A 55,214-nucleotide genomic window follows, 5' to 3' on the forward strand; every position below is an offset into this window, starting at 1 on the left:
CATCAGTATGGTGCTCTTTCGTATTCTGATTCCCATTGTGATCATCATCAAGATCCTGGAGGAGCTGGGTCTGATTGCCGTGATCGGCTCGGTGCTGGCTCCCCTGATGTCGTTGGCCGGATTGCCGGGCAGCATGGGCATTGTGCTGGCTACGGCCATATTCACCAATATCTACGGTGGCATGGTGGCCTTTGCGGCTATTTTCGCGTCGGAGCAGCTGACGGTAGCCCAGGTGACGGTGATTGCCACCATGATGCTGGTGGCCCATAACTTCCCCATCGAGCTGGCGGTGGCACGCAAGGCTGGCATGCGGGTGGGAGTGGCTTTTGGCGTGCGCATGGTGGGGGCATTTGTGCTTGGGGCCGTCCTGTACCACACCTACCGACTGGGAGACTGGCTGCAGCAGGAGGCGGTGCTGCTGTGGCGTCCGCCCTATGAGAATCCCACCCTGGTGCAGTGGGCGCTGGGAGAAGTGCAGAAGCTGCTGATCATCTTCGTGATTATCTTTGCGTTGCTGCTGGTGCTGAAAATCCTGGAGCGTCTTGGGGTCAATGAATTCCTGAAATGGGCGCTGCGCCCACTATTGGGGCGAATGGGTATCGGGCCGGAGGCCACCAACATCACCCTGGTGGGTATGATGCTGGGGCTGGCCTACGGCGGGGGGTTGATCATCCGTGAAGCCCAGTCAGGGAATATTCCCCACCGGGATATCTTTGCTTCCCTGACCCTCATGGGTCTGACCCACAGCCTGATTGAGGACACCCTGCTGATGATGCTTATTGGTGGTCATTTTTCCGGGCTTTTCTGGGGAAGGCTGCTCTTTTCTCTGGTGGCGGTCTACCTGATCATGCGCCTGCTCAGCCGGGTTCCCGATCACACCTTCTACCGTTTTGCCTTTCATCCCGCCAGGCGGGAGGATGGCGGGGTACAGGAGCCACAGCGCTGAGAGGCTGCAGAAAAACCCTCATCTGCGGCGTTGCCCGCCGTCGTGAAGCACGGCGGCGGGCGCTTTCTTCGCTCCGCCAGCGCCTTGCGCCTGAGCATTTTTCAATTGCCTGCTGCTGTGCGCTATTTCGAGCTGCTAGGCTTCCAGAGCCTCCATGGGAACTTCCATACACAGAATCCTGGTGGCGCTGGATGCCTGCAGCATCACCGTGGATTCGGCGCTGATACCCATTCCATCACGCTTCGTCAGAGCTTCGCCGTGGGCTTTGACATTTCCCTCCAGCACAAACAGGTACAGTCCGGAATGTTTCCCGTGCAGATGGTAGATTGCCGATGTGTTGGCCTGCAGGTCGATCATGGAGAACCAGGCCTGCTGGTTGATCACCAGGGATTCTTCGCGGCCATCGGGTGAAACCAGCAGTTGAAAGCGGTTATGGCGGCGGGCGGGGTCAAAGGCCTTCTGGAAGTAGCGTGGCTCTGTATTCTTGGTGGCCGGATAGACCCAGATTTGCAGGAAAGCGACGCTCTCGTGGTCAGAGGCGTTGTACTCGGAGTGGGAAACGCCGCTGCCCGCTGACATCAGCTGAATCTCTCCGGCTGGTATTACCGTATTGTGGCCCATGCTGTCGGCGTGGCGGAGGGCCCCTTGCAGCGGGATGGAAATGATTTCCATATTACGGTGGGGGTGGGTGTCAAAACCCTTGCCCGGAGCCACGATATCATCGTTGATCACACGCAGCAGGCCAAAGCCCATGCGCTCAGGATCGTGGTAGTCGGCAAAGCTGAAGGTATGCCTGCTCAGGAGCCAGCCATGGTCGGCAGTGCCCCGTGTTTCGGCGCGGTGGATCGTGATAGGTGCCATGATGTGTGCCTCCTGTGAAATTTCAGCTGTCTGGAGACACTATAGCAGTAATCAGGAATATGTTGAAATAGCCTCTGTCTCTTTCCTTGACAGTTCCCGGTGATGGGCGTATACGTTTCGTCAAATAGCGAAATATCAAGGAGCCCCTGTGGAACAAACCCTGGACACCCTCAAAGCGCTTTCCGACGCCAGTCGCATGCGCGTTATCCTGGCGTTGTGCTCCCATGATGAGCTGTGTGCCTGCCAGCTGATTGAAATGCTGGACCTGGCCGCCGCCACTGTTTCCCGGCACATGGCTATTCTGCAGGAGGCCAATCTGGTGCGCAGTCGGCGCGACGGGCGTTGGATGTATTATGCCATATCAGAGTCTTTTCCTTCGCTCCTTCACCACTGGCTCCAGGGGAGCACTCATGATTCTCCGCTGATTGAGGCTGACCGGCAGAAGCTGCGCAGGATTGTGCAGTGCGATCGCGCTGAGCTGTTCCGTGCCCAGGAGGCGCGCCGCAAGTGCTGCGAACAGCCTGAACCCTCAACCAAAGCACCTCACGCAACACAAGGAACTCACCAATGAAGAACTGTCCGGCGCAACCCCGCGTCAGCCACCGCATGACCTTTCTCGATCGCTATCTGACCCTGTGGATTTTTCTGGCCATGGCGGTGGGAGTGGGTCTTGGCTCCCTCTTTCCCGCTGGTATTGCCGCTTTTAATGAAGCTCTGACGGTGTGGGAACACACCAACCTGCTGATTGCGGTCGGCTTGATCCTGATGATGTATCCGCCTCTGGCCAAGGTGAAGTATGGCCTTATGCCCAAGGTCTTTGCCGACTATCGCGTCCTGGGGCTGTCATTCTTCCAGAACTGGGTGGCGGGGCCGCTGCTGATGTTTGCGCTGGCGGTGGGTTTCTTTGGATTTCTCGCTCCGGCCGTGCTGGGCCCCGACCCGCGCTGGGGATATTACATGGTGGGGCTGATTCTGGTGGGCATTGCCCGCTGCATCGCCATGGTGCTGGTGTGGAACCAGCTGGCCCGTGGCAGCAGCGAATACGCCGCCGGGCTGGTGGCCATTAACAGCCTCTTCCAGATCGTCACCTTCAGCCTCTACGCCTGGATTTTCGTCACCGTGCTGCCACCCCTGTTCGGTCTGGAGGGCATGGTGGTGGATGTGAGCATCGGGGATATCTTTGTCAGCGTCATGATCTACCTGGGTATTCCCTTTGCCGCCGGTATCCTCAGCCGGATACTGCTGGTGCCAGCCAAAGGAGAAGAGTGGTACGAGAAGAAATTTATCCCCACCATTTCCCCCATCACCCTGGTGGCCCTGCTCTTCACCATCGTGGTCATGTTCAGCACCCAGGGGCAGCAGATCCTGCAGCGTCCCCTGGACGTAATGTGGATTGCCCTTCCCCTGATGCTGTACTTCGCCTTCATGTTTCTCATCAGCTTCTTTATGGCCATGAAGCTGGGGGCCGACTATCCCCGCACCACTTCCCTGGCCTTCACCGCCTCCGGTAACAACTTTGAACTGGCCATCGCCGTAGCCATCGCCGTTTTCGGTATCGGCTCACCCATCGCCTTTGCCACGGTCATCGGGCCACTGGTGGAGGTACCGGTGCTGATCGGTCTGGTGCACGTGAGCCTTTATTTCAAACGTAAATTCTTCGGAGAAACGCCATGAAAACCCGTGTTGGCTTTATCTGTGTGCACAACTCCTGCCGCTCCCAGATGGCGGAGGCCCTGGGTACGCTGCTGGCAGCCGATGTCTTTGAATCCTATTCCGCCGGAACCCATGTGAAACCGGCAATCAATGCCGATGCCGTGCGTATTATCCGTGAACTCTATGGCGTGGATATGGCCAGAACCCAGCGCTCTAAGCTGCTCGGCGATATCCCTGAGCTGGATATTGTCATCACCATGGGCTGTAATGTGGACTGCCCCATGCTGCCCTGCAAACACCGGGAGGACTGGGGGCTGGATGATCCGACGGGGCAGAGTGATGAAGTGTTTGTGCAGACGGCCCGCACCATCGAAGCCAAGGTGCGGGAGCTGGCACGACGGATAGAGGCAGGCGAGTTCAAGAAGGAGCATTCGGTGAAGTGCCCCGAAATATGAAAGGGAATCAATATGGTGTCCTGGAAAGAGGAGTGGAAACCCCTGTTGCTGATCGTGGCCAGTTTTCTGGTCATCGTCACACTCCCCCTGGAGTGGATGCAGCAGGGACAGCGTCTGGAAAATGCTCTCTGGGAGTCCCTGTATCTGCTTCGCTGGTATGCCCAGGAACACGTTATTCTCTGTCTGATCCCGGCGTTTTTTATTGCGGGAGCCCTGGCGGCTTTTCTCAATCAGGGGGCCATTCTCAAATTCTTTGGTGCCCAGGCCAGCAAGTGGCTCTCCTACTCAGTGGCCTCGGTTGCGGGAACCCTGCTGGCAGTATGCTCCTGTACGGTACTGCCCCTTTTTGCAGGTATCTATCGCATGGGAGCCGGGCTGGGGCCTGCCACGGCCTTTCTCTATGCCAGTCCGGCCATAAATGTTATGGCCATTGTGCTCACCGCCCGGGTATTGGGTTTTGAGATGGGTGTGGCCCGCGCCGTGGGCGCCATCGGATTCAGTGTTCTTATCGGCTTGTGTATGCATGTTATTTTCCACAGGGAAGAGCAGAAAAAAAAGGCCATTCAGGCCCAGTTACCTGAAGCCGAAGCAAGTCGCCCCCTGGGGCAGAGCGCCCTCTTCTTTGGCGCCATGGTGGGCATACTGATCTTCGCCAACTGGACAGAGCCCGCTTCGGGCACGGGCATGACAGCCCTTATTTTCTCGTTGAAGTGGCTCATCACCACGGCACTGGCCATATTGCTCGGCATCGTCATGGTTCGCTGGTTTGGTTTTCGCTGGCAGTACCTGGCCATGATTGCCCTCCTGGGAGCCTTCGCCTTTGCCCTTTTTCCCCAGGTGCCCCTGGTACCCTTTACCGTGGTGGTGGTTGCTCTTTCGTGGTTTCTCAGCCGCCAGGAAGGGGAGATGGGCACCTGGATACAGACTGCCTGGGATTTTACCAAACAGATCATGCCCCTGCTCTTTTTCGGCATCCTCATTGCCGGAGCTCTGCTGGGGCGCCCCGGGCAGGAAGCTCTGATCCCCTCCCACTGGATAACCAGCGTGGTGGGCGATAACTCCTTCCAGGCAAATTTTCTGGCAGCCGTGGCTGGGGCTTTCATGTACTTTGCCACCTTGACGGAAATCCCCATCTTACAAGGGCTGATGGGCAGTGGCATGCACAAGGGGCCAGCTCTGGCCTTGCTGCTGGCCGGCCCAGCATTATCCCTGCCCAATATGCTGGTTATCAGAAGTATTCTGGGAACCTACAAGACCATGGTGTTCGTGGTGCTGGTGGTGCTTATGGCCACACTCAGTGGCATGATGTATGGGTATATATTCTGACTTTCGGGAGGCTAGGATGAAAAAACTGCAGATTCTCGGTACCGGCTGCGCCAAATGCCGACAACTCACCGCGAACGCCCAGAAGGCCATTGAGGAAAGTGGTGCCGATTATGAGCTGGAAAAGATCACTGACATCAATGAAATCGTCAAGATGGGCGTCATGATGACCCCCGGCGTTGCTATTGATGGTGAGCTGAAATCGACGGGAAAACTGTTGAGTCCGGCGGATATCAAGAAGCTGCTGGTGTGACACGAAAAGCCGATGCCTTGTTGCCTGGGCATCGGCGTTCGCAAGTGACACAGACGCACCTTCACTCAGGCTGGGGCTCTCGGTTCAGGCGCAATACTTCATAATACTCCCTGGCGGTATCTCCTCGGAGCGTCTTCATCATGCCCAGCATCCCATCGGTCAGGTAACGCGCCTCAAAGCCGTTGAGGACCAGGTAAAGCCTGGCTATGGCTGCCCGGTCGTAAATGGGACACATGGTGATGACAAGTTTGTCGCGGTCCAGCTCGTCGAGCCTCTGGGGGAGCTCATTGAGGGGAATATGCTTGGCGAAGGAAATGGAGTACATGGCGTGCTCCTCGTGAAACCTTATGTCAAGGAGCTGCGCACGGCCTTCCTCAAGGAGAAGGAGGCTCTCGAAGGAATCGATCTTCATGGCTCGACGCTCATGGTAATCAAAGGTTTCAAGATATTTTCCCAGGTTGTTGTTGTCAGGAAGCTGCTCACTGCAGGCGAAGAGCGGGAACAGGGTCAGGGCAAGCAGTGCAGAAAGAAGAGGGCGGGTCATGAGAGCTCCTTATGCTGGTGTCCGGTAATCAGCCCGTGTGCCAGGGCGTACCGTACCAGTTCTGACCGTTTTTTGGTTCCCAGAGACTCCATGATATTGGCTTTGTGGGTCTCGATGGTCTTGATGCTGATTCCAAGCTGATCAGCCACCTCCTGCTGGGTGTAACCCAGGGCGATGAGCTGGAGTACCTCTGTCTCGCGCTTACTGAGGGACGCTTTGGGCGGTGCTGCCTCAATCGTGTGGCCCGAGAGCTTCCGGCTTTTCTGGCGGGCGATATTTTCCATCAGCCCTCGCTGCAGGACAAACTCGCCCCGCTTGACGGCCCGGATGGCATTGATGAGCTCAGTGTCCGCCGCATTTTTCAGGATATAGCCGGCGGCACCAATATGCAGCACGCGCCCTACGTATTCAGGCTCATCGTGCATGGTGAGGAAGAGGATTTTCACCAGGCCGTGTTTGCGCAGGATGTCTTCGGCCAGCTCCATGCCGTTTTTGTCGGGCAGGTTGATGTCCAGAATGATGACATCGGGTTTGCTGCTCTTGAGAATTTCCATGGCTTCGGCAGCGGTAGCGGCTTCAGCGACGATCTCCATGTCATCCTGGGCGCCCAGCAGCATGGCAAGCCCGCTGCGCAGGACAATATGGTCATCAACGATCAGTATTTTTATCATCAGGTTTCTCCTCAGTGGCAAACTGCAATGGGACATTCACGTATATGGTGGTTCCGGCTTCCCGGCTTGACTCTATCTGCAGGATGCCACCGATAATTTCGACGCGCTCCTGCATGCCGTGCAGGCCCAGGTGCTCCTTGTAGGCATCGCTGCTGAAGTGCTGCTCCACATCGAAGCCTTTTCCATCGTCTTCTATGACAAGATACAGTTGATCGGGTGTCAGGGTGAAGATGATACTGACATTGCGGGCCTGGGCGTGTTTGGAAATGTTGGTCAGGGACTCCTGAACAATGCGGTAGAGAGCAATTTCCAATTCTGCCAGCAGCCGCTTTCCGGTGTTCTGTCCATACACGACCATATCCACATCGAAAGAGCCATTGGATTGATATTCTTCACACAGGTGATTCAGGGCGGAAAAGAGCCCCATATCATCCAGTATGCTCGGGCGCAGTTGACGGGAGATACGCTTCACTTCATGAATGGTGCGGGCAATCAGCGAGCGGATATTCTCCATCTCCTCCTGCATCTCCCCCGTGATGGGTCGATCCTTCATGGATTGCAGATGCAGCATCAGCGAACTGAGCACCTGACCGGTTTCGTCATGGAGCTCACGGCTGATGCGCTTGCGCTCTGTTTCCTGGGCGGTAATTACCGTTTTCAGGAGCGTGCGCAGCACCTCTTCTTTCTTCTTCAACTCAGCCCAAAGGGTATCATTTTCCTGCTCCTTATTGTGCAGGGTAACGCCCAGCTCGTTAAACGCCTGGGCCAGAGTGCCAATCTGATCTTTCGTCTGCACCTCGACCCTCTGCCGGTAATTGCCGCGAGACATGCGCCTTGTTGCCTCCACCAGCAGGTTGATGGGCTGGTGGAGCAGGCTTGTGAGAATACTGGCAGCGAAAATACCCACAACCGACATCAGCAGGGTGGTCTGGGTTATGGTGATGACGACCTTGCGGATGGAAGCCTGGATATTGCGCTCGTGCAGGCCAACCCGGGCGGTGCCGATATTGCCGGTGCTGATGCGGCTGGAAAAATCGTGGATAATCTGGTCCTCAATGCGGACCAGGGCCTTGCCGGGTAATTCCTTGCGTCGTACGGCATCGTCATGAATACCCAGCAGGTCTATGGGGAAGCCGTCCCTGAAGGTGTGGGCAATGACCTGGCCCTGGTTGTCGAGGACAAAGGCGTACTCCACGTTGGAGTTGTTCTGGAGCGTATTGCGCAGCAGCTGATGGAGGGCGAAGATGTTACTGGTCAGCAGCAGATCAGCGCTGCGGGCGGAGAGGTCGCTGGCAATGGACATACCCTGCTTTTCCAGTTCATCCTGCATCAGGTTGCTGACGATGGTGCGCATCTCGAAGGTAACTCCAGCACCGAGGAAGAGGATAAACCCCACGGTGATGCACAGAACCTTGGCTTCCATGTTCAGGCGGTCGGCGATCCAGGTGAAAATATCCCAGGTTTTAGTCAGCATGAGCGGTGAGCTCCAGTTCGCGTCTGAGCTGGCGAATGTAGTTGTAATGAGTGTCGTCCCCCATGACAAAGCGATCAATGTACAGGATATCCAGGGCGTCACGTCCGGTTGGTTCGTTGTGCATATAGAGGAATATGCGGCGGATCAGCTCGAACTCTTCATCACTCAGTCCCGGGCGCGCCACCACCGGCGGGCTGCCTACCATGGGCGAAACATGAACGACCTGCAGATTTTCTGTCAGTTCAGGATAGATAAGGGCAGTGGAATAAAACACCAGGCTGTCCATGGTGGCTCCATCGACGATGCCGTCATGCACGGCGCGCAGGGAGTTATCATGGCTGTAGGTAAAGAACGTGCTGGAAAAGTAGTTTTCCGGTGTTTCATTGATCTTCAGCAGCTCGCCCCGCAGTGCCAGGTGACCGGAAAAGGAGATAGGATCGGTAAAGGCAAAGCGCTTGCCCTTGAGCTGTTCCAGGGAGTGAATTTCGCTGTCCTTGCGGGTGATGACATAGGCCTGATAGGACGCATGGCCGTTTACCTGGGGGGCCGCCACCAGGCGGGCGCCAAGCTCAGAGGCCTTGACATAGGCCAGGGTGCAGATAAAGCCGATATCGACTTTTCCCGCTTCAATCAGATCATTGACTTCCTGGTAGGTGCGTCGCTGCACCAGTTTGATTTTACGGCCGAGCTTCTCTTCCAGGTGATCCAGCAAGGGGCCGTAGCCCCGCAGCGTTTCCAGGGGAGAGATCATGGAGGACACTGCCACGCGGAAGACTTCTGGCTGGGTGGTTATGGGATCGGAATCTATGACCCTGCTGCTGTCGATCGCGATGATTTCCGTGTCGTTGAAATCAAGGCTGTTGTAGAGGGTGAGGCTGATCAAGAGCAGCAGGGAAACAGACCACAGCAGAATAATGACTTTATTGTTCATGGTGTACACCTGATTTTTTTCGTTATGGGTGCAAAGGTGGCAAATAGAATCTCAGTGGGAAATATAAAGGCTATTGGCGGGGGCGTCCAGTAGAACAAGGATTTTTCTTTGTGTGTCTATGTGGCTGTGAGGGAATGGTTTATTGGGTTTCTCGGGGTTTTCCCCTGAGCAAAAAGCTGGTTTTCACCGATGGTTTTTCACTGCTCACTCTCCTATCGTATGCATCACAGGTATCCCATCTGCTTGGTGTCCTTGTGAAGAAAAGCTCTTCTCGCCAATGGATGAGTATCCCATTACCCCATCTATCTTAAGGAGGTAGAAATGCGGATTAAAAGACGTGAGTTTCTGAAGGCAGGTGCGGCAGCCGGTGCTGTTGCCATGACCTCTCCCACTCTCAACGCCTTCGCCCAGACACGAAGTGGTGCAGGCAACATGAGTGAGGCTGCTGGTGAGTGGATTCCCAACACCTGCCAGGGCTGCACTACCTGGTGCCCCATTGAAATCTTTGTGCAGAATGGACGTGCCGTCAAGGTGCGCGGCAACCAGCTCAGCAAGGCCAATGACGGTTACTGCTGTGTGCGCGGTCACCTGATTCTGCAGCAGATCTACGACCCCGATCGTATCAAGACTCCCATGAAGCGTACCAACCCCAAGAAAGGTCGCACCGAGGATCCCAAATTTGTGCCCATCTCCTGGGACGAGGCCATGGACACCATTGCCGACAAGATCATGGAGCTGCGCAAAAACAACGAAACCCACAAGTTTCTGTTGATGCGCGGCCGCTACTCCGATCACAACCAGATTTTCTACGGTGATCTGCCCAAGATGATCGGCACCCCCAACAACATCTCCCACAGTGCCATCTGTGCCGAAGTGGAGAAAATGGGCTCCATGGCCACTGAAGGCTTCTGGGGCTATCGCGACTACGACCTGGACAACATGAAATACCTGATTGCCTGGGCCTGTGATCCTCTTTCCTCCAACCGTCAGATCCCTAATGCCATCCGCAAGATCAACAAGGTTCTGGAAAATGGTAAGGTGGCGGTTATCGACCCCCGCATGAACAACACCGCTGCCAAAGCCCAGGAATGGATGCCCATCAAGCCCGGAACCGATGGGGCCGTTGCCATTGCCATGGCCCACTACATCCTGGTCAATGGTTTGTGGAACAAAGAGTTCTGCGGTGATTTCAAGGATGGAAAAAACCAGTTTCGCAAAGGCCGCACCGTTAATGAAGCGGATTTCGATGAGAAGCTGACCAACGGCCTGGTGAAGTGGTGGAACCTTGAACTCAAGGACAAGGATGCCGCCTGGGCTGCCAAAGAAGCCGGCGTTGACCGCCGTCAGATTGAGCGCATTGCCAAGGATTTTGCCGCTGCTGCTCCCCAGTGTGGCATCTGGTATGGCCCATACATGCACCCACGTGGCTCTTATACCGTAATGGCTATCCACGCTCTCAATGGCCTGGTGGGCGCCACCGACAGCGAAGGAGGCCTGTGCACCGGCATGGGTGCCCCATCCAGCAGCTATCCCAAGTTCGACAAGTATCAGGACGATGTTGCCAAAGCCAATGTTGGCAAGCCAAAAATTGACCAGCGCGGTACGCTGACAATGCCTGCCATGGGAAGTGCCCGCCCTGGCTCAGGTGTTGTAACCAACAACGTTGCCAATGCCATCCTGGCCGAAGATCCCTACGACATCAAGGTTGCCATCGGCTATTTCTGCAACTTCAACTTCTCCACAACCGAAGGGGCGCGCTGGGATAAGGCCATGGCCAAAGTTCCCTTCTTCGTGCACTGCGTGCCCATGTTCTCGGAAATGACCTATTTTGCCGACATCGTGCTGCCCTCCGCCCTGCACCATACGGAAGACTGGGCAGTTGTGCGCAGCAAGGCAAACCTCTATGGACATATCTCCATTCAGCAGCCTGTCATTGAGCGCATGTTCGACGTCAAAGGAACGGAGACCGAGGTCACCTGGCTGCTGGCCGAGAAGCTGAAGGCCAAGGGCTTCTCCAACATGTACGACTGGCTCTACAATGAATACAAGGACCCCGAAACCGGCAAAAATCCCACCAACAGCCTGGAGTTCGCCCTCTACGCAACCAAGATCCGCAGTAAAAAAGCCTGGGATCCGGAGGAAAACAAGGATTACAAAGGCGACAAGCTGAACGGTTGGGAAGATTTCCGTAAAAAAGGCGTCGTCAACTCACCAAAATTCACCTTCCGTCAGAAGTGGGAAAAAGGCTTCCCCACCGAAACCAAGAAGTTTGAATTCTACAGCGAAACCCTCAAGAAGGGACTGGAGGCCCACGCTGCCAAACACAACACAACTGTAGACAAGGTAATGGAGCTGACCAACTATGAGGCTCGCGGTGAAAAAGCCTTTGTTCCCCACTACGAAACACCCAAACGCCATGGCGACCGTCGCCAGTACCCCTTTGACCTCATCGACATGAAGTCGCGCCTCAACCGCGAGGGCCGCAGCGCCAACCTCAGCTGGTACTACGCCTTCAAAAAGTGCGACCCCGGTGATGTCAACCAGGAAGACGTCATCCAGCTCAACCCAGATGACGCCAGAAAGCTGGGTATCAGCGATGGCGACATGGTACGCGTCACGTCCACCATCGGCAGCCTGACTGTCAAGGCCCGCCTGTGGGAGGGTGTGCGTCCCGGAGTTGCCGCCAAGTGTTATGGTCAGGGCCACCACGCTTTCGGTCGCTTCGCTTCCAAGGACTTCGCCAAGGCTGAACCCCGTGGCGCCAACTTCAATGAAATCATGCCCGATGACTACGATCGTATCACCGGTTCCACCGCGCGTAATGGTGGTTTTACCGGCGTCAAGATCGAAAAGGTCTGAGGGGAAGGAGGACTGAGTAATGGCTAAATACGGAATGGTTATAGATCTGCTGAAGTGCGCTGGCTGCGGTGCCTGTGGCCTGGCCTGCAAGACGCAGAATAATACAGATGATCCGAAAGATGGGCAGACCTTCAACTGGGCGGACTACTGCGAGAGCATTGAAGGGAAATACCCCAATGCCAGGTACACCATGTACCCCACCCTGTGTAACCACTGCACCGATGCTCCCTGCGTTACGGCTTGTCCCGTTAACCCCAAGGCCATGTACAAAAAGGACAATGGCATCACCATGCACAATGAAGCCCGCTGCATCGGCTGCGGCATGTGCCAGTCTGCCTGCCCTTACACCGTTGCCAGCCTGGATGCCGACAAGGCGGCCAAGTACAATGTTATCCACATGAACCGTGGTGAGGTACAGGCGAAATACAAGGACAAGACCGAGCTGTTCAAGGGCTCCACGTCCGGCGCGGAAATCGCGGCCAAATCCGGCGGAACGCCTCCCTACCGCACGGATTTCAGCCACCCCGACTACAATCCTGTGCGCGCCACCAACAAGGTGGAAAAGTGCATCTTCTGTGAGCACCTGGTGGCCAGTGGCCAGCAGCCCTACTGCTCCCAGGCCTGCCCATCAGAAGCCCGCACCTTCGGCGATCTGGACAACCCCAACAGCGAAGCCAGCAAGCTGCTCAAGCAGTATGCCAGCACCGCCGTCTGTCTGAAGGACAACAAGGGAGCTACCCAGAAGCCCGGTGAAGGCATCAAGCCGAATGTGATCTACATCCGCAAGTATGCTGCGCGCTGAGCTGATTGATCATTGAACTTTGCGGGTGGGTGGGTATAATCCCCCCACCCGCTTTTCTTTCCCTTTCAGCAGGGGATTTTTGTGGATGAGCGCAGAGCTTGAGTCCGGTGCTGAGAAGGAAACTCTTTTATATGGGGGATAGTCACGTGGAAATTTTCGAATATGCCCAGTACGAAGCGCAGCGGGCCAATGGCTTCAAGCTGCTGGCGGCACTGTTCTATGAGCCGGAAAAGGAGCTGTTTACTTCCGAGAAAATTTTTGCGCAGCTCACCGAAATAGTGAAAAAGGTCTGCCCCGATGAGCTGAAGTTCTTTACGGCTCTCGAGCCTGCTTTGCAGAAATACCATGATCAGGAGCTCCTGGTGGAATATGCACAGCTGTTTGTGGGGCCGGCGGAACTGATTGCGCCACCCTACGGGTCGGTGTATCTGGACGAGGAGCGGCAGCTGATGGGGGACTCCACCCTGGAAGTCATCAAGATTTACCGCGAGAATGGTCTGTCCATTGACGGGAGCTTTAAAGACGCTCCCGACCATATTGTGGCCGAGCTGGAATTCATGTACTATCTGCTCTTCCAGGAGGCACAGTACCTGCAGATCAATGATCTGCAGAAGGCTCAGAACATCTCGCTGACGCAGCAGATGTTTCTGGATAACTTTCTGCTTCCCTGGTTGAAACCTTTTTGTGAGAATATTCTGAATGGTACCGATAATGAATTCTACTGCGCACTGGCAAAAGCACTGCGCGCCTACGCAGAGTCAACACACTGGACGAAGCAGAGTCCATTTGAATAAAGGCCTGGTGGGGCTATGATAGACCCCAATGCTTTGCTGGAGACGGTCAATCGCCTGGGCTCATCACTGCGGCTGGAGACATCGCGGTGTCTGCGCATGCGGTTTTTCAAGAATGCCTGCCGCCAGTGCGTCGATATCTGTCCGGCAGAGGGCGCGATAGAGGTGGAACCGGCCCTCGTGCTGCGCCACGATGTCTGCACGGAGTGCATGCTGTGCGTTTCCACCTGTGTGAACGAGGCGATAGAGGTGAAATATACGGATTTTTCCCTGATGGTAAAGCAGCTCAGGGAGGTTGAGCAGCCCGTGCTCGGCTGTACGATTCGTGCCGGTGAGGTCAAGTGCCATGCCAGCGTTCCCTGCGTGGGTTTTCTTTCCACCGAACATCTGATTGCTCTGGGGCATTTTGTGAAAAAGCCGGTTCAGCTGAACCTCACCCGCTGTGCGGATTGTCGCAATGCCCCTGCACTTGAGGTTCTGCGCCAGCGGATCAAGGAAATTGGTCCGGCGGCCGGAGAGCTGCAATTGATCGACGATCCGGCACAGCTCAGGTTTCAGGAAAAGGCGGTGGGACGGCGCGGTCTGTTTACTTTTTTCCGGGAAAAGGCCACGGAGGAGACGGCGCGGATGTTCCACCAGCTCCATGGCGAGAGCTCACAGAGTCTCTCCTACAGCGATAAGCGCCTGCCTTTCAAGCGGCACCTGCTGAATCAGGTGGAAAAGCAGCAGCGCGCAGGGGAAGTCGATCCGGTGGTGGCGCGAGCCTATTACGGTGCCCGTGTCACGGAGAACTGCAACGTGTGTTCGGCGTGCAGTGCCATTTGCCCCACAGGCGCTTTGATTATGGAGGACGATAACGAAAGCGGCCTGCGGCGGCTTTCGTTTGCGTCAACGCTGTGTACGGGCTGTGGCGTATGCGCAGAGTTCTGCCCGAAGCTTGCCATCGGTATTTTTGGCTTACGTGAAGGGTCCGTGGAGCTTGAAGTGGTTGTGCTGGCGGAAGAAAATCCCTGAGAACCGCCCCATGTCAACGTGAAAAAGCCCGGAGCATCTTTGTGCTCCGGGCTTTTGAGTGTACGGTTTTTCAGGCAGACGCCGCGTCTTTGGTGCTGCCGGATCCGGTTCGATCCTCAATGATGATATCCTCTTTGAGGAGGGTGCAGTTGCCCTCAAACCAGCCATTCTCCTCAATGATGAGGATGCGGTAGGCCATCTCGCCTTCAAAATAGCCGCCGCTTTTAATGACGACCTGGTTGGCGCGAACAACCCCCTGAACTTTACCGGAAATGACCATTTTATCAGCATTGAATGTTCCGTCGACATTGCCGCCAGTGATGACGCTGATGGTCTTCTTGGCGTAGATGTCGCCTTTGAACTTTCCATCAATAAACACATCAGTCTCGGAGCGTATCTCCCCGACAACGGTATCGCAGTTACCGATGACGGTAGGTGTCAGTTCACTTTTGCTGTTGTTTCCTGATGACTCTTTTTCAGCTGAGAATATCGCCATTTGACCTCCGGGTATGAGAAAAATGTATGCAGATTCAGAATGGAGCTGTAGAGGAAGCCCCTGGGATCTACGTGTCTGCCACGGTAGTGGATTTCATAGTGCAGGTGGGAGGCGGTTGACCTTCCCGTGTTGCCCATGTAGCCGATAAGCTGGCCTCCTAGTACCTGATCGCCTCTTTCTAGCACATATTCTGACAAATGGATATAGCGGGTGGTAAAACCGTGCTGGTGACGGATTTCAATATAGTTCCCCGCCAGATTGTCGTATCCGGCACGGGAGACCACGCCGGGAGCAGGCGCGAAGACCGGAGTTCCCTCGACATTGGCGATATCATAGCCCGCGTGGAATGAAGGTCGCCCGGTGATGGGGTGGATGCGTGGGCCGTAGCGGCTGCTTATGCGTCCTTCCGTGGGGAAGGAGACGGGAAGCTCCTTGATGAGATTGTTGCGCAGGACGATTTCATTTTCAATACTGTCGATTTTTGCGTAGACATCATCAACCGTCAGGCGGGAGGCCTCCTTGACCGAAGAGCTGTGGGACATCCCCAGCTTGCTTTCGATATCCATGACGCGACTGGCCACCCGCTGCAGCTGTGAGCGGGCAAAGGTCAGCTCGCGCTCAATGGCGCGATTGGCGCTGGGGTCGTCAACGCGGCGCAGGGCGCCCTGCAGAATGAAATTCTCATTGAGCAGAACGTACTGGGAGAGCTCTTCCTTGTAGCGGTTGAGCAGGGAGTAGTTCTCCTGCAGCTCAAGCTGCGCCAGTTCCAGGGCGCTCTCCTTGCGGGCGCTTTCGTCGATGAGGTCGTCGATGCTTTTATTGAGGAATCCGATCTTGTCGTGAAGGGTGAGGATGCGCTGATGGCTGAGCTTTGTTTCAAAAATAAAATACAGTGCCACGCCCGTTATGATGACCAGGTAGGCAAATACCAGTACCACCAGGCGCGAGAGCTTGCGATGGGTAACCATTCCTCCCGAACCTGAAGCGGTGGAGAGGTAGATGTACTGCTCGTCATTGATCTTGCGCTGGCGTTTATGCTGAATCTGTTTGCGGTGGCGTTCTATGCTGTGGCGTGCTTCACTCATAATGGGTATCTATACCACAGGATGAGTGTACTTGAAAAGTATTGCGCATAGTATGGGCTCTATTTTAAGAAATAGTCGCGAAAGAGCACAAAAAGAAAGACCCGGCACCGCAGGGAAAGTGCCATGCCGGGCGCCGTGGTCAGCGTTGCAGCTGTTCGATTTTTTCCAGAATGCGACCGCGCAGCTCTTCGTTCATCTGTGCCATCAGCATGATTTCATTATAGGCGTCCACCTCCATGCCGCTATCAAGCACAACCTGGGTCATCTCTTCGTTAGCCTGCTGTTGAAGACGCTGTGCTTCTTCAGGATCCTGGACGTTGCCGAGTTTCGCCTGGTACTCCTGCTGGATGGCCGAAATTTCCACATAGGCTTCGGAGACCTGCCGGATTTCCTGGCTGCTGACGTCACGCATTTCCACCTGCTGGTGTGGAGCCTGCTGGGCTGAGGCGATCGAGGTGACGGAAAAGACCAGGGCGAAGGCAAAGGCGATCGTTGCGGGGAGTTGAAGGTATGATTTCATGAGAATCCTCCTGTAGGTTTTGGATATCCCCCATGGGGTATTCCGCTGCCCAGGGGTAGAGCACATGGTATGCCAGTTTGCGGATGGACAGGCTATGTTGTTTTGTTGCGGCATTTCGCCTTGTCTGATCCCGTTGGATGACTTGGAATATCGGGGAAAAAAGTGTATACATATGGCACATGAGACATAATGGCGCGGCCGCGCCGTGGAAATGGAGCTGACTATGGGCAGTCTGCGACTTGGATTGATTCTCTATATTGTCATCCCCCTGGGCGTGTTGATGGGAGTGGGGGGGTACCTGACCTTCAGCGCCCTGGAGCGCCATGTGGAAGAGCGTATGCAGAAGGATCTTGAGCTGGTTGCCCGTGCCATTCGCCTGCCCATCAGTCACGCGCTGGAACGCGATCGCAGTGGCAGTGTGCTGCGGGCGCTGGAGTCGGCATTTCGCATTGGCAGGGTGTACAGCGCCTATGTGTATGACGCCGATGGCCAGAGAATCGCCGTGGCTGGGGCGATAGACCCCGCGCCCCGTCAACGGGTGCTTTCACGGCTTGCCGCTGGCGGCGAACGCCATGGCGAGTATGGGGAGGTTGCCGGGCAGGATGTGTATTCGTATTTCGTCCCCCTTACCGACTCGGGAGGACGCATTAATGGTCTGCTGCAGCTGACTCGCCAGCAGAGCGAGTTTCAGGAGTATATCGCCAGAATGCGCCTGTGGTTTATCGGTGCTCTTGGGCTCAGTATTCTCGTCACGGCAGTTCTGGTGCTCTACGGGCACCACCGGGCGCTGGGAATCTCTTTCCGTCGGCTGGTCAGCAGCATGCACCGCGTGAAGCAGGGAGATATCCGCCATCGCTCAATTGTCGAAGGCCCTCGGGAGATCATGGCCCTGGCGGGAAGTTTTAATTCCATGCTGGATGGCATAGAAGAGGCGCAGCGGGAGATTGAATCCCGGCGTCAAGAGGAACAGCGCCTGCAGCAGCGTCTGCGGCAGACAGAGAAACTGGCGGCGATCGGACAGCTGGCGGCGGGAGTTGCCCATGAGCTGGGAACTCCCCTCAGCGTGATTGACGGCAAGGCTCAGCGCGCACTGCGCCGCCAGGATATGTGTGAACATGGCCGGGAGGCCCTGCAGCAGGTTCGCCATGAGGTGCAGCGCATGGAGCACATTGTCCGCCAGTTGCTGGACTTCAGCACGAACAGCATGCACTGCCGGAACACCTCTGCGGCCCGGCTGGCTCAGAGCGCTGCCAGTGCCCTGGCAGACCGGCAGAAGCGCAGCGCCGTGAGGCTGCAGCTTCGCGGGGAGAGCACCGCTCCGCTTTTCCGGGCTGATCCCATTCGCCTGGAGCAGGTTCTGGTGAATCTGCTGGAAAACGCCATGGAGGCCGCTCCCGGCGGGGAAGTTCACCTTGCATGGGAGGTGTGTTCCCATCGACTCTGCTTCACCGTGGAAGACAGCGGCCCTGGTGTTCCTGAGTCCATCAGCCATCGCATTTTTGAGCCCTTCTTTACCACCTGGCCTGTGGGGCAGGGAACCGGTCTGGGTCTGGCCGTCGTCCATGGAATCATAGAGGAGCACGGTGGGACCATTGAAGTGGGACGGAGTGCCCTTGGCGGAGCACTTTTTCAGGTGGTGCTGCCGATAGGGCAGGGGGGAGCCGCCCATGGGTGATTTTGATCCCGGCCAATACCGTATTCTGCTGGTGGAGGATGACGAGAGCCTCTCTCAGCTGCTGCTGGATGAAATATCCGACGCAGGCTACCAGGTGTTCCGCGAAATGACCGCGGAGCAGGGGTTGCGCATGGTGCGGGCTCAGGCAGTGGATCTGGTGATCAGCGACCTGCGTCTGCCGGGTATGACTGGGCTGGAGTTTCTTGAGGCGCTCCAGAGGCAGGACACCCCACCAGCCTGTATTGTGATCACGGGGTTCGGGACCATCAGCCAGGCCGTGCAGGCTCTCAAAGCCGGAGCCGATGATTTCCTGACCAAACCACTGCACCTGGAGCACCTGATGCTCAGTGTCCGGCGGGTTCTGGGAAATCGCCTGCTGCGTCAGGAGCTGGCCGCACTGCGCCTGGCTCCGACGCAGGAGAGCTTTCATGGCATGGTTGGCCACAGCGATCCCATGACCCACCTCTATGCCCAGATTCGCCAGGTAGCCAGGGCATATGGGCCGGTACTGATAACCGGCGAAAGCGGCGTAGGCAAGGAGCTGGTGGCGCGGGCCATTCACCGGGAAAGTGAGCGCCGCCAAGAGGCCTTTGTGGCCATTAACTGTGCGGGAATACCGGAAAATCTCATGGAAAGTGAGTTTTTTGGTCATGTTGCCGGTTCTTTTACCGGAGCGCGCTCCGAGCGCCGCGGACTGATCTCAGATGCCCATGGCGGAACCCTGCTGCTGGATGAAATCGGCGAGATGCCCTTGCCTTTGCAGGCCAAGCTGCTGCGGGTCATTCAGGAAGGGGTGCTGCGACCGGTGGGGGGGAACCGGGAGGAGAAAGTCGATGTGCGGGTGCTGGCGGCTACCAACCGTGACCTTGAAGAGGAGATGCGTCAGGGTCGCTTTCGCGAAGACCTCTTCTACCGCCTGGAGACCTTCGCGCTGCACGTTCCGCCCCTGCGGGACCGGGGTGATGATCTGGAACTCCTGGCGGCCAGATTCCTGGAACAGATGGAGCAGCGCCTGGGGCGTCGCTTCCAGGGATTCAGCGAAGAGGCGCTCAGCAAACTGCGGCAGTATCCTTTTCCGGGAAATGTGCGCGAGCTGCAAAATGCCATGGAGCGAGCAGCCACTTTCTGTCGCGGAAGCCGGATTCAGCCGCAGCATCTGCCCGCCCGTATTCGGCAGTACCGCAGCGGCAGCGATCCCTCTGCCCCTTTTCCCATTGCCCTGACGGGCGAGGACGGTTTTCTGAGTCTGGAAGAACTGCAGCGTCGCTACATACAGTATGTGGTGGAGCAGTTGGGGGGCAATAAGCGGCGGGCCGCCAGCGTGCTGGGCATCGGACGGCGAACCCTCTATCGCAAACTGGGTGTGGAGGAGTAGCAGGAGTGGGGCTTATGGAGCAGGGTGGCGCGAATTTTCCGTGTTGATCTTGTGCCCGGCACTGAGCAGGCGTTTGCGGGAAGTGTGGATGAGACCCATCAGGAGCGTCAGCTCCCGCTCGCTCCAGTCGCGCTTACGGATCATGATCGCCAGTTCCTGCCACAGGTGGTCGGGGTTCTGGGGATCGAGGTAGTCGATAAGCTCCAGATACTGGCGCAGCTTCTCCAGGAACTGCTCGCGCATGGAAGCCGGGGCAGCGGCCGGCATGGACGGGTCAATGCCGACGCCAGAAGCGCCGTGGCGGTGCAGCTCCCACAGCACAATCAGCACGGCCTGGGCCAGATTCATGCTGGTGTAGCCGGAGTCGGTGGGCAGGGCCAGACGGTAGCGGCAGTGGCTCAGGGCAGCGTTATCAAGGCCATGGGCTTCATTGCCGAAAAGCAGCCCTACACGTTTGTGGGCAGCAGTGTGCTGCCCAACCAGAGCGGGCAGCTGGTCAAGGGTGATGTCGCATCCGTCAGACCAGGGCTGACGGGGACTCATGCCGATAACCACATCCATGGCGCGGCACAGCCCGCCGATATCCTCTACTCTGGTAAAATTCTCCCGCAGGTGTCCCGAGTGAACGGCATAACGCAGTACATCGGGGTCATCGGCACTGACTGGCCCGCAGAAGCGAAGCTGCGCGAAGCCGGTGTTGGCCATGGCGCGGCTGATAAAACCAAGATTGACCGGTCCCTCTATATTGTTGAGGAGCACCCAGACACCATTCTTCCAGCCAGTGGACTCCTCAGCTGCGGGGGCTGGTCCGGACAAAGCTGCCCCCCTCATCCAGGTGGCCAAAGCCCTGGGCGACGGCAAATTCATCCCACCACTTTTCTCCCTGACAGTAGACAAAACGCGGGTCGCCCGTCACCTCGACGGCCTTTTCCCAGACATCGCGGCCGTAAAACTCAAGGACGGCACAGCGCGGCTTGTTGAAATCTTCCATGTATCAGTACTCCGTACGAATTTTTCTCAGGGTCTCCTCCATGGAGGCTCCATCCTTGAGCATGCCGAAGGCGATGACCAGCTGGCGGTTGGAGTAGTCCCTGATGGCGAGGCCATAATTATGCTCTTTTTCCAGGATGGTTTCCAGGAAGATCCCACCATCATAGCGAGCCAGCATCAGATGGTCGCGATCCTCGTCGGGCAGCTTGCGCAGCTCGTCAAACAATTCTCCCTGTGTGTGAATGCGCTTTTGCATCGGGTGCTCCTTCCGGGGAAAGGTTGGTGCTGTTGTCGGGTATGCCGCTGAAAACTGTGGGCATCTTAATGGGAAATGGCGACGGGGGCAAGGCAGGGTTTTTGACCTGAAACTCCAGCATCCCGGGAAAGTGGCAAGGATCATGCAGGGTATACTGGCAAACACCAACATCAGGAGGTTCCCATGAACATCACCTCGTCCCTGGCATCCATACTCAACAGCAGTCCGCGAGCCCACGATGCTCTTGTGCGTAAGGGTCAGGGCCCCACGAAGAGTAACGAAGTCGACCTCCAGAAGATTGCAGAAAAGACTGCCAAGGCAGCAGAAAATATTTCTGTATCAAGTCTTGCCGATAAACTCCACACACTCACCCACGAAAAAGTCATGGCGCTGCTGGATCCCGATGCCAAGCAGGCCCTGAACAGCGAGAGCGATGCCTTCACTTCCCTGCTGAACTTTCCTCCGGCCAGCGCCTCTGACGAACTCCTGCAGGCGTGGGGAGCGGCGACGGAAGGCTTTGAGGACAGCATCATCTCTTCCCTGCAGATTGACTTTTCCATTGAGCAGGTTCTGGCCAACGTCAAACGTCAGGTGGGCATGATCATCGGTGAGCATAATCCCGGTGAAAAAGAGTTCCGCGACATCTTCAGCGAAGAGAACTTCTCCTATCAGCAGGTTACAGAGCGAGTGATGATTCGCCTGGAAATTGCCAGTGAGTTCGGCAGCATCCGCATGGAAGAATTCTCCGAGAAAAAGGTCATGATCCAGAATTTTCAGCAGCAGCTTGATTCCATGGGAATTGAATAAGCGAAGATGAGAGAAGTTCTGAAAGCGCAGCGTCCTGTTGGCCTGCGCTTTTTTTCGTGAAAGAAACTCCCCTTGGGTGCCGGGGTGAAGTCACGCAAACCAGGGGTGTTGCAGGAAAACCTGCTGTTCAAGCCCCTTCTTGACTTGGTTCAGGGTGCGCAGTAAGATACGTCAAAATCAGACTCAGGAGACGTACATGGGTAAAACCGTAGCGCAAAAAATCTTTGACGCACATCTGCGCGATGAACCGTTCCCCGGCACCAAGGTGCTCAGCCTTGATATGGTATTCTGCCATGAAATCACTACTCCCATCGCCATAGACGACCTGGTACGCCTTGGCAAGGATCGTGTCTTCGACCCCAACAAGATCAAAGCGGTCATCGATCACGTCACCCCCGCCAAAGACTCCAAAACCGCCCAGCAGGGCAAGGTTCTGCGCGACTGGGCCCGCCGCCACAGTATCAAGGACTTCTTCGACATCGGGCGCAACGGCGTCTGCCATGCCATCTTCCCCGAGAAGGGCTTTGTGCGCCCCGGCTATACCATCATCATGGGCGACTCCCACACCTGCACCCACGGAGCCTTCGGCGCCTTTGCCGCCGGTGTCGGCACCACCGACCTGGAAGTGGGCATCCTCAAGGGCGTGTGCGCCTTCCGTCAGCCCAAAACCCTGCGCATTAACGTCAACGGTACGCTGCCCAAGGGCGTCTACGCCAAAGACGTGATTCTGCATATCATCGGCACCATCAGCGTCAACGGCGCCACCGACATGGTCATTGAATTCGGTGGCAACGTGGTGGAAAACCTCTCCATGGAATCGCGCATGACCCTGTGCAACATGGCCATCGAAGCCGGTGGCACCAGTGGCATCTGCGCCCCCGACATGACCACCGTGGAATACCTGTGGCCCTTCATCAAGGACGACTACCCCTCCAAAGAAGCGGCCCTGGAAGATTACAAGCAGTGGCAGCCCGACGCCGATGCCGAGTATGAGCGGGTACTGGAAATTGACGCCAGCAGCCTGGAACCCATGTGCACCTACGGCTACAAACCCGACTGCGTCAAGCCCGTCAGCCAGATGACCGACAGTAAAATAGATCAGGTGTACATCGGCTCCTGCACCAACGGACGCATTGAAGACCTGCGCGAAGCCGCAGCCGTCCTCAAGGGCAAAACCATCGCCGACAGCGTGCGCGGCATCCTCTCCCCCGCCACCCCCGACATCTTCAAGCAGGCCAACCATGAGGGTCTTATCGACATCTTCCTGGAAGCCGGATTCTGCGTCACCAACCCCACCTGCGGCGCCTGCCTGGGTATGAGTAACGGTGTCCTGGCCGAAGGTGAAGCCTGCGCTTCCACCACCAACCGCAACTTCAACGGACGCATGGGCAAAGGCGGCATGGTCCACCTGATGAGCCCCGCAGCCGCAGCCGCTGCCGCCATTACCGGACATATCACCGACCCCCGCAAATACCTGTAAGGAGCGCATACATGAAGACATTCGGCGGCCCCGCCCTCTTCCTCGACCGCAATGACATCAATACCGACGAAATCATTCCCGCCAAATACCTGACCGAACTGACCAAGGAAGCGCTCAAGCCCTACCTGCTGGAAGACCTGAAACTGGAAGGCTTTGACCCCAAAGGCTCCACCCTGGCCAATGCCCGCGTTGTCGTCAGCCGGGAAAACTTCGGCTGTGGCTCCAGCCGCGAACACGCCCCCTGGGCCTTTGAAGTCAACGACATCACCATGGTCATCGCCCAGAGCTACGCCCGCATCTTCCGCCAGAATATGTTCAACGGCGGCATGATGGCCATTGAACTCTCCGCTGGCGATATAGACACCCTCTTCAAGGAGTTTGCCGGTGCCGGGGACGTGGAAATCACCACCGACCTGGACAAGAAGGAGCTGTACGTCAAAGGCGGCGGCAAGAGCAAAACCTTCAGCTACACCATCAACGAATTTGACGAAGCCCTGGTGCGCGCCGGTGGCTGGGTTGCCTTCGCCGATCAGAAATACTGACAGGCTGCTGAAAAAAACCCATCTGCGGCGTTGCCCGCTGTCGTAAGTCGCTGCAACGTACAGGGAGTACGTTTCACTCCCTGCTTTGCGGGCGCCTTGTACCTGTGGGTTCCTCAATTGCCTGCGTGTTTTTGGGGTACTTCAGCAAACTGCTAACGGTTTTTCGTATTTGCACAAAGCCCCGCTGCCATCATGGCAGCGGGGCTTTGTACGTCTGTTCGCTTTGCTCACTCGGGACGCGGGGAGCGCAGAGAAATACAATGGGAATTGATATGGCAGCCCATCTTCTCCGCGAGAGGAAATTGTCTTTCTTGTATTCGAAAACCCTGAATGATTCCCACAAATCAACAGCGGTAGGCCGTAACGTCTTGCTGGTAAAGCTTGTTGCCCGTCAAGTGCATGCGACACGCCTTGTCGCTATTCCCTGGTAAGCTCTCCACATGCCTTGAGAAACATCAAAGGAGAGCAGTATGAGAGGGAAATTTCAAGCAACCATCATTGTCGTATTTGTGGGGATTCTGGCGCTCTTGATGAGTGGCTGTGGGCAGGATGACGTGGAAACAACCGTCCGCAAGGGCACCCTGCAGCTTGACCCGTCAGTCACCGTGGAAGATGCCCTGCAGGGCTACCAGTATTTCCGGCGGAGCTCATGGAAAACATTCACCGACCCCCAGGGACGGCAGATTGTGGAGTTTAGTGGCCCAATACACTACGACGCATTCCAGGGAACGCGGTGGATGGGAATGGAAATCACGGCTGAACAGCTGGCTGTAGCCAAAAAGTACTTCCAGGATACCCACATGGACTATGTGGCGCAATTCGCCGTGTCCAAGGACGGCAAAACCTTCAACCTGCATTTCAGCGGCCTGCAGCTCAGTGGACCCCATCGTGAAACCGGCCAGCCCATTCAGCAACACCTGCCTGATGACGACTACAGTATGATCAGAAGTGTGTACAGCAACCAGCCCCTGGAAACCGTCTGGGCCTTTCTGTATTCGGCTGCGACGGAGTAAGAAGGTATGGCCTACCCTCGCAAGTATGAGGGTAGGCCCGCAGGCATTATTATGTGCCAAGTACCCTGTTAATGGCATCGCACACATGTCCACGAAGAAAGTCCAAATCTACTTCCTGTAAAGGGAGTTTGATCGCAGCATACTTGATATTTTCATTATACACCCACGGATCGAAATCAGGCTTCGCATACATGCCAACCTCAAAATTACCATCGTGATACACTCCGACGAAAACAGTTACTACCTGGTTATTATTGTGTTGCATGCAAGCATATAGTCCGTCACGCCAGTCGCTAAGGAGAAAAACAATGGGGAAACCTACATCTTCATGCCATGGATTGTCATTTTCGCGTAATGCTTACTGTGTTACCATGCAAGCTGAACCTGGCATAAGGCTTGGAATGGTACGGTTTTGCAGAGTGCATATTTGTCGGATAAACTTGGACAAATGCACGTCTATGTAAAAAATTATCGTTTCTACAAGGGTTGCAGCCAGAGTTTCATGATGGGAGATAAAAATCATGAAGACGAGCGATAAAATACTACTTGGCATTTATCAGCACTCTCCTCGACTGAACGAAGACATTACGTTTAATTCGGGGGAGCTTGCCTGGGTGATCCACCACGGAATTGATGGGTGGCGAATCGAAAATGGGTGGAAAAAGATTGACTATCCAGTCACGAAGACACAAGGAGAGAATTCGTATTTAAATCAACAGCTTCACGATAGAGCATTGGTAGATAAAGAATTAACAATATTACAGGCATGTGGTTGCCTTGAATTTAGCCGCCCTTCTGGGTTTAGCATGCATTTTAAGGTTCAGCTTCAACCTGTCGGTCTTTTACGGGCGGAGCGTTTATCCTCCATGCGGGGCAGAATTGAGCTGTGGTACAGCGAGCACAAAGACGGGATATTTGGTTTAGTTGTAACAATCGCTGTGGCCGCGTTAACTGCTTGGCTTACTGCCAAGTTCACAGGTAGCAATGGCTAACGGATAAGGTTAAATTGTGCTCGCGAAGCGAACCACGATCTGAACCGTTTGTTGGACGGGCCCGGTTATAGAAAATAGCTTTTTGATCCCAGGGTTGCCCCATTGGGTATTCGAACCATCAAAATGAGGTGTGCCTTTGACGCGCCAGCTTCGTGATGGCAAAGGCAAGTCTGCCTCCCCCATTCGCGTTTATTCCCGTTCATTTACAGGCTGCTGAAAAACCCTCATCTGCGGCGTTGCTCGCCTTCGCGCGTCACTGCAACGTACGGGGAGTACGCTTCATTCCGCGCTCCGCGAGCGCCTTGCACCTGAGCATTTTTCAATTGCCTGTTTATTTTGAAGTGTTTTTGCAAGCTCTTAACTGCCTTTCTTTGCGCCTTTGTGGGCTTTGTGTGAAAATCTCTTCGTTAGTGACAAGTTGGGTTACGATGAACCGGTCATTTGTGATTCCTATAAAGCGCATTGGCGTTGGATAGCAGCCTCTATCGAGGCTGCTGAGTGCTCACTCACACCAGCCTGTTCGGCAAACTCGCTGAAGCGCAGAACAGTTGAGCGCACCCGCTCAAGTATTGCTGTTGCCGATTTGATTCCATGGGCTTTGCCAAGCTCCTGCAGGTGCTTTCTGCCAGGATTGCGTCCTTCGCCCATCACCATGGTGCTGTGTTCACCACCTGGCCCATAGGAGAAAGTCAGGTCGTATGCGGGAGCAAACTTCCACTGGCGGGTATCGTCAAGCAGGCAGGAAAAATTCTTGCTGTGATCATCCCGGTTGTGGCAGAGCACGTTGAAGCAGGCCAGGGCAAAGGCTTTTTGCGTCTCCTGAAAGCTACGGGTGACAAGTGTGGTGGCCTTGAGGACATCATCATAGTCCAGGCAGGGAGTGCGGTGGTCGGCATGCAGCAATCCGGCAAAGCTGTGAACATGGATGCGCCTGCCATCAGCGCGGTCAAATCGCCTTATACCGAAGTACATGCCACGCTCCGTCCTGAAAAGCCTTGTGGCTGGGATCTCAATGCCCGCATCCTGGGCCATAAGGCTATAGGCATACTCTATTGGCCCAATATCAGCTGGATCTGATGTGGCCCGAAATTTCACTATCCAGCTCTCTGCATCTGCAGTACCTGAGCCTGCCCTTACGATATCTCCGTTTACCACGTCTACCATTACCTTTGGCCTGTCCCCTGCCGAGGAGCCGCTGAGCAAGAGCAGGTCTTCGAGACAAGTGCTGTCATTGCCTTGCAGGAGTTCCCAGGATTCACGACAGAGCGTATCGAGTGAAATCTCCCCAGGTGCCGTGCTGCTCACAACATGTTGCTGAGGCTGGTAACTCAGCGCGCCCATGCCATTGACCCCAATAAGTGTCAAAAGGTCCAGGGGCGTGAGGCGGCGAACGTCAATAGCATGCCTGCGCAGCTGACGATCGAGCAGGAATCGCCCCCACCCGTCAGGCAGGCTGTCATTGAAGAGCCCGAAAAGCCCGTCAAATACCTTGGGGTCGCCAAAGCGACCCCCGCTTGCAGTGGGAGTTTGAAAGGGGAGAGCTCAAGAGAGTGGCCGATAAACTCAGGGTCGTACTCAAAGGCGATGCGGCGCTGGGACAAAGCCAGTCGCCCCATACGCACCGGCGGAGAAAAGCCGTGGTGAAAAAAGACGTTGAGCAGTGTAACGGGCAAGACCTTCATGTGCGGGAGCCCCGCTTGGGTGTTTTGCTGGCAGCCAGCAGTTCATCAAGGGATTGGGGTGACCGATTTTGCGAATCGCAAACAGCAGAAAAATCGTCAAGACACCCAAGCACCAGGGCCAGCTTGAGGAGGGATTCCAGGGAAATCTGCCCCGTGTGCTCAAAGCGCTTCAGGGAGCCAAGGCTCACCCCCGAGCGCTGGGCAAGCCCCTCCTGGGTCAACTTCATCTGCAGACGACGCTCCCGGAAGCGCTGCTGCAAGTCTCTTTGTATTTCCCGTGGAGTTGCTGAATATATAGCCAATATAATAGCCCCTGAGTGGTATTTTCGCTATCTACGGATAATATATTATCCACAAAATGCAGTCAATGCAATGCAACGATTTCCCTGAGGGAGTCAGGTGGAAAGCCTGCTGTCATCAGCTCCAGATTCATCAGCAAACGTGAAGTCCGACCGTTGCCATGGCAAAGGGGTGAATCATGACGAATTCGCCGTGTATCTCCTGGAATTTCATGCTTTCCGGTTTACGCGACGCAGGTTGTCGCCTGGCTGTTGTAGCATCAATCCAGAGTTAGAAAAACATCAAAGGAGAGCAGTATGAGAGGGAAATTTCAGGCAACCATCATTGTCGTATTTGTGGGGATTCTGGCGCTCTTGATGAGTGGCTGTGGGCAGGATGACGTGGAAACAACCGTCCGCAAGGGCACCCTGCAGCTTGACCCGTCAGTCACCGTGGAAGATGCCCTGCAGGGCTACCAGTATTTCCGGCGGAGCTCATGGAAAACATTCACCGACCCCCAGGGACGGCAGATTGTGGAGTTTAGTGGCCCAATACACTACGACGCATTCCAGGGAACGCGGTGGATGGGAATGGAAATCACGGCTGAACAGCTGGCGGTGGCCAAAAAGTACTTCCAGGATACCCGCATGGAGTATGTGGCGCAATTCGCCGTATCCAAGGACGGCAAAACCTTCAACCTGCACTTCAGCGGCCTGCAGCTCAGTGGACCCCACCGGGAAACCGGCCAGCCCATTCAGCAACACCTGCCTGATGACGACTACAGTATGATCAGAAGTGTGTACAGCAACCAGCCCCTGGAAACCGTCTGGGCCTTTCTGTATTCGGCTGCGTCGGAGTGACTTACTGAGTTATGCATGGTACTATGCTGCACATAGACTGTCCGTTGTATGTTTTGCAAGGGAAGGAGATATGAATGCTGCATGCGATTACGCAGAAAAAGGGTACTCTCTACAAGCGCTACCTTGGCCATCGTGAAGATGGCCAAGGAAAAGTACACGAGGAAGATGAGTTGACGGCAATTTTACTTGGCCCTTTGGCGCTGCTGCCGCCAGCAGTTTCCGCCCGGTTCTGGTGCGAATTATTGCGTGCACGCAGCGCACCAGGTTTACCTGAGGGCTATCCTGAAAAAGCAGAAATGGTTTTTTGGCCCTCAAGATGGCGCGACGGTAAAAGAATTGAGCCAGACCTGCATGTCAAGCTGACATGGCCAGGTAATAGACAATACTCATTGCTTGTGGAGCTCAAGTGGAGATCACCACTCAGTGGAGAGTGGCAATTACACGATCAATGGGAGAGGTACCTTTTCGGAAATGAGCGAAATTATGGCTGGCACATGTTTATTGGTATTGAGACAAGTGGGGCTCAGACTGCCCTTGCAAAAAGAGATAACTGGGCGGGGAAATTGCTTCCCATCAGCTGGTATCAGATATTAGGTATTATTGAGCAAATTCAGCGTGATCACAATCTACATGAATTACACCCTTGGGCACTTCAGGTTCAGAGAGCGCTGGACAGACTGAATATTCGCCGATTCCTTGGCTTCAGACACATGAGCTCTATTCATCATACCTTTAGCCAGGGCAATGTATTCTGGAAAGGAGAATCCCATGAGTGAAATAAGTATTGGCACTAGTATCAAAAAGAGCGTAGAGCTGATCGAGAATGTTGGGAGGGAAGTTGAAAGCCTTTTCCAGATGATTCAGCATGAAATCAACAATGCCATTGAAGAACATGCAGTTGTGAAAAGCATCGACGACTGGGAATACGATTGGCGATCAGACGACAATGACTGGGTAGTCAAGGATTACGCATGTTACCTTGGGATAGGGGGGAGAAAGGACAAGACAGTCCCCAAACGATATATTTGCCTGCAGGTGAGTTTAGCTGGCGATGGTATGTCGACAAAAGAAGATAATAACCAGGAGCCACTTTTGCACGTTATGTTCTGGGATGGCTATGTTGTTTTTACTGATGAGTATTACATGGTCCCATCGTGGGATGATGAAGGACTTAAACTTCAAGACGAAGTACTGTTCAACTGGAATCCTGAGGCTGAGCCTTGGGTCGATCAAGAGTGGGGTTATAGTTTGTTATTGACCTCAATCAACGACCTTGATGATATAAGAAAGAAAATCGTCAACCCGATATTTGCTCTCATCCAAGGTCAAGGGGTAGAAGGTGCTAAACTGGTTGATATTGAGGGTATTGTCCGCTATGAGCCTTCGCAAGATTATGGCTTCCGCGTAAAGATGCGCCAGTGTGAGCCTGAGAGCTGATCCTGGATTCTCCCCACTCTGAAAGCAGAGCGGGGGGGATTAATGCCCTTCAAAATACTCCACCAGCTTCACTAATGCTTCCGTATCCAGTTTGCAGTAGGCCAGCATGGCCTGCTGCAATTCTGTTTTGCGCTCGCCAGTTGTCTGGCGATGTATGGTTTCCAGGTAAGCCTGCTGGGCTTCTCCTCCATCCTGCACGCCTTCCAGGGCGCTATAATCAAGCTCCGGGGCGATGGTGGGCAGTACGGCCTTGATTGACCAGCTGCCATGCATGGCGGGATGGTAGTAGTGCGCCCTGGAAAGAGGCAGCAGGTCAACCATACGCTCCAGAATGGCTTCAATGTCGGTGGCATATTTTGGAAAGCGGATGGCAAGCGCTTTCAGCCTATCTCTTTCAAAGTGACTGTACACGAAAATTGGCCCGCGTTTGCCAAGGGCGGGAGTTAACGTCTCCAGAAATGGTTTGCTGGGGTCTTTGCCGCTGATGTCCAGGAATTCGGTGTGGCTGACGGTGCCGTTCTTGCCTGCTTTGTGGCATGACCACTGGAAGGGTATCTGCTGGTAAGGGCGGGTGCCTTTCCAGGTGGGAACGATAAACTGGATGGTTTCGAAGTCGAGGAAGTAGCGGGGATATGCAAGCGAACGGAGGTGTTCCCCGGCTGCGGGGTCGAGTTCTGCTTTGCCACTGCGGCAGGCACGCCAGATGCGCAGGTGCTTCTTGTTGTTTCCAAGCAAGGCCTTGGGCACTTTGCGCAGATCGGTGTAACCCTGTTCCCGCAGCCTGTTTATTGTGTTCCCCTGATTCCCGAGGTCTTCCGGGGGATACTTTGCGGCTTTGTATTCATGGGCGCAGTGCTCCACGTATGGGCACTCAAAGGGCTCTTTGCAGTGTTTGCCGGGCTCGATTATGGGCTCACTCTTTTCGTTCAGGGTGGCAAATGCTGCTTTGGTCCAGTGGGGAACCTGCTTGAGCAGGGCATCTGTGTCTTTGGTTATATCGGCAAAGGTGAAGAGGCCATCGTATTGTTGTTTGCCGGGGTACACGAAGGTTTTGTTGATATGGGCAAGCTGGGTCCTTTTTACGGGAAGGCCTGCCTGCTGGCATACCCAGGCCTGGATGGCGGCATCTTCCAAATGGTAGCCCTGGATTTCAGTTGACGACTTTACTTCCACAATGTCGTATCCGCCACGAACCGGTTGCAGAATATCTACCCGCACCAGAACCCTGCTATGGCTGAAGGTGGCTTCGAAAAGTGTTGGTTTCGGCTTTCTGTTCAAAAGGTCTGTGGTGAGGGCAATGGCATCGCTCAGCTTTTCCGCCTCGATCATTCTTCCACCAGGAAAGAGGCTGCAGGCAACTTCCCCGGCGTGGGTTCCTGCCTGCATGCGGCTCTGTGCAGATGTGGATGCCTGGGTGTCGAGGTCGGGGCGATGTACACGCAGCCAGAGTCGCCTGGCACACTGGCGGTGTTCAATGATACGGGATTTGGAAAGGTGCTGCATTGGCCCTCCTGGATATGGTTTTCTCTCTTAACAGCCTTTCTTGGTAGGGCTTTGCGGGCTTTGTGTGAGACCCTCTTATTTAGTTGCCGTATCCCGTGAATAGTTACGTATGCACCAGGTAAAATAAAGATAAAACCGCTCTTTGTCAGTAAAACAATTGCCCCATGTGTCCTGCTTCATGGGAAGGATACACGGGGCAATGGAGTAACCGCAGTCTCAATCCACTTCAATAACTGCTCGCGGGTGGGAGCCATACTGGCGCAAATACGCCATGAACTCCTCAACCGCAAGTGGAAAGAAACCCAATGCCTTTGGCATTCGCCACTCCCTCTTTGGCCGCCATTTCCTCGCGCAGCATATTCAGCAGGTACTGCTGGTCGCGCAGCTTGCCAAGGATTTCCGCCTTGCGTTTCACGACGGCAAAGTCTCCCGGTGTCAGGCTCGTAAGTCCGCCCAGCGTTTCCATGGGAACCCGAATGCCCAGGAAGTGCCTGCAGGCCTGGGCAACCTGTGCAGCGCTGAGGTAGGTGAACTGGCACTTGATGGTGAAGCGGCGCAGTGATGCCTGGTCGAGGCGATCCATCAGGTTTGTGGTGCAGGCAAATGGCAGGGGGTGGCACTCCATCCAGGTCAGCATTTCGTTGACCTGGGAGACTTCCCAACTGCGCACAGCGTTCCGGCGATCGGAAAGCAGGGAGTCGGCCTCGTCAAAGACCAGAAAGCTTTCCGTGTCCCGTGCTTCCGCAAAAGCGGCTGCGATATTGCGTTCATTCTGGCCCACATACATATCCAGCAGGTCGGAGGCGCGCTTGACGAGAACGGGCATGTCCAGTTTATTGGCCAGGTGGCGCACGTAGGCGGTTTTCCCGGTACCTGGCGGGCCACTGAGACACAGGGAGAAGCTTCTGGAGGGGCTTTTGATCAGAGCGCTGGTCAGCTCTTCAAGGTTTGTACTGCAGTTGGTAAGGCTCTCCATATACGGCTGGTTTGCCCCGCCTGACCCCACTTCTGCTTTCTCCTTACCGCCGTTAATGGCCTTAATCAGGCCGAAAGCGGCAAAGCGAAAGTCGTCCAGCGTGTTGTCCATGGCGCTGGCGTAAATGGTGGCGCTCTTGGCTATGGCCGGGGAGACATCCACCTGGCATAGCTGCTCCATATCCCTGTTGCCGAGGTTGATGTTCTGGCTGCGTATAATGCGCCGCCAGAGCTTCTTGCGCATATTTGCCGGGGGATTTGGCATTTCGATAGCCAGGGACATGCGCCGCACAATGCTCTCGTCAAGAAGCTGGACGTTGTTGATGATCCAGAAAGTGGGGACCGGGTTCTCCTCCAGCATGCGGTTCATGTAAACCTTCGAAGACGAGCGGCCTTTAGGGGAAATACCAAAGAGTCCAGCAAACGGAGACATGTCAAACAGGTCGTCAATTTCGTCAAAGAGCAGAAGCTTGCCGCCGTTGTTGGCAAAGAGCCGCTGGCAGAGGTTATAGGAGCTGATGCGCTCGCGGCGGGTAGGCTCTTCTCCGCCACTATCGCTTTCTGCAACCGCATAGAGCTCCATCTTCAGGCGCTGGGCCAGGGTTTTGCAAAACTCGGTCTTGCCCGTTCCCGGTGGCCCGTAGATGAGAATGTTGACGCCCTTGAGGCGCTTTCCCGCTGCCTGGGTCAGAAACCTCTCCAGCTTCTCGCGCGTGAAAGCCATGTGTTCGAAGTCACTCCAGCGCAGGTTTGCCTGGAGGGGATTGCCGGTGATGGAGTGGCAGATATCCTCTGCATCGCCCTCAGATGCATAAATGGCATCGGTGAAGGCGCTCCCCACTTCGTATGAATGTACAAAGTGGCGGGACCGCTGATCCAGCTTTTCAACGATGCCAAGACTCATCAATGGTGCGCCTGCTTTGAGTCTGCTGTTGATGAAGTCGCGTTTGACGCCGAGCAAGACGGCAAGCGTGCTGGAAACACTGTCGAATTTTCGGTAGCAGGAGTTGAGTATTTCTTCAAGTGGCTCATAGCAGTCACAGCGCAACATAATGCCCAGAATTTGCTGGTCAACCTCCTCCAGCCCAAGGGCCTTGCAGAGCTGACGAATGTTGCGCTCCAGCATGCCCGGAAGGGTTTTTGGCAGCTCTGCTACCGCAGCCTCCAGAAGCTTTACAAGCGCTCCATGGACTTTCTTTCGGCTGCTCCTGTCGGCCTTGGGGCGATCATCATAGCCGCTGTTGGCCAATTCGGAAAGGGACGGCGGCAAACGCAAGCCGATATCCTCACTGCGGGCATCAAGAAAATCTACAACCTCTGTGAGCTGGCGCACACTCTGCAAAGCCCTGGCCTGAAGCATGTTGAGGATATACTGGCAGATGGTGAGTTGTTCGAACCGATCCATGTCGCCCTCCTGAAGTGTTTGTGGGGGCATAATGGCATAGGGCGGCGACAGGATGTGTCGCTTAGCAGGCTGCTGAAAAACCCCCATCTGCGGTGTTGCCCGCTGTCGCGCGTCATTGCAACGTACGGGGAGTATGCTTCATTCCACGCTCCGCGAGCACCTTGCACCTGAGCATTTTTCAATTGCCTGCATGATTTGAGGTATTTCAGTAAGCTGTAAGGAGATACCGTCCAGTTGAAAAGTGCTTCAGGAGCATGTTGCTAGCAAGGTGGGTGTCTTAAGCGTATTTGTTAGGCGCCGTTCTTGAAGAGCTTTGCAAGGATGGCCGATTGTACATCTGGGTGAAACTCCTCGTACATTGTGTTCCGTCTCACGTTATTTTTTTCCGTTGGCTTTGGGACTCGGAAGTGCTCAGTGACCAGCCACTTAATGTCTCTGCCAGCTGAAACCACCTGGCTGTTCAAAACGACCTGATCGGTGGTGATGATCCCGATTCCTTTTATGACAATATCTTTGCTCGACGGAGGGGCTGATTTGATGTAAACAATGTCGCCCACCTTCAGGGACCGGATGAACTGATGAAGCTCAGGGGCCTTCGAGGCATCCCACCCAGGGCCGGCAATGTTGCACTTAATGAATTCTTCGCTTACATCTTCGTTGTAGTGCGCGCCAATGGCAAAAATTCCCATATCTTTCTCCTGTTTCGTGCCTAATCTGTGTAGTCCTTGCGTGGAGCGAAGAAAGTGGCAAGATCCGTGAAAAGGGTAAGTCAGGTTGGGGTGATAGTTCTACGCCTTATCCGCTTCAGTAGATAAGTCTTTTTGAGTGAAGTACTTGATCCATAATGCAAATGCAATCCATTGTAGCCGGTAATACCCTTTTACCCCCTCCTTGACTAAAATTATGTTTCTTGTTTTTAATGCTGATATAGCGTTATTTAATGTTTTTTCTGAGCCCCTGAACTTTTTCTTTATTTCTTCTTTTGTTATCCAGTCGCTGCCCTTCTCTGACATTATAACCAAAACATCACGATATGATTCACTGAGTATTTTATTAAAAAACATATCTTTATAGTACCTATCTCCAATTAGGCGCAATGAATTTGATATTGATTCATTCACATCATGCCCATCAATTATATGATCACTGTTTTGTTCAAATGCGCAATATGCTAACTGTTGAATGAAGTGAGGATAACCTTCAGAAATTAGGTATATTGTGTCTACGGCAGCATCGGCTATTTCGATTAATACTTTTTGTTCATTTTTTACTTCAGTTAGACCTGATTCTATCACTGCACGTGTGTCTTGTTTTGATAGTGTGGCTAATTCTAATTCTTCAAATATCCTTAAAGAAGACTGGTGGCTTTCACGTAATTTGTTCCTAACTTCTGGTAAGCCAGCCATTACGAATAGTACATTTTCGCAATTTTCTGATATTAGTTTTTCATTTAATATTTTGAGGAAAGAGCCAATTTGTAGTTCTTCTGGTGAATTATCAGCCTCATCAATAAAGATAACAATTCCATCTTTTTTTGTCTTATCGTCACAGATAATTTTAATTGTATCTACCAGTGAGTAAATTGCATTGTCAACTATGTCCTGAATCTCAGCTGGATTTAATTTAACGCCACCAACTTCAAGGCGTTTCACAAAACTCCAAACATCCTTTACCTTTTGAAGAACATCATTTTCATTGCGTAACTGTCTTTCGATTTCAATATTAAGCTTTTGAATGAAACGAGTTGTGTTCATGCGATTGTCAATGGTAATGAAGACGTTTAGAAAGTTGAATTTCTCTTGATCCATTGAAAGTATATCGCCATTAGCAATAAATTTTGCATATAGCAATAAAGAAGTTTTTCCTATACCCCTTTCGCCAACAAACAAAAGATTAGTTGGGTTCCCTGCTTTAGTCTCTCTTAGAGATTTGTCAATTTTGTATAATTCATTATAACGACCTGAAAAAACACCGCTATATACAGGCTTGGTTGGTTTAAATGGGTTCGTAAATTTACTCATATATCTGCCCTTTCGCGCTCGCAACGTCCGTAGAACTACGAATTGGTGTCACATGCGACTCTAAGTGTTTCTTAATAATAGAATAAAGTGTCGTGTAAGATGCTGCCTTCAAATAGCATGCCATATAACTTTCTTATTCGCAATGGTTATGGGGGCAAAGGGAAAGGAAAGTAGAGTCTATTGCTTATAAAGTTTCGCTATTACCATTACAGTTTCCATGCCTTTCTTTGTGTCTTTGAGTGAGGCCTGGTATTTCTGCACTCAAGTGCCGCAGTGCCGCAGTGCCGCAGTGCCGTGGTGGCGCAGGCGATTAATCCATATCTGCCAATATGCGGTAGAGTTGTGAATTGACGTAGTAACTGGAACGGCCAACCTTGTGTTTTTGCAATATTCCATCATTTGCCAGGGTGTCCAGGTATTTTGTGGCTGTCAGGCGGGATACATTCAGTTCCTGTTCGATAAACTGGATTTTGGTGTAGGGATGGGCGAAAAGGTTGTTCAGAAGATCCTGGCTGTAAAAGCGATATGTGCTGCGCAGGTGGCGCTTCATGTCTGTAAAGAGGTTATGAATTGCCCTGATCGTGGCGATGGTTTCCCGTGAGGTGTGTTCGACTGACTGCAGCATATACAGCACCCACTCTTCCCAGTGCCCATTTTCATGGACTGCTTGCAACAAGCGGTAGTAGTCGAGCTTGTGGCGGGAGATATAGCGACTGAGGTACAGCACTGGAATGTCAAGTAGGCCTTCCTTGACCAGGTAGAGTACATTGATGAGTCGTCCGGTGCGGCCGTTGCCGTCATAAAAGGGATGGATGCTTTCAAATTGATGGTGTATGAGCGCCATTTTTATGAGTGGGTCTGCATCGAAGAGTTCCGGTTCATTGATAAATGCTTCCAGGTCGCGCATCAGTTTGATCACTTCCTGAGCGTTCTGGGGTGGAGAGTAGACTACCTGGCCGGAGCTGTTTTTCAAAACGGTACCTGGCAGTTTGCGAAACCCCGCTGCATTGAGCTCCAGTTCAGACTGCATTGCCAGTATATGCTGGTTAAGGAGCAATCCGGTCTGTTGCACGGATTTAAAGCCTATCCAGAGAGCCTGGCGATAACGCATGACTTCTTTGGCTGCGGCATTTCCTGCGTTCCTCAAAGCAATGTCATCTTTGTACAGCTCATCGTGGGTGGTAATGATGTTTTCAATTTCTGAGCTGTCTTTTGCTTCTTGAATGCCAAGAGTGTTGATAAGTATCTCTTGATGGGGGATAGACGCAGCCACACCCTTCAACTCCGCCAGCTGCCGAGTGGACGCGGCCAGTTGCCTCAAGATTGACCGACTGAAAAACCGGCTAGGGTCAAGCTCGGTAAGTGATGGTAAAGATGTCATTTGAGAGCTCCGCTGGCTTGTTTTGTATAGTTTTGGCAGATTATTTATACATAGTAACACGATATGTATAGGAAAGTAGTATCTTCTATGCATATCAAGTTACCCTGATACCGATTCCCTCCAATTCATCTTTACTCGTACCGCTCTGCCATCCTCGCTGACTTTTCTGCAAACTCCTGCCGCAGTGACTTGGGTGCGAGCACTTCCACTTGATCAGCAAAACCCAGCAACCACCAGCGCAGTTGCCGTGTATCCAGCACGCGTGCTTTGAGCAGGAATTGGTCATCGGCATCGGCCTGGCCTGACAAGGTCTGATTTGTGCTGAGGGGGCACTCCTGCAGGTGTTCCGCCAGTTCCCTTGATATGCGCAGTTGCAGGGAAATGGTTTTTGATGGGGTATTGGCGAAGCCCAGGGCACCGCTGGCCAGGTATTCGTCAAGGTCAAATCCTGCTGGCTTGCGGGAGGGCGTGTCAACCATCTGTGCGCTTTCAAAGCGGTGAAGGGCCAGCAGCACCACATGGTCGTATTCGCGCAGGGTGCACACCAGGTAGAATATCTGATCGTTTACCACCAGCCCCAGGGGGTTCACCAGGTACTCACTGGCCTGCTCTTCGCCACGCCTGCGATAGCGTGCTTTGCAGCGTCGGCTGGCAAGCAGGGCGTCGTAGAGTGTTTCCAGAACTTCCGGTTCAACCTGTGGCGCAATCAGGGGCATGGAGCGGGGAATGACACGGATTTTCTCTGGCCAGTGGCCAAGGGTGTTGCTGGCTTGCTCACTCAGAATGGCTTTGGCGCGTAGCATGTGGGGGGAGAGGGAGGCCATGCAGGATTTTGGCAGCAGCTTGCCCAGGTATTCATCCACCATGCGCAGGGTCAGGGCCGTGGTGGTATCCATACCGGGAATGCTAAATGATTCACCACCCTTTGCCCACTTCCAGCCAATGGGTTTTTTCTCATCACAGGCAATGGGGAAGACGGCGGAGAGCTTCTGCAGGTCGCGCTGGATGGTGCGGAGGGTTACCTCGAAGCCATCATCGCGAAGCTTCTGCTGAATTTCACGAGTGCTGAGAACGGGTCTTCGCCGCAGCATCTGCAGCATTTTCCACTGACGCAGGAGGGTGTCGAATTTCTTGTCCATGGCTGCTCCTCCACAAAAGACTTCATCACTGTACCCTACCTGATAGCAGAGTGAAGCGACAAACTGTGACGCATTGGCCGTCGGCTGAAAAGGCAAGGGTCGCTGAACCGCGAATGAACGCCAATAGACGCAAATGGCAGCAAGGGTGATGATGGTTGTTCAGGTGCCCAGCTTATTTTGTGTGTATCACGTGTTGGGTAAAGTCAATCACATCAATAACGAGCGCCAGGTACCTGCTGGTATTCGTGCACCAGCACATTGCGGAACCCCACCATTTTCACCAGTTTATCGGCCGATTCGGCAGGGATGATACCTCCGCTGGCCAGTAGCCGAAACGCATCACGGCTTTCCTTGGGTATGCCCAGTTTTCTGCGCCTGACCACGTGGTTGGCCAGGTCAATACACTGCTCGGCAGCTCGCACCAGGTTGAACGCGATGGCATCCTGCTTCAGGTGGTCTGCCTCAAAGTGAAGCCCGGTTTCCCGCGAAGAGTATTCTTCGACTTTTCGAATGCAGCGTTCAATGCTCTCTGCTTTATTCAGGACAATGTCATTGACCATAGATTCTGGTCTGCTCCTGCTGGATGTCGCCCAATACCTACAGCCATCCGCCAAAGCTGGCGTCGCTTGGCATGCGCCAGTCGCCACGGGGCGACAGGGCGATGGTGCCCACTTTGGGGCCATCGGGGATGCAGCTGCGTTTGAACTGCTGGGTGAAGAAGCGTTTGACGAAGATTTCATGCCACCTGGCGATGCTGGCTTCGTCGTATTTTCCGGCAAAGGCGAGGGCGGCCAGATGGCGTACTTTGGGGGTGCTGGCTCCGTACTTGACGGTGTGGTAGAGGAAGAAGTCGTGCAGCTCGTAGGGGCCGATGATGTCTTCGGTCTTCTGGGTGCACTCTTTTTGCTCGTCGCGGGGCAGCAGTTCGGGGGTGATGGGGGTGTTCACTATATCCATGAGGAGTTCTTCCATGGCGTCTTCACTGCGACTGGCTACCCACTCCACCAGGTAGCGGATCAGGGTTTTGGGGACGCCGCAGTTGACGGAGTACATGGACATGTGGTCGCCGTTGTAGGTGGACCAGCCCAGGGCGATTTCCGAGAGGTCACCGGTGCCGATGACGATGCCGCCGTGTTTGTTGGCGATGTTCATGAGAATTTCGGTGCGCTCCCGGGCCTGGACGTTCTCGTAGGTGACGTCATGGATGGCGGGGTCGTGGCCGATGAGCTTGAAGTGTTCCAATGAAGCCTGGCTGATGGCGATTTCGCGGAAGTCGGTCTCCAGGGCTTTGCACAGGGTGACGGCGTTTTCATAGGTGCGGTTGGTGGTGCCGAAACCGGGCATGGTGATGGCGATGATATCGCTGGGGTTCCGTTCCAGCAGCGCAAAGGTGCGGTGGGTTACCAGCAGGGCCAGGGTGGAGTCCAGTCCGCCGGAAATGCCGATGATGGCTTTGGGTGAGCCTATGTGCTTCAGGCGTTTGGCAAGGGCTGCGGTCTGGATGCTGAAGATCTCTTCACAGCGTTCGTCGCGGCGCTGGGGGTCGCCGGGCACAAAGGGGTGGGGTGGTATATAGCGCTGCAGTTCACCGATGGGAAGGACGGGGTGCAGGGGTATGGTGCGGTATCCAGTGGGGATGGGGTTGTCGGCAAAGCTGGTTTCGCTCATGCGCAGCTGGCTGAGCTTCTGGCAGTCGACATCGGCGCTGAAAAGGTGGTTGCCCCGCTCAAAGCGCGGACTTTCCTCCAGCACCAGGCCGTTTTCACAGAGAAGGTGGTGTCCGCCGAAGAGCAGGTCGGTGGAGGATTCGCCGATACCGCTGCCGGCGTAGGCGTACGCTGCCAGGCAGCGAGCGCTCTGGTTCTGTACCAGTTCGCGGCGGTAGTCGGCCTTGGCCACCAGTTCGTTGCTGGCGGAGGGGTTGAGGATAACGGTGGCTCCGGCCAGGGCGTGGCTGGAGCTGGGGGGGATGACACTCCACAGGTCTTCACAGAGTTCGATGGCGAAGGCATAGTGCTGGTCGCAGCGGAAGATGAGTCTGCTGCCAAAGGGAACGCTGTCGTCGCCGATGGTGATGGTGCTGTTTTCCGGCAGCGCGCTGGCAGGGGTAAACCAGCGTCGCTCATAGAACTCACGCTTGTTGGGCAGGTGAGTTTTAGGGACAGCGCCCAGGATATGGCCGCGCTGTATGACCAGGGCGCAATTGTACAGGCGTCCCTGCTGGGGCAGTGGAGCGCCAACCACCAGGGCGGTATCCAGTTCGCGGCTGAACCGGCACAGGCTCTCCAGCGCTTTGCGGACAGCCTGCAGCAGGCTCTCCTGGTGAAACAGGTCGGCACAGGTGTAGCCGGTCAGGCTGAGTTCCGGAAAGACGACCACGGCGCACTGCTGCTGGTGAGCTCTGATCGCCAGCTCTTCAATTTGCGCGCGGTTCCAGGCCACATCGGCCACACGCAATCCGGGGAGGGCTGTGGCAATGCGGTAAAATCCCAGCATCAGCGGTTCCTCATGAAGTCCTGGTTGCTGTTGCCGATTTTGCGGGCTTCCTGCTTGAGGCGCTCCATATCCGGGACCAGCTCTCCCAGCTGAGTCAGGCCACTGAAGGGCGAGGGTCCCTCGCGATCAGGCAGAATGCTGGTGAAGCCCTGGAAGATAATGGGGGCCATTTTCGCCAGCGGACTGCCAATGGTGCTCTGTTCCACTTTCTGGCGTAATTCCATGGGGTTGTGGGGAATGTACTGGAAACCAGCCAGGACAAAAGAGAGTATGACGAGCACTTTGCCGGCGGAGATAATGGCTCCCAGGGCGCGCCCGACGGGGGAGGCTTCCTTGAATTTCATGAAGCGCTGGGCGATCATGGTGACGATGTTGAGGGTGGCCCATACCATGAGAAATGCCACGACAAAGGCGACGGTGGCGACGACGCCGGCCGGGATCTCTTCGGGCAGGTTGCTCAGCAGCGAGCCGTGGACGGTTTCATAGCCGAAATAGGCGACCACCAGGGAGGCCAGGATCACCAGCAGGCCGAACACTTCGCGCATAAATCCGGAGAGGGCGCCCTTGATTCCTGCCAGGAGCAGGGCGACGACAATGATGATGTCGATGACGGTAAAGCTCATCCCAGGGCCTCTTTCACCAGTCGGTTCACCAGGGCGCCATCGGCCTTGCCCTTGACTTTGGGCATAATGACCTTCATGACTTTCCCCATATCCTGGGGGCCACTGGCACCAGCCTCGGCAACGGATTCCTTGATGATGGCGCGCAGGGCATCCTCACCAAGCTGTTCGGGAAGGTAACGCATGATAGCTTCCAGTCCGGCTTTTTCCTTTTCGGCCAGCTCGGCGCGCCCGCCATTTTCAAACTGCTCGATGGATTCGCGGCGCTTTTTGATGGAAGACTGGATGATCTGCACGGCTTCTTCGTCACTCAGGCCGGCTTCGCGTTTCTGATTGTTGACTTCAAAGTCCTTGAAAGCGGCCATCAGGAAGCGCAGGGCCTCCAGGGTCATCTTGTCCTTGGCGCGCATGGCCTGTTTTATATCTTCGTTCAACTGCTCTTTGATGGTCATTGTGGTGCTCCTTGGAATATATGAGAGAATTCTGATTCACAAAGATGAGGCTAGCCCGCTGGCCAGCTGAACTTGCGCCCGCCCAGCAGGTGCAGGTGGACGTGGTAGACTTCCTGCCCGCCATCGCCATTGGTGTTGAACACCAGGCGGTAGCCACTCTGATCGATGCCCAGTTCGCGGGCAATGCGGGCGGCGGCGGTGATAAGTTTGCCCGCCAGGGCGTCGTCGGCTCCGGCCTCGAAGTCCAGGGTGGTCGGGATATGGCGTTTCGGGATGATAAGAACATGCACGGGGGCCGTGGGGTTGATATCGTGGAAGGCCAGTATGTCGTCATCCTCAAGGACTTTGCGGCAGGGAATGGTGCCTGCCGCGATTTTGCAGAAGATGCAGTCTTCCATGCGCTTTATTCCTCGCTTACGTGGGTTTGCATGATTTTTTCAGCGGTCTCCAGCTCACCCTTGCGCACATAGACATTGAAACGGCTCATGGCGGCGAAGTTCACCGGCTCTGCGGAAAATTTGGCCTTTTCCAGCTTGCAGTCGATATCGGCGCTGCGCAGCAGGGACATGGTGAGATTGGCGGTGTTTTCGTCATGGTATTCTTGAAACAGTTCATAGCCTTCAAAGGACAGCATGGCTCACCCCATTCGGATCAGGATTACTCCCGCCACAATGATAACCGTAGCGATAATGCGCGTTATACCAAAAGTTTCGCGAAAGATAAAGAAACCGATGCCGATGCTGAAAAGGCTGCTGACCTGACGCAGGGCAGTGGCGTAGCTGGCGGGGATGTCCTGCAGGCCTATGCGGAAGGTTACAAAGGAAATTGCCATGGCAACGCCTCCCAGGAGAAGGATGCCGGGCTGCTGACGCATTTCCTGGAGCAGGTGGGCGCCATGGCGGGTGTAGACCATCCAGAGCAGGTGGAACAGGAGCATGACGACGCACACGTTAAAGGTGTAGGCGTAGACAGTGCCGACGGTGACGCCGATCTTGTCGGTGATGGCCCCAAAAGAGTAGAAGAACGCGGCCAGCAGGGCAAAGTGGGCGCCCGTTTCGCGGAAGTTGCCGCGCACCAGCTTCTTTGATCCCGGCAGAAACTGATTAGCCTGGATGGAGACGGCGCCGTAGAGGATGAGCAGGATGCCGGCAAAGCCGATGAGGCTGATGCGTTCATCCAGGAAGAGGTAGCCCCAGATGGGGATATAGATTGGTCCTGTGACGGTCAGAGGATAGACGGCGCTCAGGTCGCCGCGCATATAGGAGCGGGCCACAAAAAACTGGTAGAGGAAGAAAAAAAAGCCGGAGCCTGCAGCGGCCAGAATGACCGGTGGCTGCAGGGTATTGCGGAGCTCTCCGCTGACGATCACAAAACCTCCCATAATCAGAACGGTGACGATCATCATGATGGCAATGGCGCTGACTTTATCCTTGGAAACTTTCAGGAAGGCGTTCCAGAGTACATGGGAAAATGCACTGACAATGATGAAAAGGAAACCGGTTGTGCCCATGGAGGTGAAATCCTCTTTGTGTTTTTCTCGAAATGGTATAAGGTTAGCGGGAAAACGCAGCAGTATAATGCGATTTTATTTTGAGCCAGCAGGCTGTTCTCAGCTGTGGCTGTCTTCTTTTGTGAGTTGTGCGTGGGGAAGGTTTACTCACTTCCCTTTCAGCACCGAGAATCCCCGTTAGAAGGAGAGGGCGCGTGTACCATCCACTTGATCCCGCTACGACGCTTTTCATGGTTATTGATATACAGGGGAAACTGGCGCAGATTATGCCGCGCCGCGAAAGTATCCTCAAGAACACCTCCATCATGATTCAGAGCTGCCACATGCTCGGCGTGCCGCTGTGTGTCACGGAGCAGTATCCGGCCGGACTCGGTCACACCGACCCTGCTTTGCTGGAGCTGCTACGCGAGGAAGACCCTGTCCTGGAAAAAATCACTTTTTCCGCCTACACCGACGAAGTACAACAGATGCTGGAGCAGAAGCGCATTGCCAACGTGGTGATTGCCGGAATCGAAACCCATATCTGCGTGTTCCAGACCATCCGCAGTCTCACGGGAGCGGGTTTTGGCGTATATCTCCTGCAGGACGCTGCCGGCAGCCGCTCCGAGGAAAATTACCTGAGCGGCCTTGATCTGGCAAGGCAAATGGGCGCTGTGGTGACAAATACCGAAAGCGTTCTGTTTGACCTGCTGGGCAAGGCGGGCACAGGCGAGTTCAAAGCCATATCCAAATTGGTAAAATAGCGAAAGCAGGTAACACAACATGAGCCATCCTGAAATGACACCGTCAATGGAAGACTATCTTGAGGCAATTTACAGCCTGGTTCAGGAGAACAAGGTTGCCCGTACCAGGGATATCGCCCTCTCACTTTCCGTCAAGATGCCGTCGGTAACATCGGCTTTGAAAAAGCTCTCGGATCTGGGCATGGTCAACTACGACCCCTACCAGTACATTACCCTGACCAAAGAAGGTGAGCGCCACGCCAAGCAGACACTGCAGAAGCACCACACTCTGAAGGAGTTCTTTGAAAGCGTTGTGGATATTCCCTCGACCAAGGCTTCGGAGCTGGCGTGCATGCTGGAGCATCACATTGATATGAAGGGCCTGGAGAAGTTTTCAGTGGTTATTCGGGAGTACAAAGAGCGGGCAAAGGGCTGACGGCATGGACAGGGAAGTCGGTTCCATCATCGTCGGTATTTTCCTGTGCTTTGTCTTCTACCGGCTTCTCATGAAGGTGCGCTCCAGGACGTCCCAAAGCGCTCCGCGCAAGGGCAGCTATCCCTGTCCGCCGGGTTCGTGCAACCCCTCGTGAGTCTTTCTCTCAAGCTCCTGTAAACGATCCCGGAGGGCCTCTCCGGTGACCGGGTCTTTCAGACCTTTGTCGAATTCCAGCAGGAGCTTCAGGACAAAGTCCCGGTTCCGATAGTCCCCATGGGGGATCATGAGTTCCGGCGACTGCACCATCCAGTTTCCGTAAAAGATGATGTCGATATCTATCTCCCGCGGTCCCCAGCGGAAACTTTCCCGTCTTCCCACCTGCTGTTCCGTCTCCTTGACAGCCCGCAGAAGCTGGCGGGGCAGCAGACCTGTTTTCAGGTGGAGCACCTGATTGAGAAAGTCTTCCTGCTGGGTATAGCCGTAGGGCGGCGTCCGCAGCACGGGAGACTGCCAGGTGATGTGGGTGTCCGGCAGCTGTCCGAGCAGCTCGATGGCCTGTTGCAGGAAGTGTTCGCGGGGGGGACGGTTGCTCCCCAGCAGTAAAAAGGCGGTCTCGCCGGAGGCGTCACTGCCTGTCAGATCTATCCTGGTCATGGAATCGGGATTCCTTTTTCTCTTCTTTGAAGTCCACATCAATCACCTGATTCTGTTGTGACCGACGGGATTGTTGCTCCGGGTGTGATTCTCCGGTGTGATACACCCGTATGCGGGAACGATAGTGGCCGAGAATGGCCTGGCGCATCCAGGGCCGTGTCATGGGCAGGATGCATGCCAGCCCCAGGGCGTCGGTCAGAAAGCCGGGCGTCAGCAGGAGCGCGCCACCGCCGAAAATCATCAGGGCGTCCACCAGTTCCACGGTGGGAACTTCTCCCCGGGCAGTCATCTGCTGCATGCGATAGACCACGGACATACCCTCGCTGCGGGCGTAGTAAGCTCCCACAGCGGCGGTGATAATCACCAGGGCAATGGTGTTGAGGGCGCCGATAATGGCGCCGACCCGCAGCAGCAAAAAGAGCTCAACCAGGGGAATGACAATAAACAGCAAAAACAGTTGCAATGTTCTCTCCGCGTTAGGTTCTCGTGGGCAGGTTCGTTAGCAGGCTGCTGAAAAACCCTCATCTGCGTGGATATTACCCTTTTTGACCGCGCAAAAGGGCACAAAACGCGCCCCCGAACGCCCGTTTTTCCGGATCGTTGGCTCGCCTGTTCTGGAGATCCGGCAGCAGGCTGCTCAAAGAGGCCCATCTGCTGCGTTGCCGGGCATCGCTCGTCACTGCGACGTACAGGGAGTACGCCTCGCTCCTCGCTTTGCCCGCGCCTTGCACCTGGGCCTCTTTGCGTTGCCTGACCCCTGCCTCCCTGCAGTGCTGCCGGACCACTCACTTCCTGTGAGTGTCCCGTTGGGTTTTGCCAGCCAGGCGTCGCACTCACCGGACGGGCTCAGGGGGGAACGGCCTGTTTCTGTTTCTCCCCCGTGTGCTGGCCCAGCCAGGACGCGCTGACTGTCAGGCTGCTGAAAAACCCTCATCTGCGGTGTTGTCCGCATTGCAACGTACGGGGAGAGTACGCTTCATTCCTCGTTCCGCGAGCGCCTTGCACCTGAGTATTTTTCAATTGTCTGCGTGTTTTGAGGTATTTCAGTAAGCTGTCAGGAATCGGTCTGCCCTTTTTCATCTGGAGAGTATGGCAAGGTGACGGGAAATGCAAGTGCCAACCGGGGCTTCCGGTCAGTGAATGATGTTCAGCACGTTGCGCTGAATGTAGTACTCCCGCAGGCGCGCGTGCTCTCTGGCGTTCAGGGCCGGGTCACGGGCGAGGATTGCCCTGACTTCGTCGCGGGCAAATTCCCAGGCCTTGACGTCCCTGATGGGATCAGCCACCAGAAAGGAAGGGATACCCCACTGGCGCATGCCGAACAACTGCCCTGGACCACGGATTTCCAGGTCCTTCTGGGCGATGTAAAAGCCATCGGTGGAGTCCACCAGCACCTGCAGGCGTTCCCGTGACTCGCGTCCAATCTGGCCCGGCGCAAAGAAAATGCACCTGCCCGGATGCGATCCGCGTCCTACCCGCCCCCGCAACTGGTGGAGCTGGCTGAGGCCAAAGCGCTCCGGGTGGTAGATGACCATCAGGGAGGCCCTGGGGTAGTCGACTCCCACCTCTATGACGGTGGTGCTGACCAGAACCTGGGTTTCACCCCGCCCGAATCGCTCCATGACCTGCTGCTTGGCTTCCGCGCCCATACGTCCGTGCAGGAGATCCACGCCGTGAGGGGCCAGCTGGACGCGGTACTGCTCGTAGATTCTGCTGGCATTCTCCAGGTCGACCTTTTCGCTTTCTTCAATCAACGGCGCCACAATATAGACCTGCAGCCCCTGCTGCAGCACCTGCTCAATCTCCTGATGCAGCTGTTTTTGCCTGGCTGAGCCCAGAAAAAGCGTCTGCACTGGCTGCCTGCCCACTGGCAGGGTCTTCAGGGAGGAGAGGGCCATGTCGGCGTACATGGTCAGGGCCAGGGTGCGGGGAATGGGGGTGGCGCTCATGTAAAGCTGATTGACGCCGGGATTGTTGCGGGCGAATACCGCCCGCTGCTCCACGCCGAAGCGATGCTGCTCGTCGATAACACTCAGGCCCAGTCGATGGAAGCTGATGTCTTCCTGCAGCAGGGCGTGGGTGCCGATGATGATGTCAGCAGCCCCCTCGTGGATCGCCGCGCGGCGCTGATCCTTCTGTTTTTTGCTCAGGGACCCGCAGAGCAGCTCCACCTGGCACAGACCGTCCAGGATTCGGGCGAAAAGCGTGTAATGCTGCTGGGCCAGCACTTCCGTAGGTGCCAGCAGCAGGGCCTGATAGCCTTTGGTGGTGACGCCCGCCATGGCGTAGAGGGCCACGGCGGTCTTGCCGGAGCCCACGTCTCCCTGCAGCAGGCGATTCATGGGCTGGGAGGCCGCCAGATCCTGCTGGATCTCTTGCACCACCGCCTGCTGCCCTTCTGTCAGGGTGAACCCCAGGCGGCGGGTAAGCTCGTCGGCCATTGTATCCACGCTGATATCGATGGCGATGCCAAAGCGCTGGCGCTGGGCGTAGCTGACCAGGGCGCGACCCAGCTCGTGGAGAAAGATTTCCTCGAAGATCAGCCGCTTGTGATACCGGCTGAGGCCGGTTTTCAGGGCAGCCAGCTCCCGTGACGAGGGATAGTGCAGAGCCGCCAGGCTCTCCCGCAGCCCGGGCAGGTGGTAACGTTGCACCAGTTCCGGGGGGAGAACCTCTTCGGTGGCGTCCAGGATAGCGGCGCGGTTTTCCGTGAAAATATCCTGCAGCATCTTCTGGGAAAGATTTTCCGTCAGGGGGTAGAGGGGCATGATGTCGGAATCGGCTGTGGCCGTGGCCACTTTTGGGTGGGTGATGCCGGGGCGCTGGCGGAAAAAGCGCAGCTGGCCCTCTATGGTCAACGATTCGCCTGGTGCGAAGGTTGCCTGGATATAGGTGCGGGCTCCGCTGAACCACGTCAGGTCGACTTCGCCTTCATCGGTGAGCAGTACCGCCTTATAGGGTGGCTTGAAGGGTACCGTGCAGCTGACGATGGTTCCGTGGAGCAGAACCTGGTCGCCCTCACTGGCCTGGGCAAGGCAGCGCACATACTGCTGGTAGTCGCGGGGCAGGTGCCAGAGCAGATCGCTTATGGTTTCCACGCCCAGTTTGCTGAGCAGGGCTGCCCGCCGTGGGCCGACCTTCTTCAGGTAGGAGACCTTCACGGAGCTTCTCCATGGCGACGGGCGTATTCCAGCAGCCCAATGGCAGCGGAGTATTCGCCGTGCATGGCCGGTTCCAGTGCCGGCAGCGGTCGCCCCCCGAAGGACATGGACTGGGCCGTGGAGCGCAGGGAGTCCATCTGCCCCTGGATCACGGTCGCCAGACCGCCGCCGATCACGATGAGGTGGGGGTCGTAGAGGTTGGCGACGCTGTTGATGACGCAGGCAGCGTGAAAGATGAATTCCTCCAGCACCGCCGCGTGCTGTGGCTGCTGTATGTCCTGGGTTGCGCTGAGGCCCCGGTGGTGGAAGAAACGGCTTGAGGCGTACTGCTCGGCGCATCCGGCAGAGCCGCAGCCGCAGGGAAATCCACCCGGCTGCAGGGTGAAGTGTCCCACTTCGGCGAAATTGCCACGGGCACCTTCCGCAATGATTCCCGCCTGAATAAAGCCGCCTCCCAGTCCCGTGCCGAAGCTGAGCATGAAGAGGGACTCCGAGCTGAGCCTGCGGGCGTGGAATTCGCCGAAGGCGGCGGCGTTGCCGTCATTGAGCAGGGGAGTTCCGGGGTCAATATCCGGCAGCATGGTGAGGTTGGGCGGTGTGGCCATCAGCTGGTGGTTTTTCACGGGCGCGGGAAGGGCGCAGGCAAATTTTTCCCATGGAAGATCCAGGCGCCTTTGCAGTTCACCAATGCTTTGGTAGTTCGATGGGGTTTTATGGAAAGAGAGGCTATCGCCGCCTGCAAAGGCGATCTTCGTGGTGGTGGCTCCGATGTCTATCCCGGCGATCCGCATAGTTCACCTTCATTTGGCATGGGTCTTGAATATGACCACACCGTGAATACCCGAGGAGGTTCTCCGTCATGGTAAATGGATTATACACATCGGCGAGTGGGATGGTGCTGCAGTCACGCAAGCTGGACGCTTCCGCCAATAACCTTGCCAATGTCAACACGGTTGGTTTCAAGAAAGATATCATATCCGTTGATAATTTTCGTGCCAAATCCACGACTCGTGAAGAGGATGCCTGGCGCAGAACTCTCTTTAACGAAACCATCAACAACACCCATAATATCGCCAAAATCCATGTGGATCACTCCCAGGGTGCCCTGCACCAGACGGGCAATTCCCTGGATGTGGGCATCAATGGCAACGCGTTCCTGGTGGTGGATACCCCCTTTGGCGAACGCTACACCCGTGGAGGCAATCTGCAGATTGACTCGGAGGGTCGCCTGACCACCAAGGAGGGCTATCCCCTGAAGGCCGCCCTTGAGGAAGACGACGCCGAGGGCCCTGCCCATATCTTCCTGCCGGAAGCTTCCGACATTATTATCAATGCCCAGGGCGAGATATTTGTGGACGAGGAGTTTATCGCCACCCTTTCCCTGGTGCGCTTTGAAGATGAGCGCGACCTGCGCAAGGTTGGCTTCAACCAGCTGGCCAGGGTATCGGCTGATGTGGAAGCCTATCCTGCTGAGCACTTTGAACTGCACCAGGGCTACCTGGAAAGTTCCAATGTCAATATAGTTCGCGAGATGACGGATATGGTGGAGCTGAACCGCTCTTTCAGCGCCTACCAGAAGATGATCAGCAGCATAGACGAGACGGTCAGCACCCTGCTGCAGGCCGGAAAATCCATTTAACACACAATCTGAGGTGAACATATGATACGGGCACTCTGGACCGCTTCTACGGGCATGATGGCGCAGCAGACACACATCGACAATATCTCCAACAACCTGGCCAACGTCAACACCGGCGGCTTCAAGAAATCTCGCGTGGAATTCCAGGATCTGATGTACCAGACCATCAAGCCGGCTGGTGCCTCCACGGCGGCGGGCATCACCCGCCCTGTCGGCGAACAGCTCGGTCTGGGGGTCAAAGTGGCCGGCATCACCAAGATGCATACCCAGGGTAGTATTATTCAGACGGGTAACCAGCTGGACATGACCATTGAAAAGGACGGGTATTTTCAGATTCAGATGCCCGATGGCACCACCGGCTATACCCGCAATGGCGCATTCACCAAGAATAATAATGGTGAAATCGTGACAGTGGAAGGCTTTCTGCTGGAGCCTGGTATCCAGATCCCTGACGATGCGGTGGAGATCTACGTGGGCCGTGATGGCACGGTTTCCGTACAGATCGGCAACCAGAATCAGATGCAGGAGCTGGGGCAGATCACTACGGCCAAGTTCATTAACCCCGCTGGCCTTGAATCTGTCGGGGGCAATATTTTCAAAGAGACCAGCGCCAGTGGCGCTCCCCAGGTGGGCATTCCCGGTGAAGACAGTTTTGGTGCCATTGCTCAGGGCTTTCTGGAGCAGAGCAACGTGCAGCTGGTGGAGGAGATGGTGAACATGATTAGCGCCCAGCGCGCCTACGAAATCAACTCCAAGGCGATTACCACCGGCGATGAGATGCTGCAGACCGCAACACAGCTGAAAAGGTAAGGTGTCATGAAAGCGTTGTTTGCCTTTTGTGCCGTACTGCTGCTGCTTGGCATGGCTTCCGCCAGCGGTTTTCCGGTGTTTCAGTCGGGCTCAGGCGCGATTCAGCAACCCGCCGGAAGTCAGCAGGCTGCTTCTGCCGGCGCGGCCACTTCCCGCATGGATTCGGCCATAACCCGAGCCGTACAGGACTATGTGTACCGCCAGATGGGTGAACTGGCCGAAGTGGAGCGGCTGATGTACCAGGGTGCGGGGGTGCTGAAGGGCACCACCCTTTCCGTGGCGGGTACGATCCGCACGGCCGGCCATTCGGTGCTGGAGGTCAGTGATCAGTATGGCAATGCCTTGCAGGTACGGGCAGTCATCAATCACATGGTGGAGGCCTATGTTCCCGTCCGCAATATCACCAGGGGTGAAGTGCTGCGCGAGGGCGACTTCCGCCGGCAGCTCTTTCCCGCCACTCAGGCCCGCAATGCCATGGATATAGGCGAGACGGATTTCGCCTCCCATATCGTCAGCACGCGTAACCTCCAGGAGGGGCAGATTGTGCGAACCACCGACCTGCGCCGTGAATATGCCGTGCAGCGCGGTGACATTGTCGAAGTCATCTATCGCCATGATCGCCTGACCCTTTCCATGGCCGCTGTTGCCACAGAGCGCGCCTATCTGGGCGATGTGGTTCGCCTGAAAAACCCCAGCAGCGGACGGATTCTCACCGCGAGGCTGTTGCAGGGCAAGAAGGCAGAGATCATTTACTAGCATTTGAGCGCCACACTGGCGGCTATGATCAGTTGGATCATGTTTGAGTAACTTTCAGGAGGCTTCCATGAAACCGCACACGCTTCTTACGCTTCTCGGCCTTGGCACCGCAGTGCTCTTCCTGCCGGGATGCTACATCTACAGCTATTATCCCGAGACCGATACCTATGTCACCACCGTGGAGACCAAAAAATTTGTCAACCGCAACTACTCCCGGGAGCGGCACATGGAAGCCAATAACTCCGACTGTTATGCCTGTCACAACTCCAGGCGGGTGATGACCCCCTACCATCAGGGCGCGCCCGGTGGCATTCAGCCCCAGCCCATGCATGGTTCCACTGGATTGCCGGCCGGCCATCCGCCGTTGGGGCAGCAGCAAGCGATGCAGCAGCCCATGCAGCAGTGGGGTGGCACTCCCCAGGCGATTCCCGGTATGCCCGGATTTTACAGTGGCGCGACCATTCCGCCCCATGTGGTTCCCATGACACCCATGGGCCCGGCCTATGGAGCTGTTCCTCCCATGGTGGGAAGTCCGCAGGTTCAGGTGAGTCCGCAGCCAGAGCAGCTGCAGCAGCCATCGGCGGTTATGGCGCCTGCTGTGAATGGCAATGGCGTTCAACCCGGCAATAATGAACTGTCCATGTATCAGCCCGCCAATGGCAATGGCCAGCCAGCGCAGAATGGCAACGCAGAAACTCCGGTTATCCTCGGCCCCTATCGCTGAGAAATTGATATGCTCATTGGGTTGACTGGCGGCATAGGTTCGGGAAAAAGCACGGTATCCGCTTTACTGCGCGCCCGCGGAGTGCCCGTGATTGATGCCGATGAAATCGGCCGGGCGGCCCTGACAGCGGGGAGTCCGCTGCTGCCAGAAGTCGTGGAGGCTTTTGGCTCTCATATTCTTGACGATCAGGGCCAGCTTGATCGCAGGAAACTGCGCGCGGAAATTTTTTCTTCGCCCACCAGGCGTGAGCAGCTGAACCGCCTGGTGCATCCCTATATAGCCCGGCAGCGCGATCTGGAGATTGATCGCCTGCGCGCAAATCATTCGGTTCTCTTCTACGATGCGGCGCTCCTGCTGGAGAGCGAGGCCCGCACACTGATGGATGCCATCGTGGTGGTTGCCTGTGAGCCGGAAGTGCAGATCCGCCGGGTTATGGAACGGGATGGTATTTCCCGCCAGCAGGCCGTTGACGCCATCAACGCACAGATGTCCCTTGAGGGGCGGTTGGCCTGTGCTGACTATGTCATCGACAATAACCGCGACGATATGGCTCATCTCGAGAAGCAGGTTGATGAGCTGCTTGCACTTCTCACACAGCAAGCTGGCCGTCATACCCCCCAAGAAAAATAATGTCACCGCTCCCCATTCCTGCTATATTCTGTCTTTGCGATTTTCCTTGATGCAGAGGCAGCGTTTTCATGTTTCAGGCCCGTATCGTTGAATATTTCCTGCGATTTCTCGCCCATATACCCCTGCCGGTGCTCCATGCACTGGGTTCCTTTGCGGGGTTTCTGCTTGACTCCTTTTCCAGCGTGCACCGCCGTGTAGCAGCTATCAACATTGCCCTGTGCTTCCCCCATATGAGCCCGGGGGAGCGCCGTGCGCTGGTGCGCACAACGCTTGGCGAGACCGCCAGAACCGCTCTGGAGATGGGGCCTCTGTGGTTTCTGCCCGTCGAGCGGGTGGAGCGACTGATACGGGAGGTGCATGGCGAAGAGCATGTCCGGGCGGGCCTGGCTGCCGGCAAAGGTCTGATCCTGGCGGTTCCCCATCTTGGTTCCTGGGAGGCTGTGGGCCTCTATGTGGGTAAACGCTATCCGATGACCTCCCTCTACCGCCCATCACGCAAGCCCGCCATGGACTACATCGCCCGCGATGGTCGCCAGCGCAGCGGTGCCACCCTGGTGCCCACCGATGCCAGTGGGGTCAAGAAGCTCTATGAGCGCCTGCAGACCGGTGGCATCATCGCCATTCTGCCCGACCAGGACCCCCGCTACGGGGCCGGTGTCTTCGCGCCCTTTTTCGGCATCGTCGCCAAAACCATGGTCCTGCTGCCCAAGATGGCGCGCCGCAGCGGAGCTCCGGTCGTGTATGCCTGGGCCAGACGGCTGCCCCGGGGGGCGGGGTTCGCGCTTCACTTCAGTCCGGCCCCTGCCGATGTCGCCCACAGTGACCTGCATATTGCCGCAACGGCCATGAATGCTGGTGTAGAAGATTGTGTGCGCCGTGCTCCGGAGCAGTATCAATGGAGTTACAAACGCTTTCGCAGCCGGCCGGATGGCGAGCCATCCCTGTATCGGCGGCGCGCCCTTTCCTGCGATTCGCGAAACGAGGATACCCTGTGAAGAAAATATGTTCATGGGCGCAGCTGGCTGCCCTTCACCCCGAGGCGACCCTGCTGGGTGAGCCTGGCGCGACCTTCGCCGGCTTTGCCATCGACAGCCGCCGGGTTCAGTCAGGGGAACTCTTCATCGCGCTGGCAACAGCAAGCGATGACGGTCACGCCTATATTGCCGATGCCTGCCGCAAGGGTGCAGCCGGCGCCCTGGTGCATCAGCTGCCCGCAGATCACCAGCAGCTCATCGACGCGGGCCATGCCCTGCTGGTGGTTCCCGATACCCTGGCGGCACTGGCAATTCTGGCGGCCAACTGGCGGCAGCAGTGGGAATTTCCCGTGGTGGCGGTGACTGGCAGCTCTGGCAAAACCACGGTCAGTGCCTGTCTGCGCACTCTTTTTCCGACAAGTGCCGGTACAACGGGCAACTACAATAACCATATCGGTCTGCCGCTCTCCATGTTGGGGACGCCTGCTGATGCCGCCATAGGTGTTTTTGAGCTGGGCATGAGCGGTTCCGGGGAGATAGACGCTCTGGCTGAACTGCTGCAACCGCAGATCGGCCTGATTACCAATGTCGGTTCGGCCCACATAGGGAAACTGGGGAGTTTCGCTGCTATTCTGGAGGCCAAGCTGGAGCTGGCACGCCACTGCTCCTGCCTGATTGTTGACGGTGATGGCCAGGAACTGCTGGATAGGGCGCGCCAGCGACACCAGGATGTGCTCAGCGTGGGTTTCACAGCGGGCTGCCAGGTTTTTCCCCAGTCCATGGAGCTCCGTGGTGAAGGCGGATACCATCTGGAGATTCGTCACCCCTGGAGCCACGGGCTGCTGAGCCTGACAGTGCCTTTTGGGCAGAAATTCATGGTGAAAAACAGTCTGCTGGCGATTGCCGCCGGGTTGAAGCTGGGTCTTGATCAGGCGGCCCTGCAGGCGGGGTTGCGAAGGGTTCAGTTGCCGCCCCTGCGCTGGGAGCTTCATCGCCGTGGGGGAAATACCTATATATTTGACTGCTATAATTCCAATCCCGGTTCGTTACGGGCGGCCCTGGAGGATTTTTCCCACTATCCGGGCTATCGCGTGGCGGTGCTGGGAGAGATGCGCGAACTGGGGGCGTTCAGCGAGCGTG

Annotated in this window: 59 protein-coding genes and 1 pseudogene (2 of these 60 running past the window's edge); 29 read left to right on the forward strand and 31 right to left on the reverse strand. The window is 55.6% G+C overall.

Going from position 1 to position 55,214, the window contains the following annotated elements; all coding sequences use genetic code 11:
- A protein-coding gene (locus SELIN_RS01855; RefSeq protein ID WP_198007106.1) for a nucleoside recognition domain-containing protein crosses the window boundary here: on the forward strand, positions 1–946 show its 3' portion. The gene continues 95 nt to the left of window position 1, outside the view; the window shows 946 of its 1,041 coding nt (coding positions 96–1,041); its start codon lies off the left edge, out of view; it ends in the stop codon at positions 944–946.
- A 135-nt stretch (positions 947–1,081) separates the two neighbouring features.
- On the opposite strand, the gene SELIN_RS01860 is transcribed toward SELIN_RS01855, so the two are convergent.
- Positions 1,082–1,807 carry a pirin family protein gene (locus SELIN_RS01860; RefSeq protein WP_013505013.1) on the reverse strand — a complete coding sequence of 242 codons (726 nt, stop codon included), beginning with the start codon at positions 1,805–1,807 and terminating at the stop codon, positions 1,082–1,084.
- A gap of 148 nt (positions 1,808–1,955) precedes the next feature.
- Here SELIN_RS01860 and SELIN_RS13665 point away from each other — a divergent pair, with 148 nt between their 5' ends.
- From SELIN_RS13665 to SELIN_RS01885, 5 genes are read left to right on the forward strand one after another with little or no spacing between them, the layout of a single operon-like run.
- Complete coding sequence (locus SELIN_RS13665) at positions 1,956–2,378, forward strand: ArsR/SmtB family transcription factor (RefSeq protein ID WP_013505014.1); 423 nt, start codon at positions 1,956–1,958, stop codon at positions 2,376–2,378.
- Positions 2,375–3,481, forward strand: a complete 1,107-nt coding sequence (arsB, locus tag SELIN_RS01870; protein ID WP_013505015.1) for an ACR3 family arsenite efflux transporter — start codon at positions 2,375–2,377, stop codon at positions 3,479–3,481. Before SELIN_RS13665 ends, arsB begins: the two co-directional genes overlap by 4 nt.
- Positions 3,478–3,915 (forward strand): arsenate reductase ArsC, encoded by a 438-nt coding sequence (locus SELIN_RS01875; RefSeq protein ID WP_013505016.1) that lies wholly within the window; start codon positions 3,478–3,480, stop codon positions 3,913–3,915. The genes arsB and SELIN_RS01875 overlap by 4 nt, the downstream gene beginning before the upstream one ends.
- Positions 3,916–3,927: 12 nt before the next feature.
- Positions 3,928–5,241, forward strand: coding sequence for a permease (locus SELIN_RS01880; RefSeq protein ID WP_013505017.1), 1,314 nt, complete (start codon positions 3,928–3,930; stop codon positions 5,239–5,241).
- A 16-nt stretch (positions 5,242–5,257) separates the two neighbouring features.
- Positions 5,258–5,491 (forward strand): thioredoxin family protein, encoded by a 234-nt coding sequence (locus SELIN_RS01885; RefSeq protein ID WP_013505018.1) that lies wholly within the window; start codon positions 5,258–5,260, stop codon positions 5,489–5,491.
- Between the two features lie 61 nt (positions 5,492–5,552).
- On the opposite strand, the gene SELIN_RS01890 is transcribed toward SELIN_RS01885, so the two are convergent.
- Genes SELIN_RS01890 through SELIN_RS01905 form a run of 4 tightly spaced genes read right to left on the reverse strand, consistent with a single transcriptional unit; the run spans position 5,553 to position 9,111 of the window.
- Positions 5,553–6,035: a rhodanese-like domain-containing protein gene (locus SELIN_RS01890; protein WP_013505019.1), complete on the reverse strand. Its 483-nt coding sequence runs from the start codon at positions 6,033–6,035 to the stop codon at positions 5,553–5,555.
- Entirely contained in the window at positions 6,032–6,706 is a 675-nt protein-coding gene (locus tag SELIN_RS01895; protein WP_013505020.1) for a response regulator transcription factor, read from the reverse strand. The genes SELIN_RS01890 and SELIN_RS01895 overlap by 4 nt, the downstream gene beginning before the upstream one ends.
- The gene (locus SELIN_RS01900) at positions 6,684–8,180 is read right to left on the reverse strand and encodes a HAMP domain-containing sensor histidine kinase (RefSeq protein ID WP_013505021.1); all 1,497 of its coding nucleotides are present in this window, start codon (positions 8,178–8,180) and stop codon (positions 6,684–6,686) included. Before SELIN_RS01900 ends, SELIN_RS01895 begins: the two co-directional genes overlap by 23 nt.
- Positions 8,170–9,111, reverse strand: a complete 942-nt coding sequence (locus tag SELIN_RS01905) for a substrate-binding domain-containing protein (RefSeq protein ID WP_013505022.1) — start codon at positions 9,109–9,111, stop codon at positions 8,170–8,172. The genes SELIN_RS01900 and SELIN_RS01905 overlap by 11 nt, the downstream gene beginning before the upstream one ends.
- Before the next feature lie 321 nt (positions 9,112–9,432).
- On the opposite strand from SELIN_RS01905, the gene SELIN_RS01910 reads away from it, so the two are divergent.
- The 4 genes from SELIN_RS01910 to SELIN_RS01925 all read left to right on the forward strand — a co-directional run bounded on the left by SELIN_RS01910 (position 9,433) and on the right by SELIN_RS01925 (position 14,577).
- Positions 9,433–11,970, forward strand: a complete 2,538-nt coding sequence (locus SELIN_RS01910) for a molybdopterin-dependent oxidoreductase (RefSeq protein ID WP_013505023.1) — start codon at positions 9,433–9,435, stop codon at positions 11,968–11,970.
- A 19-nt stretch (positions 11,971–11,989) separates the two neighbouring features.
- Entirely contained in the window at positions 11,990–12,772 is a 783-nt protein-coding gene (locus SELIN_RS01915; RefSeq protein ID WP_013505024.1) for a 4Fe-4S dicluster domain-containing protein, read from the forward strand.
- Between the two features lie 146 nt (positions 12,773–12,918).
- Positions 12,919–13,566 carry a TorD/DmsD family molecular chaperone gene (locus tag SELIN_RS01920; protein WP_198007107.1) on the forward strand — a complete coding sequence of 216 codons (648 nt, stop codon included), beginning with the start codon at positions 12,919–12,921 and terminating at the stop codon, positions 13,564–13,566.
- Between the two features lie 15 nt (positions 13,567–13,581).
- Positions 13,582–14,577, forward strand: a complete 996-nt coding sequence (locus tag SELIN_RS01925; RefSeq protein WP_013505026.1) for a 4Fe-4S dicluster domain-containing protein — start codon at positions 13,582–13,584, stop codon at positions 14,575–14,577.
- 70 nt (positions 14,578–14,647) lie between these two features.
- Here the strand turns inward: SELIN_RS01925 and SELIN_RS01930 are convergent, their stop codons facing one another.
- The 3 genes from SELIN_RS01930 to SELIN_RS01940 all read right to left on the reverse strand — a co-directional run bounded on the left by SELIN_RS01930 (position 14,648) and on the right by SELIN_RS01940 (position 16,678).
- Positions 14,648–15,073, reverse strand: coding sequence for a bactofilin family protein (locus tag SELIN_RS01930; protein ID WP_013505027.1), 426 nt, complete (start codon positions 15,071–15,073; stop codon positions 14,648–14,650).
- A complete protein-coding gene (locus SELIN_RS13670) occupies positions 15,016–16,158 on the reverse strand; it encodes a M23 family metallopeptidase (protein ID WP_013505028.1) in 1,143 nt (380 codons plus the stop codon). Before SELIN_RS13670 ends, SELIN_RS01930 begins: the two co-directional genes overlap by 58 nt.
- A 139-nt stretch (positions 16,159–16,297) precedes the next feature.
- Positions 16,298–16,678: a DUF4168 domain-containing protein gene (locus SELIN_RS01940; RefSeq protein ID WP_013505029.1), complete on the reverse strand. Its 381-nt coding sequence runs from the start codon at positions 16,676–16,678 to the stop codon at positions 16,298–16,300.
- Positions 16,679–16,901: 223 nt separating this feature from the next.
- On the opposite strand from SELIN_RS01940, the gene SELIN_RS01945 reads away from it, so the two are divergent.
- Together SELIN_RS01945 and SELIN_RS01950 are read left to right on the forward strand one after the other, a co-directional pair.
- Positions 16,902–18,353, forward strand: a complete 1,452-nt coding sequence (locus SELIN_RS01945; protein WP_013505030.1) for an ATP-binding protein — start codon at positions 16,902–16,904, stop codon at positions 18,351–18,353.
- A complete protein-coding gene (locus tag SELIN_RS01950; protein WP_013505031.1) occupies positions 18,346–19,728 on the forward strand; it encodes a sigma-54-dependent transcriptional regulator in 1,383 nt (460 codons plus the stop codon). Before SELIN_RS01945 ends, SELIN_RS01950 begins: the two co-directional genes overlap by 8 nt.
- A 12-nt stretch (positions 19,729–19,740) precedes the next feature.
- On the opposite strand, the gene SELIN_RS01955 is transcribed toward SELIN_RS01950, so the two are convergent.
- Genes SELIN_RS01955 through SELIN_RS01965 form a run of 3 tightly spaced genes read right to left on the reverse strand, consistent with a single transcriptional unit; the run spans position 19,741 to position 20,974 of the window.
- On the reverse strand, positions 19,741–20,544 hold the full coding sequence (locus tag SELIN_RS01955; RefSeq protein ID WP_013505032.1) for an RNA methyltransferase: 804 nt from the start codon (positions 20,542–20,544) through the stop codon (positions 19,741–19,743).
- A complete protein-coding gene (locus tag SELIN_RS15190; RefSeq protein WP_013505033.1) occupies positions 20,519–20,719 on the reverse strand; it encodes a hypothetical protein in 201 nt (66 codons plus the stop codon). Before SELIN_RS15190 ends, SELIN_RS01955 begins: the two co-directional genes overlap by 26 nt.
- A 3-nt stretch (positions 20,720–20,722) precedes the next feature.
- A complete protein-coding gene (locus tag SELIN_RS01965; protein WP_013505034.1) occupies positions 20,723–20,974 on the reverse strand; it encodes a hypothetical protein in 252 nt (83 codons plus the stop codon).
- A 183-nt stretch (positions 20,975–21,157) separates the two neighbouring features.
- Between SELIN_RS01965 and SELIN_RS01970 the strand changes: the two genes are divergently transcribed.
- From SELIN_RS01970 to SELIN_RS01995, 5 genes are all read left to right on the forward strand, one after another.
- On the forward strand, positions 21,158–21,781 hold the full coding sequence (locus SELIN_RS01970; protein ID WP_013505035.1) for a hypothetical protein: 624 nt from the start codon (positions 21,158–21,160) through the stop codon (positions 21,779–21,781).
- Between the two features lie 196 nt (positions 21,782–21,977).
- Positions 21,978–23,261, forward strand: coding sequence for a 3-isopropylmalate dehydratase large subunit (locus SELIN_RS01975; protein WP_013505036.1), 1,284 nt, complete (start codon positions 21,978–21,980; stop codon positions 23,259–23,261).
- A gap of 11 nt (positions 23,262–23,272) precedes the next feature.
- Positions 23,273–23,803, forward strand: a complete 531-nt coding sequence (locus SELIN_RS01980; protein WP_013505037.1) for a 3-isopropylmalate dehydratase small subunit — start codon at positions 23,273–23,275, stop codon at positions 23,801–23,803.
- Positions 23,804–24,273: 470 nt separating this feature from the next.
- Positions 24,274–24,816 carry a hypothetical protein gene (locus SELIN_RS01985; RefSeq protein WP_013505038.1) on the forward strand — a complete coding sequence of 181 codons (543 nt, stop codon included), beginning with the start codon at positions 24,274–24,276 and terminating at the stop codon, positions 24,814–24,816.
- A 521-nt stretch (positions 24,817–25,337) separates the two neighbouring features.
- Positions 25,338–25,808: a hypothetical protein gene (locus SELIN_RS01995; protein ID WP_041725871.1), complete on the forward strand. Its 471-nt coding sequence runs from the start codon at positions 25,338–25,340 to the stop codon at positions 25,806–25,808.
- Positions 25,809–26,258: 450 nt separating this feature from the next.
- Here SELIN_RS01995 and SELIN_RS15195 read toward each other — a convergent pair whose 3' ends face one another.
- The 3 genes and pseudogenes from SELIN_RS15195 to SELIN_RS15490 all read right to left on the reverse strand — a co-directional run.
- On the reverse strand, positions 26,259–27,260 hold the full coding sequence (locus SELIN_RS15195) for a type II toxin-antitoxin system HipA family toxin (RefSeq protein WP_343122651.1): 1,002 nt from the start codon (positions 27,258–27,260) through the stop codon (positions 26,259–26,261).
- A gap of 226 nt (positions 27,261–27,486) precedes the next feature.
- Positions 27,487–27,792, reverse strand: a complete 306-nt coding sequence (locus SELIN_RS02005) for a helix-turn-helix domain-containing protein (protein WP_013505039.1) — start codon at positions 27,790–27,792, stop codon at positions 27,487–27,489.
- 95 nt (positions 27,793–27,887) lie between these two features.
- Positions 27,888–27,988 (reverse strand): annotated as a pseudogene (locus SELIN_RS15490) (Fic family protein); the annotation flags it as partial.
- A 98-nt stretch (positions 27,989–28,086) separates the two neighbouring features.
- Here SELIN_RS15490 and SELIN_RS02010 point away from each other — a divergent pair.
- The 3 genes from SELIN_RS02010 (at position 28,087) to SELIN_RS02020 (ending at position 30,066) form a co-directional block, all read left to right on the forward strand.
- Complete coding sequence (locus tag SELIN_RS02010) at positions 28,087–28,629, forward strand: hypothetical protein (RefSeq protein WP_013505040.1); 543 nt, start codon at positions 28,087–28,089, stop codon at positions 28,627–28,629.
- 74 nt (positions 28,630–28,703) lie between these two features.
- The gene (locus SELIN_RS02015) at positions 28,704–29,405 is read left to right on the forward strand and encodes a hypothetical protein (protein WP_013505041.1); all 702 of its coding nucleotides are present in this window, start codon (positions 28,704–28,706) and stop codon (positions 29,403–29,405) included.
- Complete coding sequence (locus SELIN_RS02020; RefSeq protein WP_013505042.1) at positions 29,398–30,066, forward strand: hypothetical protein; 669 nt, start codon at positions 29,398–29,400, stop codon at positions 30,064–30,066. The genes SELIN_RS02015 and SELIN_RS02020 overlap by 8 nt, the downstream gene beginning before the upstream one ends.
- Positions 30,067–30,105: 39 nt before the next feature.
- On the opposite strand, the gene SELIN_RS02025 is transcribed toward SELIN_RS02020, so the two are convergent.
- The 13 genes from SELIN_RS02025 to SELIN_RS02085 all read right to left on the reverse strand — a co-directional run bounded on the left by SELIN_RS02025 (position 30,106) and on the right by SELIN_RS02085 (position 43,568).
- On the reverse strand, positions 30,106–31,569 hold the full coding sequence (locus tag SELIN_RS02025; RefSeq protein ID WP_013505043.1) for a DUF2779 domain-containing protein: 1,464 nt from the start codon (positions 31,567–31,569) through the stop codon (positions 30,106–30,108).
- A 280-nt stretch (positions 31,570–31,849) separates the two neighbouring features.
- Positions 31,850–33,949, reverse strand: a complete 2,100-nt coding sequence (locus tag SELIN_RS13685; RefSeq protein ID WP_013505044.1) for an AAA family ATPase — start codon at positions 33,947–33,949, stop codon at positions 31,850–31,852.
- A 290-nt stretch (positions 33,950–34,239) separates the two neighbouring features.
- Positions 34,240–34,638 (reverse strand): hypothetical protein, encoded by a 399-nt coding sequence (locus SELIN_RS02035; protein WP_013505045.1) that lies wholly within the window; start codon positions 34,636–34,638, stop codon positions 34,240–34,242.
- A gap of 99 nt (positions 34,639–34,737) precedes the next feature.
- Positions 34,738–35,970, reverse strand: a complete 1,233-nt coding sequence (locus SELIN_RS02040; protein ID WP_013505046.1) for an ATP-binding protein — start codon at positions 35,968–35,970, stop codon at positions 34,738–34,740.
- A gap of 310 nt (positions 35,971–36,280) precedes the next feature.
- Positions 36,281–37,351: a Fic family protein gene (locus SELIN_RS02045; protein ID WP_013505047.1), complete on the reverse strand. Its 1,071-nt coding sequence runs from the start codon at positions 37,349–37,351 to the stop codon at positions 36,281–36,283.
- Between the two features lie 131 nt (positions 37,352–37,482).
- Complete coding sequence (locus SELIN_RS02050; RefSeq protein WP_013505048.1) at positions 37,483–38,490, reverse strand: helix-turn-helix transcriptional regulator; 1,008 nt, start codon at positions 38,488–38,490, stop codon at positions 37,483–37,485.
- Between the two features lie 212 nt (positions 38,491–38,702).
- Complete coding sequence (gene hepT / locus SELIN_RS02055) at positions 38,703–39,050, reverse strand: type VII toxin-antitoxin system HepT family RNase toxin (protein ID WP_013505049.1); 348 nt, start codon at positions 39,048–39,050, stop codon at positions 38,703–38,705.
- A gap of 37 nt (positions 39,051–39,087) precedes the next feature.
- Positions 39,088–40,986, reverse strand: coding sequence for an NAD(+) synthase (locus tag SELIN_RS02060; RefSeq protein ID WP_013505050.1), 1,899 nt, complete (start codon positions 40,984–40,986; stop codon positions 39,088–39,090).
- Positions 40,986–41,609, reverse strand: coding sequence for a CvpA family protein (locus SELIN_RS02065; RefSeq protein WP_013505051.1), 624 nt, complete (start codon positions 41,607–41,609; stop codon positions 40,986–40,988). Before SELIN_RS02065 ends, SELIN_RS02060 begins: the two co-directional genes overlap by 1 nt.
- Entirely contained in the window at positions 41,606–42,058 is a 453-nt protein-coding gene (locus tag SELIN_RS02070; protein ID WP_013505052.1) for a GatB/YqeY domain-containing protein, read from the reverse strand. Before SELIN_RS02070 ends, SELIN_RS02065 begins: the two co-directional genes overlap by 4 nt.
- Before the next feature lie 50 nt (positions 42,059–42,108).
- On the reverse strand, positions 42,109–42,456 hold the full coding sequence (locus tag SELIN_RS02075; protein ID WP_013505053.1) for a histidine triad nucleotide-binding protein: 348 nt from the start codon (positions 42,454–42,456) through the stop codon (positions 42,109–42,111).
- 5 nt (positions 42,457–42,461) lie between these two features.
- Complete coding sequence (locus SELIN_RS02080; RefSeq protein WP_013505054.1) at positions 42,462–42,692, reverse strand: hypothetical protein; 231 nt, start codon at positions 42,690–42,692, stop codon at positions 42,462–42,464.
- A gap of 3 nt (positions 42,693–42,695) precedes the next feature.
- Positions 42,696–43,568, reverse strand: coding sequence for a DMT family transporter (locus tag SELIN_RS02085; RefSeq protein ID WP_013505055.1), 873 nt, complete (start codon positions 43,566–43,568; stop codon positions 42,696–42,698).
- Positions 43,569–43,762: 194 nt separating this feature from the next.
- On the opposite strand from SELIN_RS02085, the gene SELIN_RS02090 reads away from it, so the two are divergent.
- Both SELIN_RS02090 and SELIN_RS02095 read left to right on the forward strand, forming a co-directional pair.
- A complete protein-coding gene (locus SELIN_RS02090) occupies positions 43,763–44,311 on the forward strand; it encodes an isochorismatase family protein (RefSeq protein WP_013505056.1) in 549 nt (182 codons plus the stop codon).
- A 19-nt stretch (positions 44,312–44,330) separates the two neighbouring features.
- Positions 44,331–44,726, forward strand: a complete 396-nt coding sequence (locus SELIN_RS02095) for a metal-dependent transcriptional regulator (RefSeq protein WP_013505057.1) — start codon at positions 44,331–44,333, stop codon at positions 44,724–44,726.
- Positions 44,727–44,843: 117 nt separating this feature from the next.
- Here the strand turns inward: SELIN_RS02095 and folK are convergent, their stop codons facing one another.
- From folK to SELIN_RS13690, 4 genes are all read right to left on the reverse strand, one after another.
- Positions 44,844–45,380 (reverse strand): 2-amino-4-hydroxy-6-hydroxymethyldihydropteridine diphosphokinase, encoded by a 537-nt coding sequence (gene folK, locus SELIN_RS02100; RefSeq protein WP_013505059.1) that lies wholly within the window; start codon positions 45,378–45,380, stop codon positions 44,844–44,846.
- Positions 45,352–45,843 (reverse strand): FxsA family protein, encoded by a 492-nt coding sequence (locus SELIN_RS02105; RefSeq protein WP_013505060.1) that lies wholly within the window; start codon positions 45,841–45,843, stop codon positions 45,352–45,354. Before SELIN_RS02105 ends, folK begins: the two co-directional genes overlap by 29 nt.
- A 670-nt stretch (positions 45,844–46,513) precedes the next feature.
- Positions 46,514–48,541 carry an ATP-dependent DNA helicase RecG gene (gene recG, locus SELIN_RS02115; RefSeq protein ID WP_013505061.1) on the reverse strand — a complete coding sequence of 676 codons (2,028 nt, stop codon included), beginning with the start codon at positions 48,539–48,541 and terminating at the stop codon, positions 46,514–46,516.
- Positions 48,538–49,332: an ROK family protein gene (locus SELIN_RS13690; protein WP_013505062.1), complete on the reverse strand. Its 795-nt coding sequence runs from the start codon at positions 49,330–49,332 to the stop codon at positions 48,538–48,540. The genes recG and SELIN_RS13690 overlap by 4 nt, the downstream gene beginning before the upstream one ends.
- A 68-nt stretch (positions 49,333–49,400) precedes the next feature.
- Between SELIN_RS13690 and flgF the strand changes: the two genes are divergently transcribed.
- From flgF to SELIN_RS02155, 7 genes are all read left to right on the forward strand, one after another.
- The gene (gene flgF, locus SELIN_RS02125; RefSeq protein WP_013505063.1) at positions 49,401–50,180 is read left to right on the forward strand and encodes a flagellar basal-body rod protein FlgF; all 780 of its coding nucleotides are present in this window, start codon (positions 49,401–49,403) and stop codon (positions 50,178–50,180) included.
- Positions 50,181–50,201: 21 nt separating this feature from the next.
- Positions 50,202–50,990 (forward strand): flagellar basal-body rod protein FlgG, encoded by a 789-nt coding sequence (gene flgG, locus SELIN_RS02130; RefSeq protein WP_013505064.1) that lies wholly within the window; start codon positions 50,202–50,204, stop codon positions 50,988–50,990.
- Between the two features lie 6 nt (positions 50,991–50,996).
- On the forward strand, positions 50,997–51,746 hold the full coding sequence (gene flgA / locus SELIN_RS02135; RefSeq protein WP_013505065.1) for a flagellar basal body P-ring formation chaperone FlgA: 750 nt from the start codon (positions 50,997–50,999) through the stop codon (positions 51,744–51,746).
- A 67-nt stretch (positions 51,747–51,813) separates the two neighbouring features.
- Entirely contained in the window at positions 51,814–52,470 is a 657-nt protein-coding gene (locus SELIN_RS02140; protein ID WP_013505066.1) for a hypothetical protein, read from the forward strand.
- A 9-nt stretch (positions 52,471–52,479) separates the two neighbouring features.
- Positions 52,480–53,100: a dephospho-CoA kinase gene (gene coaE, locus SELIN_RS02145; RefSeq protein WP_013505067.1), complete on the forward strand. Its 621-nt coding sequence runs from the start codon at positions 52,480–52,482 to the stop codon at positions 53,098–53,100.
- Positions 53,101–53,168: 68 nt separating this feature from the next.
- Positions 53,169–54,095, forward strand: a complete 927-nt coding sequence (locus SELIN_RS02150; RefSeq protein WP_013505068.1) for a lysophospholipid acyltransferase family protein — start codon at positions 53,169–53,171, stop codon at positions 54,093–54,095.
- Positions 54,092–55,214 carry the 5' portion of a UDP-N-acetylmuramoyl-tripeptide--D-alanyl-D-alanine ligase gene (locus SELIN_RS02155; protein ID WP_013505069.1) on the forward strand. The gene runs 215 nt beyond the window's last position, so only the first 1,123 of its 1,338 coding nucleotides appear in the window; the start codon lies at positions 54,092–54,094; its stop codon lies beyond the right edge, outside the window. The genes SELIN_RS02150 and SELIN_RS02155 overlap by 4 nt, the downstream gene beginning before the upstream one ends.

The organism is Desulfurispirillum indicum S5 (assembly GCF_000177635.2).
Classification (GTDB): domain Bacteria; phylum Chrysiogenota; class Chrysiogenetes; order Chrysiogenales; family Chrysiogenaceae; genus Desulfurispirillum; species Desulfurispirillum indicum.

What these genes read in the sequence shown, in the direction of transcription:
- SELIN_RS01860 (WP_013505013.1), bottom strand. Translation starts at nt 1,807, where the DNA reads ATGGCACCTATCACGATCCACCGCGCCGAAACACGGGGCACTGCCGAC.
- arsB (WP_013505015.1), top strand. Translation starts at nt 2,375, where the DNA reads ATGAAGAACTGTCCGGCGCAACCCCGCGTCAGCCACCGCATGACCTTT.
- SELIN_RS01875 (WP_013505016.1), top strand. Translation starts at nt 3,478, where the DNA reads ATGAAAACCCGTGTTGGCTTTATCTGTGTGCACAACTCCTGCCGCTCC.
- SELIN_RS01880 (WP_013505017.1), top strand. Translation starts at nt 3,928, where the DNA reads ATGGTGTCCTGGAAAGAGGAGTGGAAACCCCTGTTGCTGATCGTGGCC.
- SELIN_RS01885 (WP_013505018.1), top strand. Translation starts at nt 5,258, where the DNA reads ATGAAAAAACTGCAGATTCTCGGTACCGGCTGCGCCAAATGCCGACAA.
- SELIN_RS01890 (WP_013505019.1), bottom strand. Translation starts at nt 6,035, where the DNA reads ATGACCCGCCCTCTTCTTTCTGCACTGCTTGCCCTGACCCTGTTCCCG.
- SELIN_RS01895 (WP_013505020.1), bottom strand. Translation starts at nt 6,706, where the DNA reads ATGATAAAAATACTGATCGTTGATGACCATATTGTCCTGCGCAGCGGG.
- SELIN_RS01900 (WP_013505021.1), bottom strand. Translation starts at nt 8,180, where the DNA reads ATGCTGACTAAAACCTGGGATATTTTCACCTGGATCGCCGACCGCCTG.
- SELIN_RS01905 (WP_013505022.1), bottom strand. Translation starts at nt 9,111, where the DNA reads ATGAACAATAAAGTCATTATTCTGCTGTGGTCTGTTTCCCTGCTGCTC.
- SELIN_RS01910 (WP_013505023.1), top strand. Translation starts at nt 9,433, where the DNA reads ATGCGGATTAAAAGACGTGAGTTTCTGAAGGCAGGTGCGGCAGCCGGT.
- SELIN_RS01915 (WP_013505024.1), top strand. Translation starts at nt 11,990, where the DNA reads ATGGCTAAATACGGAATGGTTATAGATCTGCTGAAGTGCGCTGGCTGC.
- SELIN_RS01925 (WP_013505026.1), top strand. Translation starts at nt 13,582, where the DNA reads ATGATAGACCCCAATGCTTTGCTGGAGACGGTCAATCGCCTGGGCTCA.
- SELIN_RS01930 (WP_013505027.1), bottom strand. Translation starts at nt 15,073, where the DNA reads ATGGCGATATTCTCAGCTGAAAAAGAGTCATCAGGAAACAACAGCAAA.
- SELIN_RS13670 (WP_013505028.1), bottom strand. Translation starts at nt 16,158, where the DNA reads ATGAGTGAAGCACGCCACAGCATAGAACGCCACCGCAAACAGATTCAG.
- SELIN_RS01940 (WP_013505029.1), bottom strand. Translation starts at nt 16,678, where the DNA reads ATGAAATCATACCTTCAACTCCCCGCAACGATCGCCTTTGCCTTCGCC.
- SELIN_RS01945 (WP_013505030.1), top strand. Translation starts at nt 16,902, where the DNA reads ATGGGCAGTCTGCGACTTGGATTGATTCTCTATATTGTCATCCCCCTG.
- SELIN_RS01950 (WP_013505031.1), top strand. Translation starts at nt 18,346, where the DNA reads ATGGGTGATTTTGATCCCGGCCAATACCGTATTCTGCTGGTGGAGGAT.
- SELIN_RS15190 (WP_013505033.1), bottom strand. Translation starts at nt 20,719, where the DNA reads ATGGAAGATTTCAACAAGCCGCGCTGTGCCGTCCTTGAGTTTTACGGC.
- SELIN_RS01965 (WP_013505034.1), bottom strand. Translation starts at nt 20,974, where the DNA reads ATGCAAAAGCGCATTCACACACAGGGAGAATTGTTTGACGAGCTGCGC.
- SELIN_RS01970 (WP_013505035.1), top strand. Translation starts at nt 21,158, where the DNA reads ATGAACATCACCTCGTCCCTGGCATCCATACTCAACAGCAGTCCGCGA.
- SELIN_RS01975 (WP_013505036.1), top strand. Translation starts at nt 21,978, where the DNA reads ATGGGTAAAACCGTAGCGCAAAAAATCTTTGACGCACATCTGCGCGAT.
- SELIN_RS01980 (WP_013505037.1), top strand. Translation starts at nt 23,273, where the DNA reads ATGAAGACATTCGGCGGCCCCGCCCTCTTCCTCGACCGCAATGACATC.
- SELIN_RS01985 (WP_013505038.1), top strand. Translation starts at nt 24,274, where the DNA reads ATGAGAGGGAAATTTCAAGCAACCATCATTGTCGTATTTGTGGGGATT.
- SELIN_RS01995 (WP_041725871.1), top strand. Translation starts at nt 25,338, where the DNA reads ATGAAGACGAGCGATAAAATACTACTTGGCATTTATCAGCACTCTCCT.
- SELIN_RS02010 (WP_013505040.1), top strand. Translation starts at nt 28,087, where the DNA reads ATGAGAGGGAAATTTCAGGCAACCATCATTGTCGTATTTGTGGGGATT.
- SELIN_RS02015 (WP_013505041.1), top strand. Translation starts at nt 28,704, where the DNA reads ATGCTGCATGCGATTACGCAGAAAAAGGGTACTCTCTACAAGCGCTAC.
- SELIN_RS02020 (WP_013505042.1), top strand. Translation starts at nt 29,398, where the DNA reads ATGAGTGAAATAAGTATTGGCACTAGTATCAAAAAGAGCGTAGAGCTG.
- SELIN_RS02025 (WP_013505043.1), bottom strand. Translation starts at nt 31,569, where the DNA reads ATGCAGCACCTTTCCAAATCCCGTATCATTGAACACCGCCAGTGTGCC.
- SELIN_RS13685 (WP_013505044.1), bottom strand. Translation starts at nt 33,949, where the DNA reads ATGGATCGGTTCGAACAACTCACCATCTGCCAGTATATCCTCAACATG.
- SELIN_RS02035 (WP_013505045.1), bottom strand. Translation starts at nt 34,638, where the DNA reads ATGGGAATTTTTGCCATTGGCGCGCACTACAACGAAGATGTAAGCGAA.
- SELIN_RS02040 (WP_013505046.1), bottom strand. Translation starts at nt 35,970, where the DNA reads ATGAGTAAATTTACGAACCCATTTAAACCAACCAAGCCTGTATATAGC.
- SELIN_RS02045 (WP_013505047.1), bottom strand. Translation starts at nt 37,351, where the DNA reads ATGACATCTTTACCATCACTTACCGAGCTTGACCCTAGCCGGTTTTTC.
- SELIN_RS02050 (WP_013505048.1), bottom strand. Translation starts at nt 38,490, where the DNA reads ATGGACAAGAAATTCGACACCCTCCTGCGTCAGTGGAAAATGCTGCAG.
- hepT (WP_013505049.1), bottom strand. Translation starts at nt 39,050, where the DNA reads ATGGTCAATGACATTGTCCTGAATAAAGCAGAGAGCATTGAACGCTGC.
- SELIN_RS02060 (WP_013505050.1), bottom strand. Translation starts at nt 40,986, where the DNA reads ATGCTGGGATTTTACCGCATTGCCACAGCCCTCCCCGGATTGCGTGTG.
- SELIN_RS02065 (WP_013505051.1), bottom strand. Translation starts at nt 41,609, where the DNA reads ATGAGCTTTACCGTCATCGACATCATCATTGTCGTCGCCCTGCTCCTG.
- SELIN_RS02070 (WP_013505052.1), bottom strand. Translation starts at nt 42,058, where the DNA reads ATGACCATCAAAGAGCAGTTGAACGAAGATATAAAACAGGCCATGCGC.
- SELIN_RS02075 (WP_013505053.1), bottom strand. Translation starts at nt 42,456, where the DNA reads ATGGAAGACTGCATCTTCTGCAAAATCGCGGCAGGCACCATTCCCTGC.
- SELIN_RS02080 (WP_013505054.1), bottom strand. Translation starts at nt 42,692, where the DNA reads ATGCTGTCCTTTGAAGGCTATGAACTGTTTCAAGAATACCATGACGAA.
- SELIN_RS02085 (WP_013505055.1), bottom strand. Translation starts at nt 43,568, where the DNA reads ATGGGCACAACCGGTTTCCTTTTCATCATTGTCAGTGCATTTTCCCAT.
- SELIN_RS02095 (WP_013505057.1), top strand. Translation starts at nt 44,331, where the DNA reads ATGAGCCATCCTGAAATGACACCGTCAATGGAAGACTATCTTGAGGCA.
- folK (WP_013505059.1), bottom strand. Translation starts at nt 45,380, where the DNA reads ATGACCAGGATAGATCTGACAGGCAGTGACGCCTCCGGCGAGACCGCC.
- SELIN_RS13690 (WP_013505062.1), bottom strand. Translation starts at nt 49,332, where the DNA reads ATGCGGATCGCCGGGATAGACATCGGAGCCACCACCACGAAGATCGCC.
- flgF (WP_013505063.1), top strand. Translation starts at nt 49,401, where the DNA reads ATGGTAAATGGATTATACACATCGGCGAGTGGGATGGTGCTGCAGTCA.
- flgG (WP_013505064.1), top strand. Translation starts at nt 50,202, where the DNA reads ATGATACGGGCACTCTGGACCGCTTCTACGGGCATGATGGCGCAGCAG.
- flgA (WP_013505065.1), top strand. Translation starts at nt 50,997, where the DNA reads ATGAAAGCGTTGTTTGCCTTTTGTGCCGTACTGCTGCTGCTTGGCATG.
- SELIN_RS02140 (WP_013505066.1), top strand. Translation starts at nt 51,814, where the DNA reads ATGAAACCGCACACGCTTCTTACGCTTCTCGGCCTTGGCACCGCAGTG.
- coaE (WP_013505067.1), top strand. Translation starts at nt 52,480, where the DNA reads ATGCTCATTGGGTTGACTGGCGGCATAGGTTCGGGAAAAAGCACGGTA.
- SELIN_RS02150 (WP_013505068.1), top strand. Translation starts at nt 53,169, where the DNA reads ATGTTTCAGGCCCGTATCGTTGAATATTTCCTGCGATTTCTCGCCCAT.